The organism is Shinella curvata (genome assembly GCF_022899935.1).
GTDB lineage: Bacteria > Pseudomonadota > Alphaproteobacteria > Rhizobiales > Rhizobiaceae > Shinella > Shinella curvata.
Genome location: NZ_JALJCJ010000006.1, coordinates 284841 through 341184 on the forward strand (window position 1 = coordinate 284841; position 56344 = coordinate 341184).

Here is a 56344-nt window from a genome sequence, read left to right on the forward strand (position 1 = left end):
ATACCGAACTCGTACAATGGGGCGGACCGCTTCTGGAGTTTCCGCTGTCGCGGGATCAACTGGAAGGCATGCTGGCGGAAAGCAGGTCCAATCCCCCGGCGCGACTGTGCTGGATGGCCGAGAGCGAAGGCACCATCGTCGGTCATGTCCAGCTTGGCTTCGACTGGCGCAACGGAAACGCCCTGCTTTCGCGCGTCGCCATCGCACCCGACATGAGGGGCCGGCATCTGGCTTCACCGCTGATTGCCCTTGCGATCGAAAAGGCATTCCATTTCGAGAGGATGGAGCGGCTGGAACTGAACGTCTACACCTGGAACACGCCGGCCATACGGACCTACGAACGATCGGGCTTCGTCCTGGAAGGAGTGCGCAGAGCCTCCGCACTTGTCGATGGCACGCGTTGGGACACGGCCATGATGAGCCTGCTGCGGCGAGACCTCACCGATCGGCAATCAACGGCCGAAGACGACTGAACCCGGAAACGCGAGGGGTCTTGCAAGCGCTCTCCCCACTCGACGGCGGTCAGAACAGCGCGTCGTCGAAGAGATCGTCGTCACTCATGGCGGCAGATTGCGCGGCCGGCATCTCGGCCATCCCGCCGAAGACGCGCATATGGATCTCGCGTTCTGAGGCCATGGTATAGACACGGGCAATACGGTTGCCGACATCGGACATCGCCTCTTCGAGGCCGGCCGTGTCGAGCATCTCATGATCGATGAGGGTACCGGCACTGGCCGCGCAGTCGGCAAGGACGTCGCCGAGTTCGGCGTTGAAGTCGAGGCCGGCAATGGTCCTTCCGGCCTTGGCGGAGACGTCGGCGCCGCAATCGCGCAGCGCCGCCATATCCTCCTCCATGCGGTCGCCCGCGCGGCGGATATGCCCGAGCACCTCTTCGAGATGGGCGTCGAGCGAGTCACCGGCCGTATTGCCCGTCTCACCAAGCTTGCCGGCATCGCCTTCCAGAGAGCGCAATGCGGTGAGAATGCGTTCGGCCGTCTCGTCCAGCTGGGCGGAGAAGGTGCGCAGTTCCGCAGTCACTACATTGATCGCCCGTCCTTCTTCCCCCAGCTTGCTGCAACGCAGGTTGGTGTTGAGAGCCATGTAGTGGATGTCGGTGCGAACCAGCTGGATTGTCTTCACGCCCTTCAGCAACTCCTGCACGGTCTCCACCGTGCTCGAACCCAGCGCATTCGCCTTGCCGGCCGCCTCCTCGATCTCGCGCACGACGGCGCGCGCCGCATCGATATCGGCCTCCAGCGTGCGCATGGCGCGGTCGGCCGAGAGGCCGTCTGTCGAATCCATGTCGCCGTAGAGCGCCATCAGTCCATCGATATCAGCCCCAAAACTGCGGATCGTACCGACGACGGTCTTGCATTCGCGGCCGAAGTCGCTGGCGATCTCGACAAGCTGGTCGCGCACGAGATGCCGCACGAGCGTGGTGAGGCGCCCGGCCTCTTCTTCGGTCAGCGTGGCGGTCGCGAGATACTCTTCCAGAAACGTGAAGGCCGACTGGCAATGTTCGATGCGCTGGCGCGTGATATCGCCGATCTGCATCGAGGAGAGCGTGGTTGCGACCTTCGTCTGCACCAGGCGCGCAGAACTGCCGACCTTGCCGGCGAGCTGTGAAAGATGCCTGCGTTGGGCGGTGAGTTCCCGCGCATTGCGCGAGAGATTGCCGGCGATGTCGGGCACGCTGCGGCGGAAGCGCTCCAGTGCTTCACCGCCCCCCGCCGAAGCCGCGTCGATCACGCTGCCAAGCGTGCCGATCTTCGCACCGAGCGCATTGACTTCGCGCGTGCCGAACTGGATACGCTCGAGGATCTCCTCCGCGAAGCCGGAAAAATCCGGAATGGCGGCGCCGGTGATCTTGGCCGTCGTCGCAAAGGTGCGCAGATAGCGCAACGTCTCCTGCATGTCCGCGATACAGGTGCCGAGCGACTTTTCCGTCACCGCGACGCTGGCGAGGCGCTGCTGGCGCATATCCTCTATGGCAGGCAGGGCCGTCAGCCGATCGACCGTCGCGACCAGTCGGCCGATCGTCGTCTCGGCGGTCTCGTCGTCGAGAGAGCGTGACAGGTTCTCCAGCGATGCAACCAGACGGTTCAGGACGTCGAGTACCGCGAGCAGCACCACCCCGCCATCGAGGAAGCGCTGTTCGATACGCGAACGAGCCCCTTCGAGACGCGAAACGAGCTCCCCCTCGGCCGTCTGCCGCTCAACGCGGACTGCGTTCGCTGTTCCTGACACGCTATACCCCACTTTCAAGAAACCCTGATCGAACCGTAGGGGGAACAATGTAACGCGCAGTAAATTCGCATTTCCTGATGTAGTAAATTACCCAATCCTGGAGGCTTCGTTGAGCACCACCCGTGGATGTATGCATCCCTAGAATTAGGGATTTATAAATAATATCACTAATGCCTAATTCTCATATAAATGTAGTTATATCATATAGATAATAGAATATCCTACCGTTAGGGAAGCTGATGCATTCTGGCATTGCCAACCACCAATGGATGAATTTAGCAACCGTGGTTTACCGTTCATTAAGCCTGCCGGGGAATTCTGGCGCGGGGAATATTCCCCAGAAAACGTTTATCGGGATCCACATGTCCTCCACCATGTCCGGTGACGCGTCGTTAACCTTACCAACTGCGCTTACCATCAGAAATATATCAGCCGTTCGAGAACTTATCCTGGACAGTCTCAACAACAAATCGACGACAATACTTGACATCGACGGGGACGCGCAGGTCGATCTCAGCTTCGTCCAACTCGTGACGGCGGCGCGCAAGCAGGCGGAAGCACAGGCGGCCCGGCTTGTACTTGCCCGCCCCGCGGCAGGAGACCTTTACGACGTGCTGAAGCGTGGCGGATTTCTCGATGAGATGACGCCGGACGCCGCACATTTCTGGTTGCATCAGGAGAAAAATTGATGACCGCGAAAATCTTGACCGTGGACGATTCCGCCAGCATCCGGCTGACGACACGCGTCACCCTGAGCAATGCCGGCTACACCGTGACCGAGGCGGTCGACGGGCTCGACGGCCTGAGCAAGCTTCAGGCGGGTGAATACGATCTCGTGATCACCGACCTGAACATGCCGAATATGGACGGCCTGACGATGATCCGCGAGCTGCGCAAGCTGCCCGCACATACCGGCGTGCCGGTCATCTTCCTCACCACCGAATCCGACGGCGAGATCAAGGCACAGGCCAAGGCCGCCGGCGCCACGGGCTGGCTCACCAAGCCGTTCGATCCCGAAAGCCTCGTCAAGATCGCCAGGAAGGTTCTCGGCAAATGAGCAATCCGGACCCGATCTCAGTTTTCCGGACAGAAGCGGCCGAACTGCTGGAACAGATCGAGTCCGGCCTTCTCGACCTGACGCGTAGCCTCGACGACCGCGACCAGATCGATGCCGTCTTCCGCGGCCTGCACACGCTGAAAGGCTCCGGCGCGATGTTCGGCTTCGAGGCGCTGGCCGCCTTCACGCACCATTGCGAAACCGCCTTCGACCGCGTGCGCAAGGGCGACGTGCCGGCGACGCACGAACTGGTCTCGGCGGTCTTGTCCGCGCAGGACCATATGCGCGCCCTGCTCGAAACGCCCAACGGCGACCACGACGCGATGAGCGCCAGCCTGCTCGACAACCTGCACCGCGCCGTCAACGGCGCGGGCTCGCCCGCCCCGGCCGCCAGCCTTGCCGCGACGAGCGCGCCTGCCGTCGAAACGGCCGTCGGTATGCGCGAATGGCGCATCCGCTTCAGCCTGCCGGCCAATGCCATGGCGAACGGCACCAATCCGCTCGGCCTGCTCGATGAGATGCGCGACCTCGGCGAATGCAGGATCATCGCCGACACCACTGATGTTCCCGATCTCGCCACGCTCGAGCCGCGCGACATCCATCTCGCCTGGGACGTCAGCCTCAAGACGGAAAAGCCGCGCAGCGATATCGAGGATGTCTTCATCTTCGTCATGGACGACATGGCGCTCGACATCACGGAGATCACCGCCGAGCACCCGGCAGCCCTTCCCGTCGCCACCGCACCGGCAGCCACCATGCCGAAGGCCGTGGTGGTTTCGGAACGCGAAGCCCCCGCTATTCAGGCCGCCAACGATTCCAAGCAGGCGAAATCCGCCGAAAACGTCCGCGTGCCCGCCGAACGTCTCGACGAGATGATGGACCGCGTCGGCGAGCTGGTCATCGCGCAATCCCGCCTCACCCAGCTTGCGGGCGCCGCGGCCGATCTCGGTCTTCGCTCCGTCTCCGAGGAAATCGAGCGCCTGTCCGGCGAACTGCGCGACACGATGATGGTGCTGCGCATGATGCCGGTCGCCAGCCTCTTCAGCCGCTTCCGCCGCCTCGTGCATGACCTGTCGCGCGAGACCGGCAAGGAAATCGAACTCATCACCGAGGGCGAAAGCACCGAGGTCGACAAGACAGTCATCGATCGTCTCGCCGATCCGCTCGTCCATCTCGTGCGCAATTCCATCGACCATGGGCTGGAAAAACCCGAGGAACGCATTGCCGCCGGCAAGGATCCCAAGGGCAAGGTCATTCTCTCCGCGCACCAGACGGGCGGCGAGGTCATCATCACTATCAAGGACGACGGTCGCGGCATCAACCGTGATCGCGTGCGCGCCAAGGCGGAATCCTCCGGCCTCATCCAGCCGGGCCAGACGCTGTCCGATCCGGAACTGTTGCAGCTCATCTTCCAGCCGGGTTTCTCGACCGCCCAGGCCGTCACCAATCTCTCCGGCCGCGGTGTCGGCATGGATGTGGTGAAGAAGACCGTCGAAGCCCTGCGCGGTGCCATCGACATCGTCAGCAAGCCCGGCGACGGCTCCGAAGTGTCGCTACGCATTCCGCTGACGCTCGCCATCATCGACGGCCTGCTCGTACGTGTCGGCGGCGGCTGCTACGTCATCCCGCTTTCGGCTGTCGAGGAATGCCTGGAACTGTCGCTCGAAGACGACCTGCGCTCGCGGGGGCGCTCCTTCATCTCGCTGCGCGACAGCCTCGTGCCGTTCCTGCGGCTGCGTGAACTCTTCCGCACCGGCACCCAGCCGGACCAGCACCAGAAGGTCGTCGTCATCTCGACCGGCTCCGAGCGCGTCGGCCTCGTCGTCGACCAGATCATCGGCGACCACCAGACAGTCATCAAATCCATGTCCAAGCTGCACCATGACGTCGCGACCTTCTCGGGCGCAACCATTCTGGGAGACGGCAGCGTCGCGCTGATCCTCGACGTCACCCATCTCGTCGCGGCCGGACAGCACCAGGAGGCGCAGATGCGGGCGGCAGGATGAGCGAAGCGGCACGGAAACTCGACTACGGCACCATCTGGGGCAATGAGGAGGACCTGTCCGTCCTCACCTTCAACCTCAATGGCGAGACCTTCGCCATCGAGGCGATCGTCGTGCAGGAAATCCTCGATCTCTTGCCGGAAACCCATGTTCCCGGCAGCAAGCCCTTCGTTTCCAGCGTCATCAACTTCCGCGGCAAGGTAATCCCGCTTGCCGATATCCGCCTTGCCTTCGGCATGGACGCTACGGAAACCACCATCGACAGCCGCATCATCGTCATCGAGCTCGATCTCGACGACGAGCCGACCCTCGTCGGCATCCGCACCGACAAGGTCAACGAAGTCACGACCCTTGCCAAGGTCGCCAGTGAGCCGCCGCCGAGCGTCGGCATGCGCTGGCGCGCCGACTACATCAACTGCCTCGTCAAACGGGGTGGCGAATTCATCATCGTCCCGAACCTGCATGCGATCTTCTCTTCCCGGAAGGATCGCGCCGGCACCACCCAAGCGCCGAACTAGGCCCTCAGGAGAGACCCATGCGCCTCACCATCAAACTCAAGCTGTTCCTGGCCTTCAGCTTCATGATCGCCGTGCTTCTCGGCACCGCCGGTTATGGCATCATGAGCCTCGGCGGCCTCAACACGACACTCGGCGACGTGCTGAACGGCCCGGCCGAGCGCCTGAAGCTCGCCCAATCGCTGAACAGCCTCCAGCTCCAGCAGATCCGGCAGCAGAAGAACATGCTGCTCTCTGCAAATGCCACCGAGACCAACCGCTACATCGGCCTGAGCGACGAGGCGCGCAAGGCGTTCGATGCGACGTTCGAAGAGGTCCTCGCCAAGGCGACCGAACAGGGCAAGGTGATGTGGAGCAAGCTCTCCTCCTTCACCACAGACTTCCGCCGCGACGACGACCGCATCCGCGCGCTGGCGCTGGCCGGCGACATGGCCGGGGCAACCCGCATTTCGACCACCGACGCCCGCGCGGTGACCAACGAGATCGATACGCTGCTCGCCGACGTCGTCAAGCTTGAAGAGGGCCGCCTCGGCGAAGCGGAAGAAAACGCTCAGGCGCAGTACGAAAGCACCCGGACGATCATGGTGGCCGCCGCCGCGCTTGCGGTCCTGGTTGCCGCCATGGCCGCCCTCTGGATCGTCCTGTCGATCAACCGTGGCCTCAACCGTGCAGCGACCGCGGTACAGGGCGTGGCGGACGGCGACCTCACCCGTTTTGCGGAGATCACCACGAAGGACGAGATCGGCGACATGCTCGGGCACGTCAACACGATGATCGAGCGCCTGCGCGGCGTGGTCGCCGACGCTCTGTCGGCCTCCGACAACGTCTCCTCGGGCAGCCAGGAGCTGTCGGCCAGCTCCGAGCAGCTTTCGCAAGGCGCCACCGAGCAGGCATCTTCGGCCGAAGAAGCTTCCGCCTCGATGGAAGAGATGGCCGCCAACATCAAGCAGAACGCCGACAACGCTGCCCAGACCGAGAAGATCGCCCGCCAGTCCGCCAAGGATGCCGAAGCCTCCGGCGAGGCCGTCGGCCGGGCCGTCGGTGCCATGCGCACCATCGCGGAGAAGATTTCCATCGTTCAGGAGATCGCCCGCCAGACCGACCTGCTCGCCCTGAACGCCGCCGTCGAAGCGGCCCGCGCCGGTGAACACGGCAAAGGTTTTGCCGTCGTCGCCTCGGAGGTGCGCAAACTCGCCGAGCGCAGCCAGGCTGCGGCCGCCGAGATCAGCACGCTGTCGGGCCAGACGGTCTCCGTCGCCACCGAAGCCGGCGACATGCTGACCCGTCTGGTGCCCGACATCCGCAAGACCGCCGAACTGATCTCGGAAATCTCGGCGGCCTGCCGTGAGCAGGATATTGGTGCATCCCAGATCAACGAGGCGATCCAGCAGCTCGACAAAGTGACCCAGCAGAATGCCGGGGCATCGGAAGAGATGTCGGGAACCTCGGAGGAACTGGCAGCCCAGGCCGAAGAGCTGCAGGCTTCGATTGCCTTCTTCCGCGTCGACAATGCCGGCCGCAAGCAAACGAACCACGCCGAGAAGCTGCGGGCGACAGCCGCGAAGATGGCTGCCCCTGCCGCCAAGCGTCCGGCCGCCAGCACCGGCCATCGCGCTGCCCCGACAACCGCCAAGGTTACCCGCGGCAATGGCTTTGCCCTCGACATGTCGATGGGCGGCCCGGACTCGGACGACGCGGACTTCCGCGAAAGCGCCTGAACGCATTCGACGATGACGGCGCGCCGCCAGCGGCGCGCCGTGCAAACGGATCCGGCGCATGTAGGCGGCGGTAGAAAGGGCTGCATCGACAGTCCGCGGAAGGGTGAGTGTATCGGTCTTCTCGCATGGCAGCGCCGCAATCGCGGCCGCTCCGCCCAACAGGCATCTGCGACAAGGAGAATCCGTGATGCGCCTTACCATCAAGCTGAAGCTGGGCCTCGCCTTCGGCTTCCTGATCACCCTGCTTTGCGTTTCGGCCGGCATCGGCATCCGCAGCCTCAGCGAAATGAACACGCTGCGCAACGATCTCATCGAAGGCCCGATCCAGCAGGACGACTACGCCAACGATCTTGCGGGCGCCTTCGACGGGCTCGGCCTGGCGGAAGGCGACCTGCTGATGGCTACCACGCCCGAGCGCGCAAACAGGGCCAAGGCCACGATCACCGCCGAACGAGAAGCGTTTGAAAAGGCGCTGAACGAAGGCCAAGCCGATGCAACCGGCGAGTTCACGGCCAAGTGGCAGGAAATCCGCGACTTCTGGGACGACTACACGGCAATCAACGACCGCATCATCTCGCTCGTCGCCTCCGGTCAGCGCGACCTCGCCCTTGAAGTCAACCAGACGGAAGGCGGCGCGGCCGCAGACAAGCTCGATGGGATGACGGCGGCGCTTTCGACGCTGACCGAAGCGGCCATCAAGGAGTCCGATACGGTCGCCGACGCAGGCTACGAGATTGCTTTTTACACGCTCGTCGGCCTCGCGCTCGCCGCCTTCCTGCTTTCCACCGGCGCGGCCCTGTGGATTGCGCTCGGCATCAACGCCGGCCTGCGCAAGATCAGGACGGTCGCGGAAGCTGTCGCCGTCGGTGATCTCGACCAGACTGTCGAGATCAGAACGAATGACGAGATCAAGGATCTGGTCGATACGATCAATGTCATGACCGGCAACCTGCGCAACACCGCGACCATCGCCGATCAGATCGCCAATGGCGACCTCACGGTGACGCCGAAGCCGCTTTCCGAAAAGGATACGCTCGGCGTGTCCTTGCAAAGCATGGTGGAGCGCCTGCGCGGCGTGGTCGCCGACGCGCTGTCGGCAGCCAACAACGTCTCGTCGGGCAGCCAGGAGCTGTCGGCCAGTTCCGAGCAGCTCTCGCAGGGCGCGACCGAGCAAGCATCCTCGGCCGAAGAAGCTTCCGCATCGATGGAGGAAATGGCCGCCAACATCAAGCAGAACGCCGACAACGCCGCCCAGACCGAGAAGATCGCCCGCCAGTCCGCCAAGGATGCCGAAGCCTCCGGCGAGGCCGTCGGCCGGGCCGTCGGCGCCATGCGCACCATCGCGGAGAAGATTTCCATCGTTCAGGAAATCGCCCGCCAGACCGACCTGCTTGCACTCAATGCCGCCGTCGAAGCGGCACGTGCCGGTGAACACGGCAAGGGCTTTGCCGTCGTCGCCTCGGAGGTGCGCAAGCTCGCCGAGCGCAGCCAGGCTGCTGCCGCCGAGATCAGCACGCTCTCGGGCCAGACGGTCTCCGTCGCCACCGAAGCCGGCGACATGCTGACCCGTCTGGTGCCCGACATCCGCAAGACCGCCGAACTGATCTCGGAAATCTCGGCAGCCTGCCGCGAGCAGGATATTGGTGCATCCCAGATCAACGAGGCGATCCAGCAGCTCGACAAGGTGACCCAGCAGAATGCCGGGGCATCCGAAGAGATGTCGGGAACCTCGGAGGAGCTGGCAGCCCAGGCAGAAGAGCTGCAGACCTCCATTGCCTTCTTCCGTGTCGATCGCGCTTCCAGCGCCGCACCGTCGGCCCAGCGCCGTCCGGCACCCGTTGCCGCACGTCCCGCAACCAAGCCCGCCGCTGCACCGGTTCGCAAGAACGACAACAGCGTCAACGCCCAGCAGGCTCGCGCCCGCGGTTTTGCCCTCGACATGTCGATGGGCGGCCCGGATGCCGACGACGCTGACTTCCGGGAAAGCGCCTGATCATGGCCGGCACGTCCTCCGAATCCCAGTACGTCACCTTCTCCCTCGACAACGAGGTCTTTGCGGTCCCCGTCTCGGTGGTCCGCGAAATCCTCGACCATGAGGATGCCTTCAGGATCCCGCATGGGCCGGATTATCTGCTCGGTCTCAGGGACGTGCGCGGCCAGGGCGTGCCGGTCATCGATCTGCGTCTTCGTCTCGGCATGACGAAGACGGAGAAGACGCCGCACACGCGGGCTTTGGTGCTCGATGTGCCCATCGGCGAGAAGACCCTGACGCTCGGCCTTGTCGCCGATCGTGTCTACGAGGTCATTCCCTTCCGAAACGAAGAGATCGAGGGCGCACCTGATATCGGCGTGCGCTGGCCCTCCGACTACATCGCCGGCGTGGTGCGCCGCAACGGCGGTTTCGTCGTCATCGTCGACCTCGCCCGCCTCTTTTCGGGTGCGGAGGTCGCGATGATGGGATCGGCAAACCGGCTCGCCGCCACAGCATAACTCAGGAGAACGGGCGTGGGAGCAGCAATGCGGGCGCAGGCGGGCGAAGACGGCTTGAGCAGCCGGAATTTCGAAGCCCTGTCGCGCTACATCTACGACTACAGCGGCATCAAGATGCCGATCACGAAGCTAACGATGTTGGAAGGCCGCCTGCGGCGACGCCTCAGGGCGACCGGCATCCCCAATTTCAATGCCTATTGCGACTATCTCTTCAAACATGGCGGCATCGAGAAGGAAGCGATCTTCCTGATCGACGCCGTGACGACCAACAAGACGGACTTCTTCCGCGAGCCGAAACATTTCGAGTTCATGGAGCGCACGGGCCTGCCGGAACTCGCCGCCGCCGGGCACAAGCGGCTGCGCCTGTGGAGTGCCGCCTGCTCCATCGGCGCCGAGCCTTATACGATGGCCATGGTGCTGCAGGATTTCGCCGACAGCACGCCGGGTATCGACTACCGCATTCTCGCAACCGACCTTTCGACCGACGTGCTGCAGGCCGCTCGCCGCGGTGTCTATCCACGCGACATGATTCACCCCGTGTCGACCGACATGCAACGCCGCTATGTGATGGTTTCGCGCGATGCCGCCCGCGGTGAAGTGCGAATTCACCCGAGCCTGCGCGCGACCGTCGGCTTTGCCCGCCTGAACCTCATGGACAGCGCCTACAAGGTGGGCGAGCCGATGCACATGATCTTCTGCCGCAACGTGCTGATCTATTTCGACAAGCCGACACAGGCCAAGGTGCTGTCACGGCTTTGCGACTGCCTCATCCCCGGCGGCTATCTCTATGTGGGTCATTCCGAAACGGTCACCGGCATTTCCCTGCCGGTGCGCCAGGTCGCCAACACGGTTTTCAAGAAGATCTGATGCCCCTTCCCGGCCGCAAAATCCGCGTTCTCATCATCGACGATTCCGCAAGCGTGCGCCAGGCGCTGACCCATGTGCTGGAAGAGGACCCCGAGATCGAGGTAATGGGGGCGGCCTCCGACCCCTTCATGGCGGCCAAGAAGATCCAGGAAGAACTGCCCGACGTGATTACGCTCGACGTGGAAATGCCACGCATGGACGGCATCACCTTCCTGCGCAAGATCATGTCGCAGCGACCGATTCCCGTCGTCATGTGCTCCTCGCTGACCGAGGAAGGCTCCGAGACGCTGATGCAGGCGCTGGAGGCGGGCGCTGTCGATATCATTCTGAAGCCGAAGATCGGTGCGGCCGACCATCTCGCCGAGTCCGGCACGCGCATTCGAGAGGCGGTCAAGGGGGCGGCCGTCGCCCGCCTCGGCACGAACCGCCGCAGCACCGCCGCAAGCGGCCCGACGGCAAAGCTCACCGCCGATGCCGTGCTGCCCCCGCCGACCGGCCGTGCCATGGCCAAGACGACGGAAATGGTCGCCTGCATCGGCGCTTCGACCGGCGGCACGGAGGCGCTGCGCGTTCTCCTGGAGCAGCTGCCGGCCAATTCGCCCGGTATCGTCATCGTCCAGCACATGCCGGAAAAATTCACCGCCGCCTTCGCCAAGCGACTGAACAGCCTGTGCGAGGTTGAGGTCAAGGAAGCGGCGCATGGCGACCCGGTGCTGCGCGGTCATGTGCTGATCGCTCCCGGCGACCGCCACATGATGCTGGAGCGACAGGGTGCACGCTACCATGTCGCCGTGCGCGAAGGGCCGCTTGTTTCCCGCCACCGGCCGTCCGTCGACGTGCTCTTCCGCTCCGCAGCCCGCGCTGCTGGCGCCAACGCCATGGGCGTCATCATGACCGGCATGGGGGACGACGGTGCGCGCGGCATGGCCGAAATGCACCAGGCCGGCGCCTATACGGTGGCGCAGGACGAGGCGAGTTCCATCGTCTTCGGCATGCCGAAGGAGGCCATCGCGCATGGCGGCGTCGACAGGATCCTGCCACTCGACCAGCTCGCCCGCGAAATCCTTGCCGCGGACCGACGTCGCTAAGGTTGGAAGTACGCTATCTCTCTGTTTTCATGCGATTCCACGCGAAAAATGATCCTGCGCTTTTGGTCCGAATTTTTCGGATTTTCACCGGCCGTTAACCATAATTGGCAACAGTGAAGAGACACCATGCAGGGTGTTTGTTCGAGCGATGACTGGCTCACGAACCGATCCGGAGAGGCCCATGCCCGTCATCACCTTCGCCAACACCAAGGGCGGCGCCGGCAAGACGACCGCGGTGCTTTTGCTTGCAACCGAGCTTGCCCGTCTCGGCTTTCGCGTCTCGGTGCTCGATGCGGACCCGCAGCACTGGATCACCCGCTGGTACGAGAATTCCGAGGGCGCGCTCGGCAGACGCCTGAATGTCGTTCCCTATGTCACGATGAGCACGATCGACCGGCAGCTCGCCGAGGAAAAGGCCCGCGCCGATTTCGTGCTGATCGACCTGCCGGGTTCGCGCAGTTCCCTGCTCGCCAAGGCGGTCGGCCATGCCGACTATGTGTTGATCCCCGTACAGGGCTCGGCCATGGATGCCCAGGGCGGCGCCAATGTCATCGAGCTCCTGCAATATCTGGAGGACAAGGCCGATATCCGCATCCGCCATTCCGTCGTGCTCACCCGCGTCAATTCCATGGTGACGACCCGCGCGATGAATGCCGTAAAGGACCTGCTCGCCGCCCGTCGCGTGCATCTCCTGGAGACCCCGATCATCGAACGCTCCGCCTTCCGCGACATCTTCGGCTGCGGCGGCACGCTCTATTCGATGGATGCCAAGCGCGTCAGCAATCTCGACAAGGCGCAGGAAAATGCCCGCGTGCTGGCGCTTGAGGTGCTGCAACAGGTTCCCAGAAGTGTTCCCGCGGCGGTTCCCGGCCTGAGGGATGTCGCATAACGCTACGTCGGATTTTTCGCTCCGGAAAAGCCGCACCGATTTCGCAAAACAGATTGCCTGACGCAAGGCGGCTGAGGCCGGCGCCACGGAAGGTTGCGAAATCAACGTTTCCGGCCGTTTTCAGACCTCCATATCAGCCGCAAGAGAGCGCACATCGGCGACGTAGCGTTTCAGGCGAGCGGCGTTGTCGGCAAGGTCCGGTCGGGCCGCCGCCCAGCCGATATAGGTGAGCCCGCGCAGGAGCAGGAAAAGCGGCAAATGCGTGAAATCCGCCTCAGCTTGCGGCCGGATGGCAGCATAGCCTTCAAGCAGTGCCTCCCGCAGTGCCGGATAGGATGGTTCGCGCCGGTTGCGCAGCAGCGCCGTCGCCAGATCGAACAGGCGAAAGCCGAAGCCGCAATCGTCGAAATCGATGAAGGCGACGGCGCCTTTGCGCACGAAGATGTTTTCGCGCACGATATCGGCATGGATCAGGCCGTAGTCGAGAGCGGGAGCGATGGCTGCGAGACGTGCGATCAGCGTTGCGCGCAGGGCCGTCAGATAGGTTCGATCCTCGTCAGACAGCACCGCGCAATCCCAGAACCGCCCCCAGAACGGTGTTTCTCCGAGCAGACCGTCGGCATCCCAGGCCGGGCGCTCGAAGCCCACCGGTTGGCGGAAGGCATCGGCCGCACCATGCAGTAGCGCGAGTTCCCGGCCGATGGAGCGGAAGATCGCCTGGAGATCGCGGCCTTCCTGTACCAGGGGAACACCGGTTTCACCCAACGGTTCGCCATCGATCCAACCGATGAGGTCGGCGTAATAGGGTCCGTCTCCGAAGGCGACGAGCAGGGCGCCGTTCGCAGCCGGGATCGGCTGCGGTACAGCGAGGCCCCGGTCGCGCAGGTTCGCCATGAAGGCGAGCTCCGAGGCAAGCGCCGCCTGGGAATGGTAGGCCGGGCGATGCAGACGAAGGGCCGCCGGATCGCCCCAGGCGAGCCTCACCTTGAAGACCGCGTTTTCGCGGTATTTGATCAGTTCCGGCACCTGCTCCGGCAGATCCCAATGGGCAAGAGCGGCGATCGCCCGTTGCGTCAGCATCTCCTCCATGCCGCTCATCGGTTCAGAGCCCGCCCAGCACGTCGTCGAGTGTCGACAGCATCAGGTCGGCATTGTCCTTCGAGAAGGGCATGGGCGGGCGGATCTTCGTAGCATTCTGGTGAATGCCGAGCTTGCCCATCAGCACGCCGCGCTCGCGCATGCCGTTGATGACACGGGTGGCTATATCGGAGGCCGGCGTCTTCTCCGCCCGGTCGAGCACCAGCTCGGCGCCGAAAAACAGGCCGGAGCCGCGCACATTTCCGATCAGCGCATGCTTTTCCGCGAGATTTTGCAGGCCCTGTCGCGCATAGGCACCGACGTCGAGCGCATTGGCCTGAAGCTTCTCGTCTTCCAGCACATCGAGAACGGCCAAGGCCGCCGCGCAGGAAACCGGGTTGCCGCCGAAGGTGTTGAAATAGCGAAACGCCTTACGGAAGGCATTCAAGGTCTCGGAATTCGCAACGACCCCGCCGACCGGATGGCCATTACCCATCGGCTTACCGAGCGTGACGACATCGGGAGCGATGCCTGCCTTCTGATGGCCCCACATATGGGTGCCGGTGCGGCCGAAACCGGGCTGCACCTCGTCGCAGATGACGAGGCCGCCGGCCCTGCGCACCGCCGCCACGGCTGGCACAAGGAAGTTTTCGGGCAGGTCGGGAAAGCCTTCATTGGCAAAGAACGGATCGATGATCAGCGCGGAAAAGCCGAAGGGGCTCTCCTGCAGGGAGGCGATGGCCTCCTCCACCTTCGCCGCCCAGGCCGCTGCGAACGCAGCCCCGCCCTCGCCGCCGAGCGGACGATAGGCATCGGGCGCCGGCACGTGGCGGACATGGCCACCGTAACCGCCGACCGGCGGCATACGCGTTGAAAGCTGCGACACCGCGGTCGTGTTGCCGTGATAGGTGAAGTCGGTGGCGATGACGCCCGTCTTGCCGGTCACGGCCTGCGCCATGCGCAGCGCGACATCGTTCGCCTCGCTGCCGGTGCAGGTGAGGATCGCGGTATCGAGGCTCTCGTCGAAGGTCGCGGTCAGGCGCTCGACATAGTCGAGAATGCCCTCGTGCAGGTAGCGGGTATGGGTGTTCAGCGTCGAGGCCTGCCGGCAGATCGCCTCCACCACGCGCGGATGACAATGGCCGACATGCGGCACGTTGTTGTAGCAGTCGAGATACTTTTTCCCGTCCGCATCCCACAGCCAGACACCCTCGCCCTTCACCAGATGGACCGGATCCTCGTAGAAGAGCGACATGTTGCGGCCGAGCAGTTTTTCGCGCCGCGCGCGCAGAGCTTCCTCGCCCGCCATCTTATTTGCCTTCCGCAGCACTAAGGCCTTCGTCCAGCGCCGAGACGATCTTCTGGACGTCAGCGGCGGTGATGATGAGCGGCGGCGAGATGATGACGTTGGACCCCGAGGTGCGAACCATGACACCGGCCTCATAGGCCGTGTCATAGACCTTCTGCACCACGTCCTTGGCCGCGCCGCTCTTCTTGGCGCGATCCGAAACGAGCTCCAGCGCCGCCATCAGGCCGCGGCCTCTGATGTCACCGACCAGTTCATGCTTTGCCTTCAGGCCTTCGAGGCCGGCCATCAGCTCGACGCCGCGGGCGGCGGCGTTGGCGGCCGTGTTGACCCTGGCGGTTTCCTTCAGCGTCGCAAGAGCGGCGGCGGCACCGACCGGGTGGCCGGAATAGGTATAGCCGTGGCCGATAGCGCCAAACGAGTCCTTGTTGCTTTCGAAGGCGGTGGCGACCTTGTCGGAAATCATCACGGCGCCGAAGGGGAAGTAGCCGTTGGTGATAGCCTTGGCGGTCGTCATCATGTCGGGCTTGACGCCCCACCCGCGCGAGCCGGTCCAGGCGCCGGTGCGGCCGAAGGCGGTGATGACCTCGTCGGCGATCAGCAGAATGCCGTGCTTGTCGCAGATGGCGCGCATCAGCGGCATGAAGGTCTCGTGCGGCACGATAACGCCGCCGGCACCCAGAACCGGCTCCATGATAAAGGCGGCGATGGTATCGGCGCCCTGGAAAGCCACCTCATCCTCAAACTGGCGGGCAATCGCCTGCGCGATTTCGGCCGGATCGGTCGTGTTGAAGGGATTGCGGTAGGGGAAGGGTGCGGCAAGGTGGAAGACGCCGGGCAGCAGCGGCTCGTAGTTGCGGCGGAAATTGGCGTTGCCGTTGACCGAGGCGCCGCCGAAATGCGTGCCGTGATAGCCCTTCTTCAGCGCGACGAATTTCGTGCGCTCCGGCTGGCCGTTGATCTTGTGGTACTGGCGGGCGAGCCTGAGCGCCGTCTCCACCGAATCCGAACCACCCGAGGTGAAGAAGGACCGCGTCAGCCCGTCTTCCTTGAAGAACTCGGCAAGCTCATAAGACAGTTCGATCAGTGGCGAATTGGTCGTGCCGCGGAAGGTGGAATAGTAGGGCAGCGCGTCGAGCTGGTCGCGGATCGCCTGCTTCACCGGCTCGCAGGAATAGCCGAGATTGACGTTCCACAGGCCGCCGACGGCATCCAACACCGTCTTGCCGTGGATATCCACCACCTCGACGCCCGCGCCGCCATTGATGATGCGCGGCGGCTTGGCCTGCATTTCGGCAGGGTGCGCCATCGGGTGCCAGAGATGGCGGGCGTTGTTTTCGATCAGGAAATTGGAATCGCGCATGGGGATATCCTTTCAGAGTCCAAGCATTGTCAGCGCCTGCGCATAGGATTGCGCGGGCTGGAGCACGTCGAAATGCACATAGGGGAGGTTCACGGCGGCCGCACCCTCGATGTTCTTCAACTGGTCATCGACGAACACGCAGTCGGCGCGGTCGATGCCGACCTCGGCGATCACCTGTTCATAGGCCCGCGGATCGGGCTTCAGGATCTTCGTATAGGTGGCGTCGACAATGACGTCGAAAAGCTCGATCAGCGGGAAGCGCTTGCGAAACTCGACGCCATAGAACAGGTCCAGTTCGTTGGAGAGGATGGCAAGCTTCAACCCGGCCTCCTTCGCCTTCAGGATCGCGTCGCGCGCTTCAGGACGCAGCACCAGTTCGGCATCCGCGCCGCGGGCGCGCTGAACGAAGGTCTTCATATCCGCCCAGTCTTCACCGAGCATCGCGCCAACCTCACGGGTGCGGGTCATCCAGTAGTCGCGCTCGGTGATCTCACGTGCCTGCATCGACACCCAGAGCGGGTCGGTCGAGGGATCGAACGGACCACGCCAGGTCAGGGTGCCGGCAGGCAGGCCAAGCGCGCGTTCGGTGATGTCATGCGTCTCGAACAGAGTGCGGGTGACCACGCCACCGAAATCGAGGATCAATGCCTTGGTCATGATGCGTTCCGGCCTTTTACGATGATGCCCTCTGCGACCCAGCGGTCGAAGACTTCCAAAGCCTTCACCGCAAAATCCGGGGCGTTAATATGCGCATCCACTTCCTCGAAGGTGACGCTTGCCGGCATGGCCTTGCGCATAGCGTCGAGGAAGGCTTCGAGGGCGGCGGGCTCGTGCAGCGGCTCACCCTCCTGGTCCCATTCCTGAATGCCTTGCATTGGCAGGAGGAAGGCGACCGGGGCCACGGCGCCGGCCATCTTGCCGGCAACCACGCGGGCGACATCGCGGCGCTGCTCCGGCGAGACGGTGACGGAAGCGATCAGCCGGTTGTGAGCATGGAACGGACGACCGGCGAAGCGCGCTGGCGTGTCCTGCCAGGCGGGCATGTCCACCATATCGACCGCACCGGGCGCGACGATCTGCGGGATACCGGCGCGGCCGGCATTTTCCAGGCGGTCGGGACCTGACGTGACGACGGAGCCGTTTTCCGCATTGGTGACTTCCTGGATGCAGAAATCGAAGACGGCGGCAAAGCCCCGGTCCGCGGCCACGGCCTCATAGGCGCGGCCACCCATGCCGGTTGAGTGGAAGACAGCGACGTCATAACCGCGCTTTTCCAGCTCGGGCTTCAGGAATTTCATATATTTGAGGCAGGAGGACCCAAGCGAGGTCATGCCGATCAGCGGGCGCGCGCGGTCCGGCCGTTCGGCCGCCTTCGCCGCGCCGACGACCGCACCGCAGGCCTGCGACAGCACCGCCCGGCAGATCGGGTTCAGCCCGTAGAGCCCGCCGGCCCACAGGATCATCATCAGGTCGGGCGCGATGCGCTCCGGCGGCAGGAGATGGGAATAGGCGATGGTGGAGACGATGAATTTCGGCACGCCGAGCGGCAGCACGGCGGCGACATCAAGCGCGAGATCCGTGCCGAGCGAACCGCCGAGCGCGATCATGCCGTCGACCTCGCCGGCCTCCGAAAGCTCGCGCACCAGCGCGGCAGCGCCCTTCGCCATCAGGGACATGGCAGTGTTTTCGTCGCCGCTGTCGATGATATTCTGAATGCTCGTGCCCGCGGCCCTGGCGATATCATGCTTGGAATGACCGGGCACATAGGGCGGCTCGCCGAGCACGCTGACATCGACCATGACGGGAACGCCGCCGGCCGTGCCGATAATCTCGGCCATGAACAGCAATTCCTCGCTCTTGGTGTCGCCGGTACCGATCACCACAATCTTCGGCGGACGGGCGCTCAGGCTCATCAACCATTCCTCCTTGTTGCTGGCAGGCCATGCCGGGACATCCATTCGGTTCTCCCGGCATCAAGCCCACTCCGCCTGCCCACCCCTCCGGCGGCACAGACAGATTACTTAACATGCGAATTAATCTGGCAAGAAACGAAACGCATTGCAAGTCTATATTTGAAGCATTGGTTCACTTATTGAACCGAAACGCCCAGCCGCTTGATACTTAACGTGTTTAGTATTTGATCTGAATCAACGTGCGCATCTCCACCCCGGCTATCCTTTTCCCACACGGCCAACGGAGGAGAAAGCCATGGGTACCCTGTCGCTCGCAGCCAAGATCACGCATGTTCCATCCATGTTCATTTCCGAAATGCCAGGCCCCAACCACGGTTGCCGGCAGGCGGCGATCAACGGGCTGAAGGAGATCGGCCGGCGCTGCGATGCGGCGGACGTCGATACGATCGTCGTCTTCGACACGCACTGGCTGGTCAACACGGCCTATCACATCAATGCCCGCGACCGGTACAAGGGCGTCTATACCAGCAACGAGTTCCCCCATTTCATTCAGGACCTCGCCTACGACTATCGCGGCGCGCCCGAGCTCGGCGACGACATCGCCCGGCGCGTCACCGCCGACGGCATCCGCATGATGGCGCATCATGTCGATACGCTGGAACTGGAATATGGCACGCTGGTGCCGATGCGCTACATCAATGCCGACGGCCGCTTCCGGGTGCTGTCGATTGCCGCCTGGTGCCCATGGCACGAGATGGAGGAGAGCTTTCGCATCGGCCGCGCGGTGTGCGAGGCAATTGAGGCCAGCAAGTGCAACGCCGCCATCCTCGCCAGCGGCTCGCTCTCGCACCGCATCCACGACAACAACGCGGCCCTGGCCGGCATCCACACCATCTCGGACGAATTCTACAGGCAGGTGGACCTGCGTGTGCTCGAGCTCTGGCAGAGCGGCCGCAACGCGGATTTCGTGAAGATGCTGCCGCTCTATTCCAGGCTCTGCCACGGCGAGGGCTTCATGCACGACACCGCCATGCTTTTCGGCGCGCTCGGCGGCGACCACTATGCCGGCCGCGCCGAAATCCTGACGGATTATTTCACCTCGTCCGGCACGGGCCAGGTGAACGCCGTTTTTCCGCTCGCGGCCTGACGGCGCGCGACGCATCGCGACTGGCCTGCGGAAACACAGGCCAGTCGAAGTCTGCCGCGGATATCTTGCACTGTCCCCTCCCCTTGACATCCACGCTATATTTTTAACATGTTAATTAATAATCCCTCGACGAAGATCTGGGGCATTGCAATTGCGCATCCAACCGCCGAGAAAGGCAACCGGACAGGGAGTGAGACATGGACAGCGAAGAATTCCGTCAGTGGTCGCGAACGGTGGCCGATTGGGGTGCCGATTATCGTGCCGGCCTGCGTGAGCGGCCGGTCCGCGCGCAGACCAAGCCGGGCGACATCATCCGGCAGATCGCCGATGCCGCGCCTGAGGCCGGCGAGGCGATGGAGGCGATCTTCGCCGATTTCGAGCGCATCATTCCCGATGGCCTCACCCATTGGCAGCACCCGCGCTTCTTCGCCTATTTCCCGGCCAATGCAGCGCCGGTCTCGGTGATCGCCGATTACCTCGTCACCTCGGTCGCCGCCCAGTGCATGCTGTGGCAGACCTCCCCCGCCGCCACCGAACTGGAAACCCGCGTCGTCGACTGGCTGCGCCAGGCGATGGGCCTGCCGGACGGTTTTTCCGGCGTCATCCAGGATTCCGCCTCCACCGCAACGCTCGCCGCCGTCCTCGTGATGCGCGAAAAGGCGCTCGGCTGGAAGGGCAACAGCGAGGGGCTCGCCGCGCACAAGGCGGTGCGTGTCTACGCTTCCAAGCAGGTGCATACCTCCATCGACCGGGCGATCTGGATTGCCGGCATCGGCGAGGCGAACCTCGTGCGCATCCCGACCAAGGGGCCGCTCAACGGCATGGATCCGGAAGCGCTCGACGCCGCCATCAAGGCCGATCTGGCCGCCGGGCATATCCCGGCCGGCGTCATCGCCTGCACCGGCGGCACGTCGATCGGCGCCTGCGACCCGATCCGCGATGTCGCGGCCGTCGTCAAGGCGCATGGCATTTACCTGCATGTCGATGCCGCCTGGGCGGGTTCGGCAATGATCTGCCCGGAATTCCGCATGCTCTGGGACGGCGTCGAGGAGGCCGATTCGATCGTCTTCAACCCGCACAAATGGCTCGGCGCCAATTTCGACTGCTCGGTGCAGTTCATCAAGAGCCCCGAGGATCAGGTGCGCACGCTTGCCATCCAGCCGGAATATCTCAAGACCCACGGCCATGACGGCATCATCAACTATTCCGAATGGTCCGTGCCGCTCGGCCGCCGGTTCCGCGCGCTGAAACTGTGGTTCCTCATGCGCTATCACGGGCTGGAAGGCCTGCGCACGATGATCCGCAACCATGTCGCCTGGTCGGAGGAACTGGCGGAGCGCTTGTCGAAGGAGCCGGATTTCGAGATCGTCAGCGCGCCGGTCCTGTCGCTGTTCTCCTTCCGCCACACGGGCGGCGCGGATGCCGACCAGCACAATATCGCGCTCACCAATGCCATCAACGACGACGGCCGCATCTATCTGACGCAGACGCGTGTGGACGGCCGCATCGCCATCCGCTTCCAGGCCGGCCAGTTCGAGATGACGCGCGACGACGCGGACACGGCTTTCACCGTGATTACCGAAATCGCCCGCGCAATGAAATGAAACGATAGACTCTGTCAGGTTCATTTGTTTTCGTTTGTCTTTTCGGGAAAACCGGTTCCCACTTTTCCCTGACAAACTCTAGCGGCGGGGTTATTCCTCGCTGCCCGCCTTGCCCTCGAGCTTGAGGGCCGCCAACTCCTCAAGCATGTCGAGCAGCTGCTCGACCCGCTCGCCGCCGAAGCGCGCATCGAGATCCGCATAGACGCGGCGCGAATCCGGCATCACCTCGTCGATGACCGCCTGCCCCGCCGGCTCGAGCCTGAGCAGCACGCGGCGGCCGTCGGCCTTGTCCTTGTGGCGGCTGATGAAACCGCGCTCCTCCAGCGAGCGCAGCATGCGCGTCAAGCTCGGCGCCAGGATGAAGGCCTTCTCTGCCACTTCCGTCGCATCGAGCAGGCCGGCATCCGACAGCGTGCGCAGCACGCGCCATTGCTGCTCGGTCACGTCGTGATCGGCGAGAATCGGCCGGAAATGGCTCATGACGGCTTCCCGTGCCTTGAGAAGGCCGATTGCCAGCGACCGCCGGCGTTCGCGCCGCGGCTTGTCCGTCGTGTTGGGGGTCGTCATGTCCACTGAGGCATCCTTCGTCATTCTGCCTCTATCCGCGATTTTTAGAGTTCGCGCAATCGCAAGCCAGTATAGGGCAAGACGAACGGGTCGATTGCCGCCGGGCGCCATGCTACCGTCCGCTGCAAATCAGCGTCTCGAAAGTGCAGCCGTCATGACCCAAGCCTATGTTTTTGCCCCCGCCCCGGTCCCCGCCCTGCCGGTCGAAGGCAGCACAGAACTCTTTCCGGTGCACCGCATCTATTGCGTCGGCCGCAACTTTGCCGACCATGCGATCGAGATGGGGCACGACCCGGACAAGGAGCCACCGTTCTTTTTCCAGAAAAACCCAGACACACTGGTATCTCCATCCGAAGGCTTCCCCTATCCGCCCGCCAGCAAGGATGTGCACCACGAGGTCGAACTGGTTGTGGCCCTGAAGGACGGCGGCAGCGATATTCCGGTCGAAAATGCTCTCGACTGTGTCTTCGGCTATGCCATCGGCCTCGACATGACGCGCCGCGACCTGCAGGCGGAAGCCAAGAAACACGGCCGCCCCTGGGAGATCGCAAAAGCCTTCGAAAAGTCCGCACCCTGCGGTCCGCTCCATGCGGCAAGCGATATCGGCCACCCGGCGAGGGGCGCCATCCGGCTGTCCGTCAACGGGGTATCGCGCCAGAGCGGCAATCTCGACCAGATGATCTGGAAAGTGCCGGAGATGATCGCCTATCTCTCCCGCTTCTTCGCGCTGCAACCGGGCGACCTCATTTTCTCCGGCACGCCGGCCGGCGTCGGTGCCGTTGAAAAGGGCGATGTGATGAAGGCCGAAATCGCCGGCCTCGGCGAGATCGCCGTCACGGTCCTCTGACGACGGGCGCGGCCGTGAAGCCGACCTTCCGCACCATTGCGGACCGTGCCGGCGTCGGCACGGCAACGGTCGAGCGCGTGCTGAACGGACGTGGCGGCGTGCGGCCGGAACTGGTGGAAAAGGTCATCGCCGCCGCGCGCGCACTCGATTACCCAAAACGTTTGCCGGAGGTTCACAACGGCATCCGGCGCATCGACGTCCTGCTGGTGCGCCCGGAAACCACCTTTTTCGCGCGCCTCGCCCAGGCCTTCGCCCGCATTGCCGCATCCCTCGACCCTTCCATCGCGCTCCACCGAACCTTTCTCGACGAGCATGATCCGGCCGCGATCGCCCGCCATATCGCCGATCCCGGAACGCGGCGTGCGGGCCTTGTCGTTGCAATGCCCGATCTGCCGGCGATCCGCGCCGCGCTGCAGCGTGCGACCGCGACAGGCACGCGTCGAGGATGGCGTGGTGCTGATCGACCTGCCTGCCTGACCTAGTCCGCCTCCTCCGGCCCGACCGGCAGGCTGGCATACATCCCGGTCGTGCGGAACTCCGTGGGACTTGCGCCGAAATGCCGACGAAAAACCTTGGCGAAGTAGTTGGCATTGTCAAAACCGCAAAGGGCGGAGACTTCCTTGATGGATACGGCATGCGTCTCCGTCAGAAGCTTCGTTGCCCGGGCAAGCCTTCGGGCCAGAACGAATTCCGCCGGCGGCATGCCCTCCGCTCTCAGGAAGGCGCGGGAGAAATGCGAGCGGCTGAGGCCCGACAGGCGGGACAGTTCCTCGACCGGGATCGGCCGGCCGAGATGCCGTTCGACATGCTCGATGACATGCCGCATCGCGCCGTCCTCCGGACCATCCTGCGAATGCGCACCGAAGACGTCGTCGTAGAGCGCCATCGCCGCTTCATAGGCCACAGCCGAAGCACGGCCGGGTGTCTCGCCCTCGCCGTCGGCCAGACGCAGGCTGCACGCAGCGATCTGTTCGATCGTTGCCGGCTTCAGCCGCAGGACGGGACCGGCCGCGGCAAGCGCCGCCCTGTGCAAACGCAGCGCCTCCTCACCGTTCATCGACAACCAGAAAAAAGCCCAGCGCCCTCCCTCCTCCAGCCAGTAGCGGTGATTGTGCGGCACGGTGAGAAGCAGTGTGTCCCCGGGTTTAAGGCGGTAGACGCGGTTTTCGTAGCGAAGGTTTCCAGCCCCTTCCAGCGTATGCTGCAGCACCGTGAACGGCGTCTGGCCGCGCCTGCGGCCATCCCAATCATAGCTCGGCTGCGTGCGGATCTCGTAGCCCGTGCTGGTCGGCATGGTGTGCAGGCGCTGGCGCCCGTGCGGCAGCGAGATGGTTTTCATGAACGGTCCGCAAGCACTGAACCGCTCCAGCACAGAATTACCCATGAAAGCACAATCCCTCTCTATACGCGCCGGTATGGGCAAAATAATGCTTGGTGCACCCCGTCGGCAAGCCGATTGGCGACACGCGCGATTTTACCCTCATCTTCCCGCACAGAGAACGAAGACACCCATGCAGCACCCCAGGATCACCTTCATCGGCGCCGGTTCCACGGTCTTCATGAAGAACATCATCGGCGATGCTCTGCAAAGGCCGGCACTGGCCAATGCAACGATTGCCCTGATGGATATCGATCGGGAACGGCTTGCCGAAAGCGAGATCGTTGCACGAAAACTCGCTGCGACACTCGGCAGCAAGGCTGTGATCGAAACGCACACGGACCAGCGCAGGGCGCTTGAAGGGGCCGACTTCGTCGTCGTCGCCTTCCAGATCGGCGGCTACGAGCCTTGCACCGTCACGGATTTCGAAGTGCCGAAGAAATATGGCCTGCGGCAGACCATCGCCGATACGCTTGGCGTCGGCGGCATCATGCGCGGCCTTCGCACCGTGCCGCATCTCTGGAAAATCTGCGCGGATATGCTTGAGGTCTGCCCGCGCGCGATCCTGCTGCAATATGTCAACCCGATGGCCATCAACACCTGGGCGATCGCCGAGAAATACCCAGCGATCCGCCAGGTGGGCCTCTGCCATTCCGTGCAGGGCACCGCCTACGAACTGGCGCGCGATCTCGACATCCCAGTAAGCGAAATCCGCTACCGAGCCGCCGGCATCAACCACATGGCATTCTATCTCGCCTTCGAGCACCGGCAACCCGACGGCAGCTACCGCGATCTCTACCCGGACCTTCTCGCCGGCTATCGCGACGGCCGCATCCCCAAACCCAGCCACTGGAACCCGCGCTGCCCGAACAAGGTGCGCTACGAGATGCTGACGCGGCTCGGCTACTTCGTCACCGAAAGCTCCGAGCATTTTGCCGAATACACACCCTATTTCATCAAGGAAGGCCGCGACGACCTGATCGAGAAATTCGGGATCCCGCTCGATGAATATCCCAAGCGCTGCATCGAGCAGGTGGAGCGATGGAAGAGCGAGGCGGCGACCTACAAGGCGGCCGAGACGATCGAGGTGAAGGCGAGCCACGAATACGCCTCCTCCATCATGAACTCAGTCTGGACGGGCGAACCCTCGGTCATCTACGGCAATGTGCGCAACAACGGCTGCATCACCTCGCTGCCGGACAACTGCGCCGTGGAAGTGCCCTGTCTCGTCGATGCCTCCGGCATACAGCCGACGCATATCGGCGCGCTGCCACCGCAACTGACGGCACTGATGCGCACCAACATCAACGTACAGGAGTTGACCGTGGCTGCACTGATGACGGAAAACCGCGACCACCTCTACCACGCCGCCATGCTGGATCCGCACACCGCCGCCGAACTCGACCTTGACCAGATCTGGGCCCTGATGGACGATCTCCTGATCGCCCATCACGCGTGGATCCCCGAATGGGCGCGTATCGGGTAGGACGGTTTTTTACCGGGCATTTTACTTCGAACGGCCACTTGGCCATTCCTGAGACGATCCCCAGACCCCGCTTGAGAAGATTTTACCACTTGGCTATACCGGCAACATACGGCATTCACGCCGTAATCGCCGTTCGGGCGGGGTTTGCGCGCGTCACGCTGAAGTAAAAATTTACTGAAAGCGATTTCGATTTTCCCAAATCCGTGTCACATTGCGGCGGGCAAGGAATGTCGGAATGGTGACGATCAAGGAAATCGCCAAGGCCGTTGGGGTCTCCTCCGCGACGGTCTCTCGCGTTTTGAACTACGACCCGGCTTTGTCGATCTCGCCCGTCAAGCGGCAGGCGATCATCGAGACGGCCGAGGCGCTCAATTACGAGACGCCGCGCAACCGCAACAAGGCGAGCGGCCCCGTCGCGCCGAGCCTGCTCACCAAACTCGTCATCGTGCATTTCCTGGAGCCGTCTGACGAGATCTCCGACCCCTACTATGTCGGCGTGCGCCTCGGCATTGAAACGCGCTGCCGTGATCTCAAGACGGAGATCGTGAAGGTCTTCCATTCCGATGACCTGCCGGAGGCTTCGCTGCTCGAAAGCGCCGCCGGGGTCATCGTTATCGGCAAACATTCCGATCATGAAATCGCCTGGCTGCGGCAGCATGCCCGCCACGTCGTCTTCGCCGATTTCGACCCCAAGAGCGACCACCTCGACAGCGTCTTCTCCGATGTCGGACTTGCCACACAAAAGATCCTGGATTCCCTGAAATCCAGCGGCTACAAGCGCGTCGGCTTCATCGGTAGCCATGAGAGCCTGAACGGTAGCGTCCAGCATTTCGCAGAAAAACGCTGCGTCGCCTTCATCGAATGGCAGAAGAGGAACGGCACCTTCGATCCGGACCTTCTGGTGCTCGCCGACTGTTCCAATGGCCAGAGCCTGCGGCTCGACACGGGCTACCGCCTCGCCCGGGATCTTCTTGCGCTGGCGGAACGACCCGACGTCATTGTCACCTCGAACGACAACATGGCGATCGGCGCCTACCGGGCGCTGCAGGAAGCTGGCCTCTCGATCCCCAAGGACATAGCCGTCATCTCCTTCAACGACATCCCCGTCGCGCAATTCCTCACTCCGCCACTCACCACCGTGCGCATTCACGGCGAGCATATCGGCGAGACGGCGGTCGATCTTCTCTTGGAGCGCCTTTCCGGGCGAAGCTACGGCAAGCAGGTGCGCATCGCCACCGAACTGATCTGGCGCGACAGTTGCCGCAAGCCATTGGATTTGTAGTACTTTTAAAACACCTTCGCAGACGCAATAAATATTTACTAAATTTTCCTTGCGCGTTTCCTGAAATTCGGTAAATCTTCCCTCCGACGGCAGGAGAGGAGATCCCTGCCGCATAGGTTTCTTGGGAGGAAACGATGAACAAGATGATTCTGTCGCGCCTTGCCGCCGGCCTGTTTGCCGGTGCGAGCCTCTTGGCATCCACGGCCGCCTTCGCCGGCGAAGTCACCGTCTGGTGCTGGGACCCGAACTTCAACGTCGCCATCATGAAGGAAGCCGCAGCGCGCTACACCGCAAAGCACCCGGAAACGACCTTCAACATCGTCGATTTCGCCAAGGCCGACGTCGAGCAGAAGCTCCAGACGGGCCTGTCTTCCGGCACCACGGACGCACTGCCGGATATCGTGCTGATTGAAGACTACGGCGCGCAGAAATACCTCCAGTCCTTCCCCGGCGCCTTTGCCGAACTGTCGAGCAAGATCGATTTCTCGGGCTTCGCGCCCTACAAGGTCGAACTGATGACGCTCGACGGCGCCGTCTACGGCATGCCCTTCGATTCCGGCGTCACCGGCCTCTACTACCGCAAGGACTATCTCGAACAGGCCGGCTTCAAGCCCGAGGACATGCAGGACCTGACCTGGGACCGCTTCATCGAGATCGGCAAGGAAGTGGAAGCCAAGACCGGCAAGAAGATGCTCGGCCTCGACATCAACGATGCCGGCTTCATCCGCATCCTGATGCAGTCGGCCGGCGGCTGGTATTTCGACAAGGACGGCAACCTCTCGATTGCCGACAACGCCGCGCTGAAGGCAGCGCTCGAGACCACGCAAAAAATCCTTCAGGCCAATGTCCACAAGCCGTCCGCCGGCTGGACGGAATGGGTCAACGCCTTCACCTCGGGCGATGTCGCGACGGTCACGACGGGTGTCTGGATCACCGGCACGGTCAAGGCACAGGCCGATCAGAGCGGCAAGTGGGGCGTCGCCCCCATCCCGAAACTCAGCATCGAGGGTGCGGGCCACGCCTCCAACCTCGGCGGTTCCAGCTGGTATGTTACGGCAAACTCGGCGGAAAAGGACGAGGCCATCGACTTCCTCAACGAGGTCTATGCCAAGGACGTCGATTTCTATCAGAAGATCCTGGCGGACCGTGGTGCCGTCGGTTCGCTGCTCGCCGCCCGCACAGGGGCTGCCTATTCCGAGGCCGACGCCTTCTTCGGCGGCGAAAAGGTCTGGCAGAACTTCTCCGACTGGCTCGCAAAGGTTCCGGCCGTCAACTATGGCGTCTTCACCAACGAGGTAGACACCGCCGTCACGGCACATCTGCCGTCGCTCGGCCAGGGCGCCAATGTCGATGAGGTCCTGAAGGCCATCGACAGCCAGGCACAGGGCCAGATCCAGTAAGATCCTCCCGGCGGGCGCTTGCGCCCGCCCCACTGCCGGACCCTTCCTGCCTTCGGGCGGGAGGTCCGGTCCTTGTTCCTTGCACTGAAGGTCGTCCCATGGCTTCCGGCAAAACAGGCGGATTGAAGCGCTATCACGATCTGAACGGCTGGCTGTTCATCGCCCCGTCCGTCGCACTGATCGGCGTCTTCCTCGTCTATCCGATCTTCCGCTCGCTCTATCTGTCCTTCTTCTCCGGCAAGGGCATGATGATGAAGTTCGCGGGCTTCGGAAACGTCGTCCGTCTCTGGAACGACCCGGTCTTCATCCAGGCGCTGACCAACACCGTCACCTTCTTCGTGGTGCAGGTGCCGATCATGATCCTGCTGGCGCTGATGCTGGCAGCCGTGCTCAACAACGAAAAGCTGAAGTTCATCGGCTTCTTCCGCACCGCGATCTTCCTGCCCTGCGTCGCCTCGCTGGTCGCCTATTCCGTCCTGTTCAAAAGCATGTTTTCCGTCGATGGCGTGGTGAACCAGGCGCTGATGGCGATCGGCCTTATCGGCTCGCCGATCGGCTGGCTGACGGAGCCCTTCTGGGCGAAAGTGCTCGTCATCCTCGCCATCACCTGGCGCTGGACCGGCTACAACATGATCTTCTATCTCGCCGCCCTGCAAAACATCGACAAGTCGATCTATGAAGCCGCGAAGATCGACGGTGTGCCGGCCTGGGCACGGTTCTTCTACATCACCGTCCCCATGCTGAAGCCCGTGATCCTCTTCACGACGATCATCTCGACAATCGGCACGATCCAGCTGTTCGACGAGGTTTATAACCTGACCGAAGGCAAGGGCGGCCCGGCGAATTCGACCATCACGCTGTCGCTCTACATCTACAACCTCACCTTCCGCTTCATGCCGAGCTTCGGTTACGCGGCGACGATCTCCTACGTGATCGTCATCATGGTGGCGCTGTTCTCCTTCCTCCAGTTCTATGCCGCGAGGGACCGGTCATGAACGCCTCGCGTCTCTTCGGAACGGCGCTGCAATATGCCTTTCTCGGCCTTGCCGCCTTCCTCTCGATCTTCCCGTTCTTCTGGATGCTGATCAGCGCTTCGAACACGTCGATCGACATTATCGGCGGCAAGACCAGCTTCGGCGACGCCTTCGCCACCAACGTGACGAACTTCTTCACGCAGGTCGACGTGCCCCTGGTGTTCTGGAACTCGACCAAGGTCGCGGTGCTCGCCACCGTGCTCACCATCGTTGTCTCGTCGCTTGCCGGATACGGCTTCGAGATGTTCAAGTCGAAGGCGCGCGAGCGCGTCTATTCGCTGGTGCTCTTGACGCTGATGATCCCCTTCGGCGCGCTGATGATCCCGCTCTTCATGATGATGGCGAAGACCGGGCTCATCAACACGCATATCGCGATCATGCTGCCCACCATCGCGTCGGCTTTCATCATCTTCTACTTCCGCCAGTCGACGAAAGCCTTCCCGACGGAGTTGCGCGACGCCGCCAAGGTCGACGGACTGAAGGAATGGCAAATCTTCTTCTACATCTACATGCCGGTGATGCGGTCCACCTATGCGGCCGCCTTCGTCATCGTCTTCATGACGAACTGGAACAACTATCTCTGGCCGCTCATCGTTCTCCAGTCGAACGAGACCAAGACGATCACCCTCGTCGTCTCCTCGCTCGCCTCCGCCTACTATCCCGATTACGGCGTGGTCATGATCGGCACGATCCTCGCCACGCTCCCCACCCTTTTCGTCTTCTTCGTCATGCAGCGCCAGTTCGTGCAGGGCATGCTCGGCTCGGTCAAATAGGAATACCCCCATGCGCATCACCGAAAACTTCAATGGCAACTGGCTCTTCCGCCACGGTTTCGACGCCGCCCGCGCGGGCGTGGTGCAGGAGGGCGAGACCGTGCGCCTGCCGCACAGCGCCATCGAGCTGCCCTACAATTATTTCGACGAGACGGAATACCAGAAGCCCTTCACCTACCAGAAGGTGCTCGACTGGCGCCCGGATTTCGAGGGCCGGGAAGTCTCGCTGGTCTTCGATGCCGCCATGGCCGACAGCGTGGTCTATCTCAACGGCCGCGAAATCATCGCTCACAAGGACGGCTACACGCCCTTCGAAGCACGCCTGACGCCGCATCTGAAGCAGGGTGAAAACCTGATCACGGTGAAGATCGACGGCTCCGAAAACCCGGAAATTCCGCCCTTCGGCGGCCAGATCGACTATCTCTGCTATGCAGGTATCTACCGCGACGTCTGGCTCAAGGTGACGAGCCCCGTCTCCATCGCCAATGTGAAGATCGAGACGCCGGATGCGCTGGCCGACGAAAAGACCGTCACCGCCCGCGTCTTCCTCGCCAATCCGCAGGGCCTTGCCGTGTCCGGCACGCTCGATGCGAAAATCCGTCGCAAGGGCGGCGGCGATGTCGCGGCCACCTCTATTGCCATCGATGGCAACGAGGCGATGCTGACCTTCTCCGGCCTCACCGGCCTGGACCTCTGGGATATCGATAATCCCGCCCTCTACGCGCTTTCGCTGAAGCTCACGACCGATGGCGGCGACGACGTGCTGACGCAGCGCTTCGGCTTCCGCACCGCGCAATTCACGCCGGATGGTTTCCTGCTCAACGGCCGGCCGCTGAAGCTGCGCGGCCTCAACCGCCACCAGGCCTGGCCGCATACCGGCTACGCCATGGGCCGGCGCGCGCAGGAGAAGGATGCCGACATCCTGAAATACGACCTCGCCTGCAACATCGTGCGCACGTCACATTATCCGCAGTCGAAATGGTTCATCGAGCGCTGCGACGAGATCGGCCTGCTCTGCTTCGAGGAAATCCCCGGCTGGCAGCATATCGGCGGCGAGACCTGGCAACAGGAGTCCATCGAAAACGTGCGCCGGATGATCGAGCGCGACTGGAACCATCCGTCGATCATCATCTGGGGCGTGCGCATCAACGAGAGCCAGGACAACCACGACTTCTACGCCGAGACGAACCGCCTCGCCCGCGAGCTCGACCCGACGCGCCAGACAGGCGGCGTGCGCTTCATCACCAATTCGGAGATGCTCGAAGACGTCTACACGATGAACGACTTCATCCTGGGCCAGGAGGAAATGCCCGGCAACAATCGCGGCCGCGTCGTGCTGCGCGACCGGGTGGAGACGACCGGCATCACCAAGCCCATCCCCTACATGATCACCGAATATAACGGCCACATGTACCCGACCAAGCGCTTCGACCAGGAACAGCGCCAGGCCGAGCACGTCACGCGCCACCTCTTGATCCTCAACGCAGTTGCCGGCGACAGCGACATTTCCGGCTCCACCGGCTGGTGCATGTTCGACTATAACACGCACAAGGATTTCGGCTCCGGCGACCGCGTCTGCTATCACGGCGTGCTCGACATGTACCGCATCCCGAAATTCGCGGCCTATGTCTATGCCTCGCAGGGCGATCCGGCGGACAAGGTCGTCATGCAGCCCGTGACCTTCTGGGCGCGCGGCGAGCGCAATATCGGTGGCGTGCTGCCACTGATCATTCTCACCAACTGCGACTATGTCGAGGTGAAGTTCGGCGAATGGCCGGCCAAGCGCGTCTATCCGGACAAGGAGAACTATCCGCATCTGGCGCACCCGCCCGTCGTGCTCGATTTGCGCTCCGTCACGCCGGAGGAATTCGGCACCTGGGGCCGCGTCTGGCGCGAAGGCACCTTCACCGGCTATGTCGACGGCAAGGCGGTGACCACCATGACGCTGCCGGCCGATCCGGTGCCGACAACGCTCGAAGTCGTGGCCGACGACACGGCGCTGCGCGCCGGCGAGAAGGATGCGGTGCGCGTCGTCGTGCGCGTGCTCGACCAGTGCGGCAATCTTCTGGCCTATTTCGAGGAGCCCGTATCGCTTGTGCTCTCGGGCCCCGGCCGTATCATCGGCCCGGTCGAACACACGCTGAAGGGCGGCGCGACCGGCTTTTGGGTGGAGGCCGGCGACGAGAAGGGCAAGCTCTACCTGACCGCCTCGACCCGTCGCCTGCTGCCGCAGTCCATCACCTTCACCGTCAGCTGAGGTTTAGCCCATGGCCGATGTTCGCCTCACCGATATTCGCAAGCGTTTCGGCTCCCTTGAGATCATCAAGGGCGTCGACCTCTCGATCACGACGGGTGAATTCGTCGTTTTCGTCGGCCCCTCGGGCTGCGGAAAATCGACGCTGCTGCGCATGATCGCCGGCCTGGAGGATATTTCTTCAGGCGAACTCACGATCGGCGGCACGGTCATGAACGATGTCGATCCGTCGAAGCGCGGCATCGCCATGGTGTTCCAGTCCTATGCGCTCTATCCGCATATGACCGTGCGCGAGAACATGGGCTTCGCGCTGAAATTCGCCGGCATGGCGAAGGAAGAGATCGAGCGGCGCGTCAATGACGCCGCCCGTATCCTCGAACTCGGCCCGCTGATGGAGCGCAAGCCGAAAGCCCTCTCCGGCGGCCAGCGCCAGCGCGTCGCCATCGGCCGCGCCATCGTACGCAATCCCGATGTCTTCCTCTTCGACGAGCCATTGTCGAACCTCGACGCGGAGCTGCGCGTGCACATGCGCGTCGAGATCGCCAAGCTGCACAAGGCGCTGAAATCGACCATCATCTACGTGACGCACGATCAGGTCGAGGCGATGACACTCGCCGACAAGATCGTCGTGCTGCGCGCCGGCATCGTCGAGCAGGTCGGCGCTCCGCTCGATCTCTACGACGACCCCAACAATACATTCGTCGCAGGCTTCATCGGCTCGCCGCGCATGAACTTTTTGAACGCCCGCGTGATCTCCAGTGAGGCGGGATACATCACGGTCGCCTTGGCCAGCCAGCCCGACGTGAAACTCAGCCTCTCCGCCCAGTCGAGCGCGGCAAAGCCCGGTGACGAGGTAAGCCTCGGCGTTCGCCCGGAGCATTTCCGGCCTGCCGGCCAGGGCGATGCGGATCTCGTTCTCGATGTCGACGTGGCCGAACATCTCGGCAATACGAGCTATGTCTACGCCAATGTCTCGCCCGACGAGCGCATCATCGTCGAGCACGAGGGTTTTCGCAGTGCCGACAGCCGCGACCGGCTCACCGTCGGCGTGTCCGCCGGCTCATCCTTCCTCTTCGACAGCGCGGGCGTTCGCATCCGCTGACGCCTGCGACAGGACGCCACGCCGCATCGCCGGCTTGTTTGACCAAAGTCAAAGAAGGAGGCCCCTCGCGGGCCTATCTCTTGCGCATGAACGATTGACGTTCGTCAGCAAGGAGAATTCCAGTGCGTATCATGGCAAAGAGCATCGTCGGCGCAGCAGCAGTCCTTTTCGCGCTCGCCCTTCCCGCCGGTGCGGCAGATTTTGAAGTGCACATGCTCAACAAGGGTGCCGAGGGCGCCATGGTGTTTGAGCCCGCCTTCGTGAAGGTTGCCCCCGGCGACACCGTCACCTTCATCCCCACCGACAAGGGTCACAATGTCGAGACGATCAAGGACTTCATTCCCGAGGGTGCGGAAGCCTTCAAGAGCAAGATGAACGAGACATACAAGGCCACCTTCGACAAGCCCGGCGCCTATGGCATCAAGTGCACGCCGCATGTCGGCATGGGCATGGTGGGCGTCGTGGTCGTCGGCGATGCGCCGGCCAATCTCGATGCGGTCAAGACCGGCAAGCTGCCGAAAAAGGCCCGCGAGCGCATGGACGCCGCCATCACGGCCGCAGGCCTCTAGGCAGGCTCGACCAGATTGCCGGCCGCACCAACGATTGTGGCCGGCAACGCCAGGGACTGCCGTGCGGCAAGGTCGAAATAGACCGAAACCGCGAGAAGTTCCGCGCAGAGCGTTCCATCCGCCTTGTTCGTGAGCCTGTGCCTTGTGGTGAGCGACGTGCGCCCCACCTTGACCACGCAAGAATGGATCTCGAACAGGCTGCCGACCGGCAATTCCTGGCGGAAATCTATCTCGTAGCGACGGTCTGCCCAGCCTTCCTTCCGATCCTTGATCCACTCCGCCGAATAGCCGGCCGCAGCCATCAGATGCCAGAGCGACTGGTCGAAAGCGGCGATGTAATATTGCACGTTCATGTGCCCCATCGCATCGCATTGCGCGGGATAGACAACACCCTGATAGGTCAGAAGCGGCACGGCAAACCTCCTTTGTCCGTCGCGGGACTTTGATATGGAATCATGCCGTGCAATAGCTCCCCTCCGAAACATAGTTTTGGGGAATGATGAGCATGGCCCGGCAAAGACGGCGTTTCGTCTGGGAAATCGACTGGAACCTGTTGCGCACCTTCATGGTCATCGTGCAGGAGCGCGGACTGACGGCAGCGGGCGAAAAACTCTCGCTCAAGCAGCCGACCGTCAGCAACACGCTGAAGCGGCTCGAAACCCATATGGGGTGCCGGCTCGTCGAGCGGAACGCCTCGCATTTTGCAGTGACGCCCGCCGGCCAGCGGCTCTACAGCGAATGCGTCGCGTTGTTCGACATCGTCTCCGGCCTGCCGCAGCATATGGAGGAGCAGCCCGGCGACCTCACCGGCCATATCGAGATCGCGCTGGCGAGCCACGTCGTTTGCCCGTTCCTCGACGAGGCGCTTGCCGCTTTCCACAGCGCCTTCCCGCAGGTCACACTTTCGCTCTCCGTCGCCTCCAGCAACGATGTCGTGGCGGCGGTGCTGAATCGCGACGCCTGTTTCGGCATCTGCCTGATGCAGGAGCGCCATCCGAGGCTCGAATATGATGTGCTCTTCCGCGAAAGTTTCGGCTATTTCTGCGGCGCCCGGCATCCGCTGTTCGGCGTGAAGGATCTGCCGATCTCGGCACTGCGCCAGGAACCCTATGTCTCCTTCAAGACGGACCAGATGTCCGGCGCGCTCTGGCCGGTCGCGCTGCTGCGCCAGCAGGAAGGGTTCGAGGGCCAGACGGTCGGCACATCTTCGCATCTCGAAGAGGTCAAGCGCCTGATCATCGCCGGCTTCGGCTTCGGACCGCTGCCGATCCACGTCGTGGAAGAAGACGTTCGGGCAGGCCGTCTCTGGCGTCTGCCGCCCTATGAGAATGCGCCTGTCATCGACGTGCATGTCATCTATGACGGTTCTGCTCGCCGCAGCCGGGCGGAAAGCCTGCTGCTTGCGGAACTGCACCAGGCAATCGCCGCGATCCCCTTCGAGCAACGGACCTATCCCTGAGCGCTCGCGCCAAAACCCGTGAGGAAAGCCGTCAGGTTGTCGCCGAGTGCGTCGCTGAGATATCCACCCTCCTGCACGATGACCGTCGGCAACTGAAGCTTGGCAATGGCTTCGGCGATGCGCGCAAAACCAGGGGTCGAAACCGAGAGGCCGCCGAACGGATCCTTCTCGAACGCGTCGAGGCCGAGTGCCACGACCAGCGCATCCGGCGAAAACGCCTCGATGCGGCGGATCGCGGCGGCGAGCGCTTCGAGATAGATAGCATCGCCGGATTTGCGGGCGAGCGGCAGGTTGAGATTGTAGCCGAGACCAAGCCCCTCGCCGCGCTCGTCCGCGTGGCCCCAGAAGAAGGGATAGAAGCGCACCGGGTCGGCGTGGATGGAGACGGTCAGCACGTCGGCGCGCTCGTAGAACATGCCCTGCGTGCCGTTCCCGTGGTGCAGATCGACATCGAGGATGGCGACGCGTCTTGCCTGTTGCAGCAGGTGCTGCGCGGCGACGCCGGAATTGTTGAAGAAGCAGAAGCCACCGGCGACATCGCGGAAGGCATGGTGGCCCGGCGGGCGGCAAAGCGCGTAGGACCAGGCATCGCCCGCCATGACGGCTTCGGTAGCCGAGACGGCGGTCGAGGCGCTCCAGCAGGCGCTTTCCCAAGTGTGCTCGGAGATCGGGCAGGACGTATCGGCCATATGGTAACCGGCCTGGCCAACGGCGGAGGCCGGATAGCTTCCGTTGCGGGCGAGCGGATGAATGTTCGGGATAACTTCTGCGGAAGCCCCCTCGATGCGCTGCCAGCGTTCGTAGATGCGGCGCAGGAAGTCGAGATATTCCGGCGTGTGCACGGCCGAAACCGGACCGAGGCCGTGGTCTTTCGGCCGCAGGATTTCCGTGCCGGCCGCCTTGGCGCCGGCGAGCAGGCGCTCGACGCGCTCAGGCTGTTCCGGGTTCGGCTGCGGCGCGCCGCTCGACAGGAAGAAGCTCGGGTCGTGGCGCTTCTGTTCTTCGGCAAAAAAGGTCTTCATATCATGTCCTTAGCGGCGAAGGCGTCGAAATCCGCGCCCTTGATCATATGGATCAGCTCATCACGTGAATGGCGGATGCCGATCCGGTCGTAGAAGGCCTGTGCCCTCGGGTTCTCGACATCCACCGAGAGGCGCATGTAGCGCGCGCCCTTTTCCCGGCCGCGCCGAGCCACTGCATGCAGAAGCCGCTCTCCGATGCGCCGGCTGCGAAAGGCATCCACGACGAACAGGTCCTGCACATAGATGCCGGGCGTACCCATCCAGGTCGAAAAACTCGAAAATGTCAGGCAGAGGCCGGCGAAAGTATTCCCCGCTTCCGCTATAAGCACCTCAAAGGCCGGATCAGCACCAAAGCCGTGATGCCTGATATCCTCGACCGTCGAAACGAATTTCGGCCCGGCTTTCATGCCCGCGGCCATGTCCTTCAGCGCCGTATGAATGGTTTCGGCATCGGCAATGACGGCGGGCCGGATCCGGATATCGTCCTGCATGGTATCTCCTCAGAATGCGACGCGATCGCCGCCCTTGAGGCCGAGCATAGCGCGCGCCTCATCGGGCGTCGCGACTTCGAGCGAAAGACCTTCGAGAACCGCGCGGATGCGGTGCACCTGTGCGGCATTGGAGGTGGCAAGCTCGCGACCGTCGAACAGGCTGTCCTCCAGCCCGACGCGCACGCTGCCACCCAAGGTCGCGGCCATGGTGATCATCGGTGTCTGCTTGCGGCCTGCGGCCAGCACCGAGAAGCGGTAGTCGTCGCCGAACAGCTTGTCGGCGATGCGCTTCATATGCATCAGGTTCTCGGGATCGGCCCCGATGCCGCCGAGAATGCCGAGCACGAACTGGATGAAGGGCGTGCCTGGTATCAGGCCGCGATCACGGAAATGCGCGAGCGTGTAGAGGTGCCCGACATCGTAGCATTCGAATTCGAAGCGCGTGCCGCAGCCCTCGCCGAGCCGCTTCAGGATCGTCTCGATATCGCCGAACGTGTTGCGGAAGATCGTGTTGCGCGTCGCCTCCAGCAGCTCCGGCTCCCAAGTGTGTTGCCATTCGCGCGGGCGGTCGAGCATGGGGTAGAGGCCGAAATTCATCGAGCCCATGTTGAGCGAGCACATTTCCGGCTCGGCCGCGAGTGCCGCGGCCATACGGTCTTCCAGCGTCATCAGTGAAGAGCCGCCGGTGGTGATGTTGATCACCGCATCGCTCGCCTGCTTGATGACGGGCAGGAAACGCATGAAGATTTTCGGATCGGCCGTCGGGCGGCCGTTTTCCGGGTCACGGGCATGCAGATGCAGGATCGAGGCGCCGGCCTCGGCCGCCTCGATGGCCTGTGCGGCAATGTCTTCCGGCGTGTAGGGCAGATGCGGCGACATGGAGGGCGTGTGCACCGAGCCCGTCACGGCACAGGTGATGATAACCTTCTTGGATTTCATGACCCACCCCTTACTTCCGAACCGGCAGCGACAGCTCGCCGGCAAGCTGCGCCAGCGTCGCGTCGAGGATCGTGACGATCTCGCCGACCTGCTCCTCCGTCGTGATCATCGGCGGGCAAACGAGGAAATGGTCGCCCTCCACACCGCCGCGCGTGCGGCGGGAATAGATGATCAGGCCGCGTTCGTAGGCGATATCGACGACGCGCTGGTGGGCGTCGAGCACCTTGGGGAGCGGCGCCATGGTTTCGCGATCCGAGACGAATTCGGCGGCGAGCAGCAGGCCCTTGCCGCGCACATCGCCGATGAAGGGGTAACGCTCCGCCAGTCCTTCCAGTTCGACCTTCATAAGGTCGCCGATACGGGTGGCGTTGCCGAGCAGATCCTGCCGCTCGATCTCGTCGAGCACGGCAAGCCCGGCAGCGCAGGCGAGCGGATTGCCGGCATAGGTATAGCCGTGGGCGAAGCCGCCACGGTCGAGCACCGGCTTGACGAGCTTCGAATGAGCGATCATCGCGCCGAGCGGGCAATAACCGGCACCGAGGCCCTTGGAGAGCGCGATGATGTCAGGCCGGCAGTTCCAGTGATCGCCGCCGAGATAACGGCCGGTGCGCCCCGCCCCACTCATCACCTCATCATGGATCAGCAGGATGCCGTATTTGTCGCAGATCTCGCGGATGCGCGGATAGTAGCTGTCGGGCGCGACGAGCGCGCCGGTGGAGGCGCCGCCGATCGGCTCCATGATGAAGGCGAGCACGCTTTCGGCCCCCTCCTCCAGGATCTTCTCCTCCAGCATATCGGCATAACGAAGCCCGCGCTCTTCCATCGAAAAATTGTCGCGGTCGAGATAGGCGGTCGGCGCCTTGATGTGCGGCATGTCGCGCAGCATCGGCAGGAAAGGCTTTTTCAGCGCGTCGTAGCCGGTGACCGCGAGCGCGCCGAGCGTCGAGCCATGGTAGGAAGGGAAGCGCGATATGACCTTCCAGCGCTGCGGCTGATCGGTTGCGAGCGCCCATTGCCGGGCAAGCTTCAGGCAGGATTCCACGGCTTCCGAACCGCCGGAGACGAAGAAAACCCGATCGAGACCTTCGGGCATATGGCCGGCAAGACGGCGCGCCAGATCTTCCGCCGGCTGGTTTTCGAAATGCAGGCGATAGGCGAAGGTCGCCTTGTCCATCTGCCGCTTCATGGCATCGAGCACGTTGCGGTTGGAATGGCCGATATTGACGACCATGGCGCCGCTGGAGCCGTCGATGACCTTCCGGCCATGCTCGTCCCAGATATAGATGCCTTCGGCGCGGTCGGCGAGCGGCCGGCGCATGCGGGACTGGTAGAAGAGATGCGATGCCGGGCGTTCACCGGGCGCAGTCGATTGCTGGCTCATGATCGATCCATTGAAGAAGACAAAATTGAGCGGCCGGATGTAGTCTAGCCGTTGAGGAACTTCTTGAGGAAGCTGCGGGTGCGTTCCTGCACCGGATTTCGGAAGAGATCGTCGGGCTTGCCCTCCTCGACGACCGCACCGTCCGCCATGAAGATCACCCGGTCGGCGACCTCGGCGGCAAAGCGCATTTCGTGGGTGACGATCACCATGGTCATGTGCTCGGCCGCGAGCTGCTTCATGACGAGGTTCACCTCGTCCACAAGCTCCGGGTCGAGTGCCGAGGTCGCCTCGTCGAACAGCATGACTTTCGGCTGCATGGCGAGCGCGCGGGCAATGGCGACACGCTGCTTCTGGCCGCCGGAAAGGCGGGCCGGGAAGGCGTCGATCTTGTCGGCAAGGCCGACCTTGTCGAGCATCTTCAGGGCCAAAGCACGGGCGTCGGCCTTCGCCATGCCCTTCAGCTTCATCGGGGCGATGGTAATGTTTTCCGCCACGCTCAGATGCGGGAAGAGATTGAAGTGCTGGAACACCATGCCCATCTGCTGGCGCACGCTGTTGATATGCCTTTCAAAGGGCCGGCGGGCGAGCGTCTGGTTGACCTGCACGCCATCCAGCCACACCTCGCCACCATCGAGCGTTTCCAGATGGTTGATCGAACGCAGCAGCGTGCTCTTGCCCGAACCGCTCGGGCCGATCACGGCGACGATCTGGCCGCGCGCCACGCTGAAATCGATGCCCTTCAGCACCTCCAGCGGCCCGAAGAATTTGCGCGCGCCGCGCACCTCGATCATCGGACGGACATCGGTCATCGCGAAAGCTCCACTTTCCGTTCGATCCCCCTAAGGACCGCTTCGAGAATGAGATTGAGGACGTAATAGAGGGCGGCGGCCGTCAGGTAGAATTCGAAGGGCCGGTAGGTCTCGCTGATCACGAGCTGGGCGCTGTGAACGAGCTCGGCAATGCCGATCATCGAGACGATCGAGCTTTCCTTGAGCAGCGCGATCATCATGTTGCCGACGGCCGGCACCGTGTTGCGCAGGGCCTGCGGCACGACGATATAGAGCCGCGTCTGCCAGGCGCCGAAGCCGAGCGAGCGCGCCGCCTCCGTCTGCCCCTTGTCGAGCGAGGCGATGCCCGCGCGAAAAATGTCGGCATTGTAGACGGCGAAATGCAGGCTGAGGCCGATGATGCCGGACCAGAGGGCCGGAATGTCGATGCCGATCTGGACGAGGCCGAAATAGATCAGGAACAGCTGCAGGAGCAGCGGCGTGCCCATGAAAAGCCACATAAACAGACGCACGGGATAGCGCACCACGGGCGACGCATAGAGCACGATGAGGGCAAACCCCATGCCGGCGACGATGCTGAAAAGGGCGGAGATGACGGAGATGACGACCGTCCACCACAGGCCCTTGCCGATCAGTGGCAGGTATTCCGGAACGATGCTGAAATCGAGACCCTGCATGGCTTACGCCTCCTCGGCATAGGCGCGGTCGAGCCGGTCGATGACGAGCGTCAGGCCGTAGACCATGATCATGTAGAGCACCGCCGTCACCGCGAAAATCTCGAAGGGTTTGTAGGTGGAGCCGATGAAGCGCTGCGCCGTATAGGTGAGCTCGACGACCGAGATGGTGGCGACGAGCGCCGTACCCTTGACCAGCGCCACGGCATTGACGCCGAGCGGGCGGATCATCAGCTTGGCGGCCTGTGGCAGCACGATCCAGCGCATGGACTGGCCCTCGCCGAAGCCGAGCGAGCGCGCCGCTTCCATCTGCCCGCGATCCACCGACAGCACGCCGCCCCGGATCGATTCCGCCATATAGGCGCCGATGTTGAGGCCGAGCGCGATGGCGCCCGCCGCAAAGGGTTCGAGTTGGATGCCGAGCTGCGGACCGCCGAAATAGAGCAGGAAGATCTGCAGAAGCGCCGGTGTGCCGCGGAAGACGCTGACATAGGCAGCCCCGATGAAGCGCAGAACCGCCAGATGCGAAAGCCGCAGACCCGCAATCAGCGCCGCCACGGCAAGGCCGAGCACAAGCGAGAGCAGCGAAATCTGAACGGTCGTCCAGGCCGCCTGGACGAAGACAGGGATGATGCGGCCGATGAGAGCGATGTCCATTCCCGGATCCTCGGCAGTCGGTCAGGCCACCGGCGGGTTTTCCCGCCGGTCAGCCGTCTCAGGATGCGAAAACGATCAGCGGATGTCCGAGCCGATCCACTTCATGGCGATGGCCTCGTAGGTGCCGTCGGCCATCATGTCGTCGAGCGCCTTCTGCATGGCGGCCTTCAGCTCGGGATTGCCCTTGCGGATGGCGATGCCGATCTTGTCTTCGGTGCCCGCGAATTCCGGCACATCGAGCTTGGTGAACTTCTCGCCGGTTTCCTTGATGGCGATCGACACTGGAACGGCATCGACGATCATCGCCTGGATACGGCCTGCCTTCAGCTCGAGGAAGAGCTCCGGCAGACCCTTGTAGGTGCGGATTTCCCAGCCGCCGCGCTCGCGCGCCCATTTCTCGTGGGTTTCGCCGAGCGTCACGCCGATGGTCTTGTCCTTGAGGTCGTCGATCGACTTGACCTCGGAGCCATCCAGCACGAAGACGCCGCGGCCGGACTTATAATAGGGACCGACGAAATCGACGGCCTTTTCACGCTCGGGCGTGATGGTCATGCTGCCGATGACCGAGTCGTATTTGCCGGCAAGCAGGCCGGCGATGATGCCGTCCCAGGCGGTGCTGAGGCCGGTGCCCTTCACGCCGAGGCGCTTGGCGATCTCGTTGCCGATATCGACGTCGAAACCGACGGTCTGGTTGCTGTCGTCGACGAAGCTGAAGGGCGGGTAGGCGCCGCTGTTGGCGAACTTGAATTCACCCGCTGCCTTGATCGTTTCCAGATCGTCCGCGCTCGCCGTAAAGGGCGTCGCGAGAACCGAGAAGGCAAGGCCGGCAGCCATGGCGCAGGATAGAATGCTTTTGAACATGATCGTTCCCCTTGTTAGCTGGCGGTGAAGATCAGCCATGCCCATGCATTACACAAATAGATAGTCAAAATACCAAACATTCCAGAAAGGAATGATCAGTCCGCCCATTCCGGATCGGTGGTAAAGGCGATGGTAAGCCAGCGATCCGGGCCTTCATCGCCGATTGCAATACCGATTTCATCGCGAATCGCATCCCAATCCTGCAATTTCCGCGGTGGAAAATTGTCGGGGACAATGAAATAGAGCTCGATCTGCCGGCCCCGGCCGACACGCGCGACATAGGCGCGATAGGAGAGAAAGCCGTGTTTCTCGACGATCGCCTTGGCGATCGTGTCGACATGGCCCTTCAGGTCCGAGGGCGTGACGAGCAGGATGTCGGCAAGCGCCTGGCGAATGGTGCCGGCGGGGATTGGAATGATGACAAGGCAGACGACTGCCAGCGCGACCGGGTCGATGTAAGGCGAAAGCCACTCATGCTGCGTCCCCTGGATGAAATAGCCGATGACGAAGGCGACGAACAGCGCGCTGGTCAGCCCCGCCGACATGATCCAGGCCTTGGCGTCGAGTGCCACGAAGTCCGACTGGATGGTGCGGTTCGCCCGCGTGCCTATGATCGCCATGGTAACGGTGACCGCTATCGTCACGACAGCGTAGATGATCGCCTGATCGAAATCGAGCGCCCGCCCGCCATCCATGATGGAACCGATGGCGTTGATCAGCGCGTAGATGGCCGCCCCTGTCAGCATTATACCGTTGAGGCCAAGCACCATCGGCTCCAGATGCCAGAAGCCCATGGTGAAATGCTTGACGAAACGCCCCTTGCCGCTGCCGGAGGCCGAGGCGGCGATGAGGTTCGAGACAAGAAGGGCGACGACGGTCATGACGGCGTCCGTCAAGGCATAGACGCCATCGAAAACGATGGCGAAGGAACCCGAGAGGATACCGAAGAGAATGCCGACTCCCGCCAGCACGACCGTGACCGCAATGGAAATGCGCAGAAGTCCCTGCTCCGTCATGGCCCGGTCCTTTCCCTGTTCGACATTCCCGGATTTATAGCCAAATGCCCGCCGAATTCCATCTTCTGAATGATATTGATTTGCACATTTAATTTTCTAATGGGATGCCCCCCTGCTAGGTTCAGAATGACATTCAACGGGACGGCACATGCTGAAACTCTCCCTGCTCTCTGCCTGGCTCTTCCTCGCAGCCCTCGCCTCCCCCCTTTCTGCTGCCGGTGACACCATGGATATCCAATTGCACAAAGCGGCCGCCGCAAATGACGCAGCCGCCATCGTTTCCCTCATCGACAAGGGCGCGAAGATCGACGCGCGGAACGGCAGCGGCGCGACCGCGCTGCTCGTCGCCACTCATGCCAACAAGGTGGAGGCCGCCCGCGCGCTGATCGAGGCGGGCGCCGACGTCAACGCCAAGGACAATATCGAGGACAGCCCCTATCTCTATGCCGGCGCCCGCGGCCATCTCGAAATCCTCAGGCTGACGCTGGCGAACGGCGCGGATCTCACGAGCATCAATCGCTATGGCGGCACGGCGCTCATTCCTGCCTCCGAGCGCGGCCATGTCGAGACCGTCGATACGCTCATCAAGGCCGGTGTCGATGTCGACCACGTCAACAGGCTCGGCTGGACCGCGCTGATCGAGGCTGTCATCCTCGGCGATGGCGGGCCTCGCCATGTCAAGATCGTTGACCTGCTGCTCAAGGCCGGCGCGGATGCAGATCTTGCCGACAATGACGGCGTGACACCGCTCCAGCATGCGCGCGGACGCGGCTATGGCGAGATCGCCGCCCTGCTGGAAAAAGCCGGGGCGAAATGACGCGTCGCGCCGGCGCATAGATCCATTCAAGGAACGGGCCGCAGCAGATGCGGACGCCGAAAAAGACCGGAAACACACACAGCAAAGGGCTTGAGACGATGCAACGCAGCTACTATTCCTCCCTCGGCGGCCATCCGCCGCAAAGCGACCTCCTAACCGGTCGCGCGGTCTTTACCGAGGCCTATGCGGTGATCCCCAAGGGGGTGATGCAGGACATCGTGACCAGCTTCCTGCCCTTCTGGGACAACACGCGGCTCTGGGTGATCGCCCGCCCGCTTTCCGGCTTTGCCGAGACCTTCTCGCAATATGTCATGGAAGTGGCGCCGGGCGGCGGCAGCGACAATCCGGAACAGGATGCCGAGGCCGAAGGTGTGCTCTTCGTCGTCGACGGCGAGGTCGAACTGACGATCCCGACCGGCAAACACACGCTGCAGCCGGGCGGCTACGCCTTCCTGCCGCCGGGCCTGAAATGGTCGCTGCGCAACCGCTCGGGCGCCCATGCGCGCTTCCACTGGATCCGCAAGGCCTACGAGGCCGTCGAGGGCCTGCCGCATCCCGAGCCGCTGATCCTCAACGAAAAGGATATCAAGCCTTCGGAAATGCCCGGTACGAACGGCGGCTGGGCGACGACGCGCTTCGTCGATCCCAACGACCTGCGCCACGACATGCATGTGACCATCGTCACGCTGATGCCGGGCGCCGTCATTCCCTTCGCCGAAACCCATGTCATGGAACACGGCCTCTACGTGCTTCAGGGCAAGGCGGTCTATCGCCTCAACCAGGATTGGGTGGAAGTGGAAGCGGGCGACTTCATGTGGTTGCGCGCCTTCTGCCCGCAGGCCTGCTATGCCGGCGGCCCGGAACCGTTCCGCTACCTGCTCTACAAGGATGTCAACCGGCACGCGGCGTTGCGCCCTCTGGGTGGCCGTCGCTAATTTCGCCAGCGGCTGCCCATTCCTGCTCCGTCATGATCCGGTTTGCACCGAGGATGGCGGAGAAGAAGCCGGGAGGACTTGTCCGCCCCGACATACTGACAACCCGCGCTCCACCGGGGCGCGGTTTTTTTCTTTCAGCCGGCCGAAGGCATTGCCTGCGGGTAGGAGCGCGGATCGAAGCGCAGATAGAGCAACGCGGTCACCAGCACGCAGCCGAGATGCATCATCCAGCCGGCGGCAAAGCCCCCGGTCCAGTCGTGCAGCAGCGCCACGGTATAGGGGCCGAGCGCCGCGACGAGGAAGCCGCCACCCTGCATGAGCGCGGCCAGCGCGCCGGCTTGCTCCGGTCGCGGCAGATGATCGAGCGCGGTCACGAGGGCAAGCGCGAAACTGCCGCCAAGACCCGCACCGCAAAGCCCCGCCCAGACCACGGGGGCGGCTGCTGGCAAATTGGCGAGCCCATAGAAGCCGATGGCCTGGAACGCGATGGTCAGCCAGAGCCAGCGGCGGCGATCGACATTGCCGCGCGCCAGAATCGGCAGACCCAGCGCAGCCACCGCCTGGCAGGCGGCCATGACCGCGACGAGGCTGCTGCTGTCGGCACTGGTCCAGCCCTGCGCCTGATAATAGGGCGCCAGCCACGCGATCATCGACGAATATCCTGCATTGACGAGCCCGAAGGCGGCCATCAGCACCCAGGTGCGCGGTCGCGCCAGCAGCCTGCGCGTCAACGTGCCGTCGGGACGGTTCGCCTGCACATCGGAAAGGATGCGCCAGGCGGCGGCAAGCGCGACGGCGACCGGGACGGCCAACCACGCAAGGGCCGCTCGCCAGGAATAGCCGGCATGGACAAAGGCCGGCATCAGCCGCGCGCCAAAGGCGCCACCCGCCATGATCATCGCCGAATAGAGCCCGGTGACGACGGGGACGCTCGTCGGGAAGCGCGCCTTGATGATGCCGGGAAAGACCGCCTGGATAAAGGCGACACCGATGCCGCAGAGGGCCGCCGTCGCAATGAGCACGATACCGGTCTGCGCAAAAAGGCGCAGCGCCGACCCCGCCAGAAGGATGGCAAGGGCCACAAGCAGGCCGCGCCGTGTGCCGATGCGCACCTGCAGCCCCGGTGCAACGAAGGCGCCAACCCCCATCAGGAGCATCGGCAGCAGCGTCAGAAGCGCCACGCCGCCGAGCCCCAGGCCGGTATCCGCCACAATCTCGCTGAGAATGGGCGCGGGGGCGGCGAGGAAGGGCCGGAGGTTCAGCCCGACAAGGACGACCAGCCCGAGCATTGCCCAATCGCGAGCGGGACGCGTATCTGCCATGATTCAACTTTCTGCTGCCATGTGGTGGCGCGCGGGCGCGTGCCACCTTGCTATCTTATCGCTACCATCCGCTTGAATCATGCGCAAATTACATGTTTAGATACCCACCATTCCGATTTTCAATGGAGATATCGTGCTCGATCCGCGCCTGCTCCGGGCTTTCGTGGCGATCGCCGATGCGGGCAGCTTCACCGCCGCCGCCGACCGACTGCACATGACCCAATCGACGATGAGCCAGCAGATCGCCCGCCTCGAGGAGGCGGTCGGGCGCGACCTCATCGATCGCGCCGCTCGCCCGGTGCGCCTGACGGTAACGGGCGAACGCCTGCTCGGCCACGCCCGCCGCATCCTCGCCTTGCAGAGCGAAGCGCTGGCGCTGGTGGCCGAAACCTCCGGCACCACCTCGGTGCGCATCGGCATGCCGGACGATATCGCGACGCCCGAGATGGCCCGCGTCTTCGCCGCCTTCACCAAGCGTCACAAGGAAGCCCGGCTCGACGTCACGACAGGATTGCGCTCGGACCTGACGCGGCGCTACCGCGCCGGAGAACTCGATATCGTCGTGCTGAAGGAAGATGCGCCGAACGCCGACGCCTGGGCGAGTTTCGAGGAGCCCATCGCCTGGTTCACCGCGGTGGACGCCGCCGCCGACCTTCCCGATCCCGTGCCGCTCGTCACCTTCCCGCCTGGAGGTCTCTATCGCGACGCGATGTTCGAGCGGCTGGAGCGAGAGCGACGACGCTGGTACGTCGCCTTCACCTCCGCCAGCCTGCGCAACGTGCTGATGGCCATCGAGGCCGGACTCGGCCTCTCCATGCTGCCGATCGACGCCGCCAGGGGCTGGCGGGTCAAGCCGCTTGCCGAATTCGCGCCGGAGCCACCTGTCGTCGCCTCGCTCTATTCCTGGGAGCGCGGCGGCATTGTCGGCGAACTCGCAACCGAGGTTCTCGACATTCTTCGAAAGCACTTCGCCTATGATCAGGCCTTGTAGAGATCCTCATAGGTCTGGCGCAGCACGTTCTTTTGCACCTTTCCCATCGTGTTGCGCGGCAGGTCTTCGACGAAGAGCACGCGTTTGGGCTGCTTGTAGCGGGCCAGCCGGTCCTTGAGGCCATCGAGCACCGCCGTCTCGTCGAGTGCAGTCCCCTTCGCGCGCACCACCACGGCCGTCACGCCCTCGCCGAAATCCGGATGCGGCAGGCCGATGACCGCGCTTTCGACGACATCGGGCATGGCATCGATCTCGGTCTCGACTTCCTTCGGATAGATGTTGTAGCCCCCGGAAATCACGAGATCCTTGCCGCGGCCGACGATATGCACATAACCGCGCTCATCGATCTTGCCGAGATCGCCGGTGATGAAGAAGCCATCGGCGCGAAACTCCGCCGCCGTCTTCTCCGGCATGCGCCAGTAGCCCCTGAAGACGTTTGGCCCCTTCACCTCGATCATGCCCGTCTCGCCATCTGGCACCGGCCGGCCGCTCTCCGGTTCGGCGATCCGCAGCGAGACCCCCGGCAGCGGCAAACCCACCGTGCCGGCAATCCGGTCGCCGTCATAGGGATTGGACGTGTTCATGTTGGTCTCGGTCATACCGTAGCGCTCGAGAAGCGCGTGTCCGGTCTTCTCCGAGAAAGCGCGGTGGGTTTCCGCCAGAAGCGGCGCGGACCCGGAGACGAAGAGCCGCATTTTCGCGGTCGCCGCACGGGTGAGGCCGGGATGCTGCACGAGCCGGACATAGAAGGTCGGCACCCCCATCATGACGGTCGCCGTATCCATCAGCTTCAGAGCTTCGTCGGCATCGAATTTTGCGAGCAGATACATCGACGCACCGGAAAGCAGCGTGACGTTCGACGCCACGAAGAGACCGTGCGTGTGAAAGATCGGCAGGGCATGGATCAACCGGTCACCACTCGTGAAGCGCCAGTGGTCGCGTAGCGTCAGCGCATTCGAAAGCAGATTGTCATGCGTCAGCATGGCGCCCTTGGAGCGGCCGGTCGTGCCCGAGGTATAGAGGATCGCCGCCAGATCGTCCGGGCCACGCTCGACGTCAGCGACATCAGGGTCTTCGTCCGCCGCCCGCTCGACGAGGCTGCCATGGCCCGCGGCATCGAGCGTCTCGACGCGGCTGCCGTGAGCCTTGGCGATCGCCTCGACACCCTCGCGGGCTTTCGGTCCGACGACGACAAGCGCCGGCTCGGCGTCGCCGATGAAATAATCGAGCTCGGCCAGCGTGTAGGCCGTGTTCAGCGGCAGGTAGACGGCGCCCACCCGAAGGCACCCCAGATAGAGCATCAGCGCCTCGGAGCTCTTTTCGACCTGCACCGCGACCCGATCGCCGGCACGCACGCCAAGCGTCCGAAGCGCTGCCGCCAGCCGCCCGGAGAGCGCGATCATGTCGCCGTAGGTCCATTGCCTGCCATCGGCGGTTTCGATGAAGACCGCTTCCGGCGCAGCAGCAACCCGGATCGCGTCGAAAAGATGATTGCCCATGGGTGAACTCCTCTCCTGCCATGCGCACCTTGTCACATCGTCTGCGGGGAGCGCCAGCGGGAACCGCGGCATCGAAAGGACCATCCCCAAAGTCCGGAGAACCATTTGGAACAAAACAGGAGCATCTGCGTTTAGGAGCGGGCTTTACTCGCATCTTCTGGGCTTTATGACATCTCTCCACTCGACCTACCGCCTGCAGTTTCGCAATGGCATGGACTTCGCGCGCGCGCGCCAACTGGTCCCATATCTTAAGCAGCTGGGGATCAGCCACCTCTATGCCTCTCCCCTCACGACCGCCGTCGGCGGCTCGACGCATGGCTATGATGTCATCCGCGCAGACGAGATCGATCCCGCCCTCGGCGGCCTGAATGGACTGCGGCTGCTGGCGAAGGATCTCCACATGCACGGCATGGGCCTTCTCCTCGACATCGTGCCCAACCACATGGCCGCAAGCCTTGAAAATCCATGGTGGCGCAGTGTCGTTACCTGGGGCGCCGAAAGTGTCTTTGCCCGTCATTTCGACATCGACTGGTCGCAAAAACTGACCCTGCCCTTTCTTGGCAAGAGTTTTGCGGCGGAACTGGCCGATGGCACCATCCGGCTCGCCATCGACGCTCGGCACGATGCCCTTGCCCTCGCCTACCACGACACCTTCTATCCGCTGCATCCCCGGACCTGTGAGGCATTGCTGGCAGAAGCGGGCATATTCACCGGCATGCCCAATCCGGAAGAGGATCCACAGGGCTGTGCGGTTCACTCCGCCGCGTTGTCTGCGTCGGGCTCTCGCGACGCCCTGCAAAAACACCTAGAAACGCTCTCGGCAGACCTCGAACGAATCATCGCCATCCATGCAGCGCAGCCCTGGCAACTCACGGACTGGAAGACGGCGAGCCGGCACCTCAGCTACCGTCGCTTTTTCGAGATCGCCGGCCTTGCGGGGCTGCGGATCGAGGATCCCACAGTCTTCGACGACTACCACCGGCTGATCCTCGATCTCGTGCACGACGGCATCATCGATGGCCTGCGCATCGACCATATCGACGGGCTTGCCGATCCGGCGGGCTACCTGGAACGCCTGCGTGCCGCCGTCGGGCCCGACGTTTACATCGTCGTGGAAAAGATCCTTGAGAAGCACGAGCCGTTTGTGCCGGAATGGCCGGTTGCGGGAACGACGGGCTACGAATTCATCACCGCGCTCGCCGATGCATTCGCCGACGAACAGGAAGGCGGGCGGCTTGCCGACGCCTTCCGCCCTCTGAAGAACGAAGAGCATCGGGGCACCTACGCCGAGGAGGCGAAAGCCGGCAAACGGCAGATGCTCACCGACAATTTCGAAGGCGAGGTCCACCGTCTGGCAACGCTGGCGAGCGGCATGGCAGACCTTGCCAATGCCGACCTTTCGCGCAGCCTCCTGACCGAGGCGGTACGCGCGATCATCATCGCCCTGCCCGTCTACCGGACCTACATGACCTCGGCCGGCGTCATGGAACGGGACCGTCAACGGCTTGCGACCGCTCGGCAAACCGCACAGGAGAGCGCCTCGCCGGAGGTGTGCGAGGCTATCGATTTCGTCTGGGAACTGCTTGCCGACGACCGTGTCGCCGACACATTGAAGGATTGCGCCGAATTCCGCAGCCGCTTCCAGCAGGTGAGCGGCCCGATCATGGCCAAGGCACTGGAGGATACGCTCTTCTATCGGGAAAACGCCTTCATCGCGCTGAACGAGGTCGGCGGCGATCCGGGCGATGTCACCGGTGGCCCGGCCGCCTTCCATGCCGCCATGCAGGGACGATGTGAGACCATGCCGCACGGTCTCTCGGCGACGTCGACCCACGACACCAAACGCGGCGAGGATGCCCGGGCGCGGCTTTATACTCTCAGCGAAGCGCCGGAACGCTGGATCGACGCCGTGGAGCGCTGGGCCGGCCTCAATTCCCGTTTCCGCCGCCTGCACAATGGACGCGTGGTGCCGGAGCCCGACGTGGAGTGGCTGATCTATCAGGCGCTGGCCGGCATCTGGCCGGAATACGGCAACGCGGATATCGGCAGACGTATGGTGCCCTACATGATGAAGGCGCTGCGCGAGGCCAAGATCCGCTCGAACTGGAGCGCGCCCGATGCCGGCTATGAGCAAAACGTCACCGACTTCGTCGAGGATATTCTCGGCCACAGCGCTTTTCTGAACGACTTCGCCGAAACGCTTTCGCCCTTCATCGAGGCCGGCCTGGCGAACGCTCTGGCGCAGACGCTGGTCAAGTTGACGGCACCGGGCATTCCCGATTTTTACCAAGGCAGCGAGCGCGGCGATTTTTCGCTGGTCGATCCCGACAACCGCCCCCTTCTGAACGTGGCACCGCTGATCGTGCCCGCCCACCCACGCCCCATCCGTGAAAACTTCGCCGACTACAAGCAATGGCTCATCGCGACTACGCTTGCGGCGCGAAACGACGAGCCCCGCCCGTTTCGCGGGCCTTATCGCCCGTTGCAGCTTTCCGATAGCTCGCGGCAGGCGCTCGCCTTTCTGCGCGGCACGCCCGAGGCGTTTGCAATCACGGTCGTTCCGCGTCTCGTCTTCGGCAAGACCCGGCCGGATACGCTCCACCTGACCGAGGCAGCGTTGCAGAACGTTTCATTGGCCATTCCTGCCGGTTTTGCCGGCCGTACCGTGCGGTCCGTGCTCGATGACCGTGAGATCATGCTCGGCAATGCCATTCCGCTTTCGGAACTGCTCTGTGCCGAACCTGTCGCACTGCTGCTCAGCCGCTAGCGGATGTCGCGTGCCACGGCTTGCAGGCGCTGGAAGGCTGTGTAGCGCCTGGCATGCAAGGCAAGGGTCTCGCCGCCGGCAGGCTCGTAGGCGCGGTCGGTTGCCGAAAGTGCCGCCATGGCGGCACGCACATCCGGAAAGGCTCCGCCGGCGACGCTGCCAAGGATGGCCGCGCCGAGCAGAACGGGTTCCTCCGCGCGTGTTGCGAGCAGGGGCCTGCCCGTCGCATCGGCCAGAAGCTGGCGCACGAGATCGAGTTGCCCGGCACCGCCACTGATGACGATCTTGTCGATTGGCGCGCCGGCCATGGCCTGCGCATCGATGATCTGGCGCAGGCCATAACCGATGCCGCAGAGGCCGGCGATATAGAGCGCGACGAGATTGTCGAGGTCGCGCTCCATGCCGAGGCCGACAATGGCGGCGCGGGCATGGGGATCGGCGAAGGGCGCGCGGTTGCCGAGGAACTCCGGCACGACATGCAGCCCATCCGCCAACGATGCTACGTCGGACAGCGTGCCCGCCTTCTCCGAAGCCAGTTCCGCCAACAGCACCGGCAAGGAGAGCCCGCGCGTCTTTGCCAGCGCCGCAGCTTCGCTTGAAGCCGGGTGGAAGGAAAGAAGCTGTTCGATGGCGGCTCCAGCCGCCGACTGGCCGCCCTCGTTCAGCCACATGCCCGGTACCATTGCGGAGAAATACGGCCCCCAGACACCCGGCACGAAGACCGGTTCGTGGGTCGAGGTCATGGTGCAGGAAGAGGTGCCGAAGACATAACCGAGATTGTTTTCCGGCGGGCCATCGACGCCGACCGTGCCGATACCGCCCGCATGGGCATCGATCATGCCAGCGCCAACCGGGATGCCGGCGACAAGGCCGAGTTCGGCCGCCGCCGTCTCGGTCAGGCCCTCGCCAAGCGGCGTACCGGGTTCGACGACGCGCTGGCCGATGCGCGCGAAATCCTCGTCTGCAAGAACACCGAGGCCGATGCCGTGGAAATAGCCGGGATCCCAGCGCTTTTCATGCGCGAGATACGTCCATTTGCAGGTCACGGTGCAGGTCGAGCGGGCAAGATCGCCCGTCGCGCGCCAGGTCAAAAAATCGGCGAGATCGAAGAACTGCCAGGCGGCATCGAAGACCGCGGGTCGGTTTTCCTTCAGCCACAGCAGTTTCGGCGTTTCCATCTCCGGCGAGATGATACCGCCGACATAGCGCAGCACATCATATCCGCCGGCATTGATACGCTCGACCTGATCCACGGCGCGGTGATCCATCCAGACGATGATGTCGCGTTCGGGGTTTTCCGAGGGGCCGACGGGCAGCGGCTTGCCCCCGTCCCCGAGCACAACCAGCGAGCAGGTCGCATCGAAGCCGATGCCAGCGACGCTTTCCGGTGCGATCCCCGCCTTCTCGACCGCCTCGCGCACCGACGCGCAGACAGCAGCCCAGATTTCCGTGCTCGACTGCTCGACCATCGCGCCCGGCTCGCGAAACAGCGAAATGTCGCGTTTTCCCGAAGCCAACATGCGGCCGGAGAGATCGAAGAGGCCGGCTCTGGCGCTGCCCGTGCCGACATCGACGCCGACAAAGTAGCGTTCGCCGCCCGGGGGCTGCGCGGAGGAAGGAGTGCTCATGGGTCTACCGCCTGCAATCAGGAATTTTTCGGGCAAGCGGCGTCATGCCGCTTGCCACTCGCTTAGAGATCGACGCTGTTGGGCAGGATGACGAGGTCGCGGATCGTGATGTTGCGCGGCCGCGTCAGCATGAAGAGCACGGCATCGGCCACTTCCTTCGGCTGCATCAGGCTGCCATTGGCAAGCGCCTCGTCCATCTTCTCCTTCGGCCAGTCGTCGAGCAGCGCCGTTACAACCGGGCCAGGCAGGACCGCACCGACGCGCACGCCATGCTGCGCCACCTGCCGGCGCGTCGAATGCACGAAGGCCTGCACGGCGAATTTCGAGGCCGTATAGATCGGCTCCCAGATGACGGGCACGACACCGGCGATCGACGAAGTGAACAGGATGTCGCCCGTCTTCTTCTCGATCATGTAGGGCAGCACAGCATGAACCGAGCGGAAGGCCGCGTTGATGTTGAGGTTCAGCATGCGGTCCCAGGCATCGGGATCGCCTTCCGCCACCGGACCGCCGATATAAGCGCCGGCATTGGCGTGGAAGACATCCAGTCCGCCGGCAATCTCGAGGATGCGCGGCAGCATGCCGGAGACATCGGATGGCGTCAGCAGGTCCACGACGAGCGGCAGGGCGTTCGGCCCGAGCTCCTTGCAGAGCTGTTCTAGCTTGTCCTTGGCGCGATCGACGAGCACCACCTTCGCGCCTTCGGCCAGAAGCGTCTTGGCACATTCGAGGCCGATGCCGGAGGCGGCACCGGTGATGGCGGCGATCTTGCCTTTCATGAGGTCAGTCATGATCTAAAACTCCATTCCAATATGCGTTAGGCGCGGCCGTGGCTGACGCGGGAGCGACGGGCGAGCGAGTCGACGATGACGGCGATGGCAAGAACGCCACCCGTAATCATGTAGCGCAGCGAGGACGACAGGTTGAGCAGCGTCAGGCCGTTCGAGATCGCCTGAATGACGATGATGCCGAGCAGGGCCGAATAGGCGCTTCCGCGTCCGCCGAAGAGGCTGGTGCCGCCGATGACGGCTGCGGCGATAGCGTTGAGGTTGACGTCGCCCGTGCCGGCCTGCTGGCTGGAAGAGGCAAGACGCGAGGCCGAGAGGATGCCGCCGAGGGCCGCCAGCGTCGAGCAGAGCATGAAGGCGCTCATATAGATGCGGCGCACATTGATGCCCGAGCGGCGCGCCGCCTCCTTGTTGCCGCCGACGGCGAACATCGAGCGACCCCATTGCGTGCGCGTCAGCGCGTAGTTGAGGATGACGGCAAGCGCGATGAAGAGCGCAAACATCCAGGGCATGCCGCGGCCGAGATTGAGATAGAAGACCGCGGCCTCCAGCGCCACCGTCAGAACGGCGGCCTTGAGGATCAGCGCACGCATAGGCTGGGCCGAGAGGTTGGCGGCGAGGCGCTGGTTGCGGGTCCGCAAACCACGACCGATCATCACGAGGCCGGGCAGTAGCGCAAGCGTGTGGGACAGCCAGTCAGGCATGATCAGGATCTGGCCGAAGCGCACCAGTGACGAGGCATAGGGCAGATTGATCGAACCGGTCGGGCCGAGAATGTAGAGCTGCATGCCGAGCAGCGCGAGCAGGCCGGCGAGCGTGGCGACGAAGCTCGGCATGCCCAGACGGTTATAGAGCGTCGCATAGAGCAGACCGACGCCTGCACCGACGACGAGGGCGGCCAGAATAGCACCAGCAATCGGCCAGCCCTGATTGACCCAGAGCACGCCGACCATGGCCGAGGCGAGACCGCTCATCGAACCGACCGACAAGTCGATTTCGCCAAGTACCAGCACGCAGACGATGCCGAGCGAGATGACGCCAACCGTAGCGCAGTCGAATAGCAGGTTCACGAGGTTGTTCGGCGCCAGGAAGATCGGGTTCAGCGCGGAAAACACGATGGAGATGACGACGAGGCCGACGGCGACGGGCAACATGCCGAGATCGCCGGAGCGCACGCGGTCGATAAAACCCTTGGCCACGGCGGCAAGGCTGTCATCGTGGCGCACGCGCTCGTCGCTGCGGTCCAGCATGGGCTGGGATGGATTCTGGCTCATGCTGCACCCCCGTTGTGTTCCTGGGCTTCGCCGGCCTTACGGTCGGCACGGCGCGAAACGGAATTGTCCGTGGCGCCTGTAATGGCGGAAATGAGGTCCTGATTGGAGGATTTGGGCGTGAAGACGCCGTTGTTCTTGCCGAGGCGCAGCACGACGATCCGGTCCGCCACGGCGCGCACGTCCTCCATGTTGTGGCTGATGATGATGACGCCGAGGCCGCGATCGCGCACGCGCTCGATGAGGTTCAGCACCTCGGCCGTCTGCGCAACGCCAAGTGCCGCCGTTGGCTCGTCCAGCATGATGAGCTTGGGGTTGAGCAGCAGCGAGCGGGCGATGGCCACCGTCTGGCGCTGACCGCCGGAAAGCGAGGCGATGGGTTCGCGGACAGACGGGATGCGGGCGGCAAGCTCGCGTAGCAACGTCCAGGCGCGCACTTCCATCGCCACTTCATCGAGCGCCCAAGGCGACATTTCGTGACCGAGGAAGAGATTGGCGACGACGTCGAGGTTTTCGCAGAGCGCAAGGTCCTGGAAGACGGTGGCGATGCCCATGTCCAGCGCCTTGGCGGGCGTGTCGAGCGAAACCTGCTGGCCGCAGAATTCGATCGTGCCTGACGAGGGCTGGTGCACGCCGGCAAGCACCTTGACCAGCGTCGACTTGCCGGCACCGTTATCGCCGACCAACGCGACGACCTCGCCCGCCTTCACGTCGAGTTCGATATCCGTCAGCGCGGAGACGGCGCCGAAATTCTTGGATACGCCGCTGAGACGTATGACCGATTGCCCCTTGGCGGGAAGACTTAACGTGGCTGTCATGGCCCCAGAACCTTCAGAAAGACCTTGCGACTGATCGAGATGTCCGGCCGCGGGAGGCCACGGCCGGACACGATGGGCTCAATTAGTTGATGATGCCGAGTTTGCGGCAACCTTCAACATATTCGCCCGTGCAGACTTCTTCCGGCTTGTTGATGCCCTTGTCGAAGATCTCGGCCTTGATGTTTTCAGCCGTCACGACCGCCGGAACGAACAGCTGCGAAGGCGTTTCGTAGAGCTTGTGGGT

At 63.3% G+C, this 56344-nt stretch carries 52 protein-coding genes and 1 pseudogene (2 of these 53 only partly in view); 28 read left to right on the top strand and 25 right to left on the bottom strand.

What is annotated here, in order from left to right; all coding sequences use genetic code 11:
• A protein-coding gene (locus tag MUU55_RS22165) for a GNAT family N-acetyltransferase (RefSeq protein ID WP_244762949.1) crosses the window boundary here: on the top strand, positions 1-473 show its 3' portion. The gene continues 64 nt to the left of window position 1, outside the view; the window shows 473 of its 537 coding nt (coding positions 65-537); its start codon lies beyond the left edge, outside the window; the stop codon is at positions 471-473.
• 49 nt (positions 474-522) lie between these two features.
• Here MUU55_RS22165 and MUU55_RS29330 read toward each other — a convergent pair whose 3' ends face one another.
• Positions 523-2247, bottom strand: a complete 1725-nt coding sequence (locus MUU55_RS29330) for a type VII secretion target (RefSeq protein WP_244762950.1) — start codon at positions 2245-2247, stop codon at positions 523-525.
• A gap of 239 nt (positions 2248-2486) precedes the next feature.
• On the opposite strand from MUU55_RS29330, the gene MUU55_RS22175 reads away from it, so the two are divergent.
• The 10 genes from MUU55_RS22175 to MUU55_RS22220 all read left to right on the top strand — a co-directional run bounded on the left by MUU55_RS22175 (position 2487) and on the right by MUU55_RS22220 (position 12874).
• Positions 2487-2936 carry an STAS domain-containing protein gene (locus tag MUU55_RS22175; RefSeq protein WP_244762951.1) on the top strand — a complete coding sequence of 150 codons (450 nt, stop codon included), beginning with the start codon at positions 2487-2489 and terminating at the stop codon, positions 2934-2936.
• Complete coding sequence (locus MUU55_RS22180) at positions 2936-3304, top strand: response regulator (RefSeq protein WP_244762952.1); 369 nt, start codon at positions 2936-2938, stop codon at positions 3302-3304. The genes MUU55_RS22175 and MUU55_RS22180 overlap by 1 nt, the downstream gene beginning before the upstream one ends.
• Positions 3301-5310 carry a chemotaxis protein CheA gene (locus tag MUU55_RS22185; RefSeq protein WP_244762953.1) on the top strand — a complete coding sequence of 670 codons (2010 nt, stop codon included), beginning with the start codon at positions 3301-3303 and terminating at the stop codon, positions 5308-5310. Before MUU55_RS22180 ends, MUU55_RS22185 begins: the two co-directional genes overlap by 4 nt.
• Positions 5307-5825, top strand: a complete 519-nt coding sequence (locus tag MUU55_RS22190; RefSeq protein WP_244762954.1) for a chemotaxis protein CheW — start codon at positions 5307-5309, stop codon at positions 5823-5825. The genes MUU55_RS22185 and MUU55_RS22190 overlap by 4 nt, the downstream gene beginning before the upstream one ends.
• 17 nt (positions 5826-5842) lie before the next feature.
• Positions 5843-7540 carry a methyl-accepting chemotaxis protein gene (locus MUU55_RS22195; RefSeq protein WP_244762955.1) on the top strand — a complete coding sequence of 566 codons (1698 nt, stop codon included), beginning with the start codon at positions 5843-5845 and terminating at the stop codon, positions 7538-7540.
• Between the two features lie 187 nt (positions 7541-7727).
• Positions 7728-9533 carry a methyl-accepting chemotaxis protein gene (locus tag MUU55_RS22200; protein WP_244762956.1) on the top strand — a complete coding sequence of 602 codons (1806 nt, stop codon included), beginning with the start codon at positions 7728-7730 and terminating at the stop codon, positions 9531-9533.
• Between the two features lie 2 nt (positions 9534-9535).
• On the top strand, positions 9536-10030 hold the full coding sequence (locus tag MUU55_RS22205) for a chemotaxis protein CheW (RefSeq protein WP_244762957.1): 495 nt from the start codon (positions 9536-9538) through the stop codon (positions 10028-10030).
• A 27-nt stretch (positions 10031-10057) separates the two neighbouring features.
• Entirely contained in the window at positions 10058-10897 is an 840-nt protein-coding gene (locus MUU55_RS22210; protein WP_244763139.1) for a CheR family methyltransferase, read from the top strand.
• Positions 10897-11985: a protein-glutamate methylesterase/protein-glutamine glutaminase gene (locus MUU55_RS22215; RefSeq protein WP_244762958.1), complete on the top strand. Its 1089-nt coding sequence runs from the start codon at positions 10897-10899 to the stop codon at positions 11983-11985. The genes MUU55_RS22210 and MUU55_RS22215 overlap by 1 nt, the downstream gene beginning before the upstream one ends.
• 181 nt (positions 11986-12166) lie before the next feature.
• On the top strand, positions 12167-12874 hold the full coding sequence (locus tag MUU55_RS22220; protein WP_244762959.1) for a ParA family protein: 708 nt from the start codon (positions 12167-12169) through the stop codon (positions 12872-12874).
• Positions 12875-12994: 120 nt separating this feature from the next.
• On the opposite strand, the gene MUU55_RS22225 is transcribed toward MUU55_RS22220, so the two are convergent.
• Genes MUU55_RS22225 through MUU55_RS22245 form a run of 5 tightly spaced genes read right to left on the bottom strand, consistent with a single transcriptional unit; the run spans position 12995 to position 18533 of the window.
• Complete coding sequence (locus MUU55_RS22225) at positions 12995-13972, bottom strand: phosphotransferase enzyme family protein (RefSeq protein WP_244762960.1); 978 nt, start codon at positions 13970-13972, stop codon at positions 12995-12997.
• A 4-nt stretch (positions 13973-13976) separates the two neighbouring features.
• Complete coding sequence (locus MUU55_RS22230) at positions 13977-15260, bottom strand: aspartate aminotransferase family protein (RefSeq protein ID WP_244762961.1); 1284 nt, start codon at positions 15258-15260, stop codon at positions 13977-13979.
• 1 nt (position 15261) lies between these two features.
• Positions 15262-16620: an aspartate aminotransferase family protein gene (locus MUU55_RS22235; RefSeq protein WP_244762962.1), complete on the bottom strand. Its 1359-nt coding sequence runs from the start codon at positions 16618-16620 to the stop codon at positions 15262-15264.
• Positions 16621-16632: 12 nt separating this feature from the next.
• The gene (locus MUU55_RS22240) at positions 16633-17277 is read right to left on the bottom strand and encodes an HAD family hydrolase (RefSeq protein WP_244762963.1); all 645 of its coding nucleotides are present in this window, start codon (positions 17275-17277) and stop codon (positions 16633-16635) included.
• Positions 17274-18533 (bottom strand): Tm-1-like ATP-binding domain-containing protein, encoded by a 1260-nt coding sequence (locus MUU55_RS22245; protein ID WP_244763140.1) that lies wholly within the window; start codon positions 18531-18533, stop codon positions 17274-17276. The genes MUU55_RS22240 and MUU55_RS22245 overlap by 4 nt, the downstream gene beginning before the upstream one ends.
• A gap of 295 nt (positions 18534-18828) precedes the next feature.
• On the opposite strand from MUU55_RS22245, the gene hpaD reads away from it, so the two are divergent.
• Together hpaD and MUU55_RS22255 are read left to right on the top strand one after the other, a co-directional pair.
• Positions 18829-19680, top strand: coding sequence for a 3,4-dihydroxyphenylacetate 2,3-dioxygenase (gene hpaD, locus MUU55_RS22250; protein ID WP_244762964.1), 852 nt, complete (start codon positions 18829-18831; stop codon positions 19678-19680).
• Between the two features lie 197 nt (positions 19681-19877).
• Positions 19878-21284 (top strand): pyridoxal phosphate-dependent decarboxylase family protein, encoded by a 1407-nt coding sequence (locus MUU55_RS22255; protein ID WP_244762965.1) that lies wholly within the window; start codon positions 19878-19880, stop codon positions 21282-21284.
• Positions 21285-21374: 90 nt separating this feature from the next.
• Here the strand turns inward: MUU55_RS22255 and hpaR are convergent, their stop codons facing one another.
• On the bottom strand, positions 21375-21875 hold the full coding sequence (hpaR, locus tag MUU55_RS22260; protein ID WP_425314215.1) for a homoprotocatechuate degradation operon regulator HpaR: 501 nt from the start codon (positions 21873-21875) through the stop codon (positions 21375-21377).
• A gap of 130 nt (positions 21876-22005) precedes the next feature.
• Here hpaR and MUU55_RS22265 point away from each other — a divergent pair, with 130 nt between their 5' ends.
• Together MUU55_RS22265 and MUU55_RS22270 are read left to right on the top strand one after the other, a co-directional pair.
• Entirely contained in the window at positions 22006-22698 is a 693-nt protein-coding gene (locus MUU55_RS22265; protein WP_244762966.1) for a fumarylacetoacetate hydrolase family protein, read from the top strand.
• Between the two features lie 14 nt (positions 22699-22712).
• Positions 22713-23132 (top strand): annotated as a pseudogene (locus MUU55_RS22270) (helix-turn-helix domain-containing protein); the annotation flags it as partial.
• 44 nt (positions 23133-23176) lie between these two features.
• On the opposite strand, the gene MUU55_RS22275 reads toward MUU55_RS22270, so the two are convergent.
• Positions 23177-24082 carry an AraC family transcriptional regulator gene (locus MUU55_RS22275; protein WP_244762967.1) on the bottom strand — a complete coding sequence of 302 codons (906 nt, stop codon included), beginning with the start codon at positions 24080-24082 and terminating at the stop codon, positions 23177-23179.
• A 127-nt stretch (positions 24083-24209) separates the two neighbouring features.
• Between MUU55_RS22275 and melA the strand changes: the two genes are divergently transcribed.
• From melA to MUU55_RS22315, 8 genes are all read left to right on the top strand, one after another.
• Complete coding sequence (gene melA, locus MUU55_RS22280) at positions 24210-25562, top strand: alpha-glucosidase/alpha-galactosidase (protein WP_244762968.1); 1353 nt, start codon at positions 24210-24212, stop codon at positions 25560-25562.
• A gap of 235 nt (positions 25563-25797) precedes the next feature.
• Positions 25798-26844, top strand: coding sequence for a LacI family DNA-binding transcriptional regulator (locus MUU55_RS22285; protein WP_244762969.1), 1047 nt, complete (start codon positions 25798-25800; stop codon positions 26842-26844).
• A gap of 134 nt (positions 26845-26978) precedes the next feature.
• Positions 26979-28244, top strand: coding sequence for an ABC transporter substrate-binding protein (locus MUU55_RS22290; RefSeq protein ID WP_244762970.1), 1266 nt, complete (start codon positions 26979-26981; stop codon positions 28242-28244).
• A 98-nt stretch (positions 28245-28342) separates the two neighbouring features.
• Positions 28343-29239, top strand: coding sequence for a carbohydrate ABC transporter permease (locus tag MUU55_RS22295; RefSeq protein ID WP_244762971.1), 897 nt, complete (start codon positions 28343-28345; stop codon positions 29237-29239).
• Positions 29236-30051, top strand: coding sequence for a carbohydrate ABC transporter permease (locus MUU55_RS22300; protein WP_244762972.1), 816 nt, complete (start codon positions 29236-29238; stop codon positions 30049-30051). The genes MUU55_RS22295 and MUU55_RS22300 overlap by 4 nt, the downstream gene beginning before the upstream one ends.
• 10 nt (positions 30052-30061) lie before the next feature.
• A complete protein-coding gene (locus MUU55_RS22305) occupies positions 30062-32308 on the top strand; it encodes a glycoside hydrolase family 2 protein (RefSeq protein WP_244762973.1) in 2247 nt (748 codons plus the stop codon).
• Positions 32309-32318: 10 nt separating this feature from the next.
• A complete protein-coding gene (locus MUU55_RS22310) occupies positions 32319-33407 on the top strand; it encodes an ABC transporter ATP-binding protein (RefSeq protein ID WP_244762974.1) in 1089 nt (362 codons plus the stop codon).
• Between the two features lie 122 nt (positions 33408-33529).
• Complete coding sequence (locus MUU55_RS22315) at positions 33530-33976, top strand: pseudoazurin (RefSeq protein WP_244762975.1); 447 nt, start codon at positions 33530-33532, stop codon at positions 33974-33976.
• Here MUU55_RS22315 and MUU55_RS22320 read toward each other — a convergent pair.
• Entirely contained in the window at positions 33973-34389 is a 417-nt protein-coding gene (locus MUU55_RS22320) for an acyl-CoA thioesterase (protein WP_244762976.1), read from the bottom strand. The genes MUU55_RS22315 and MUU55_RS22320 overlap by 4 nt on opposite strands.
• Before the next feature lie 92 nt (positions 34390-34481).
• Between MUU55_RS22320 and MUU55_RS22325 the strand changes: the two genes are divergently transcribed.
• The gene (locus tag MUU55_RS22325) at positions 34482-35435 is read left to right on the top strand and encodes a LysR family transcriptional regulator (RefSeq protein WP_244762977.1); all 954 of its coding nucleotides are present in this window, start codon (positions 34482-34484) and stop codon (positions 35433-35435) included.
• Here MUU55_RS22325 and MUU55_RS22330 read toward each other — a convergent pair.
• The 9 genes from MUU55_RS22330 to MUU55_RS22370 form a co-directional block, all read right to left on the bottom strand.
• On the bottom strand, positions 35426-36457 hold the full coding sequence (locus MUU55_RS22330) for a histone deacetylase family protein (RefSeq protein ID WP_244762978.1): 1032 nt from the start codon (positions 36455-36457) through the stop codon (positions 35426-35428). The two genes, MUU55_RS22325 and MUU55_RS22330, sit on opposite strands and share 10 nt — an antisense overlap.
• Positions 36454-36948 carry a GNAT family N-acetyltransferase gene (locus tag MUU55_RS22335; protein ID WP_244762979.1) on the bottom strand — a complete coding sequence of 165 codons (495 nt, stop codon included), beginning with the start codon at positions 36946-36948 and terminating at the stop codon, positions 36454-36456. The genes MUU55_RS22330 and MUU55_RS22335 overlap by 4 nt, the downstream gene beginning before the upstream one ends.
• Positions 36949-36957: 9 nt before the next feature.
• Positions 36958-37887, bottom strand: a complete 930-nt coding sequence (gene kce, locus MUU55_RS22340) for a 3,5-dioxohexanoate:acetyl-CoA acetone transferase (protein ID WP_244762980.1) — start codon at positions 37885-37887, stop codon at positions 36958-36960.
• Positions 37888-37897: 10 nt separating this feature from the next.
• Entirely contained in the window at positions 37898-39268 is a 1371-nt protein-coding gene (locus MUU55_RS22345) for an aminotransferase family protein (RefSeq protein ID WP_244762981.1), read from the bottom strand.
• Positions 39269-39312: 44 nt separating this feature from the next.
• Positions 39313-40077, bottom strand: coding sequence for an amino acid ABC transporter ATP-binding protein (locus MUU55_RS22350; RefSeq protein WP_280519067.1), 765 nt, complete (start codon positions 40075-40077; stop codon positions 39313-39315).
• Entirely contained in the window at positions 40074-40733 is a 660-nt protein-coding gene (locus MUU55_RS22355; RefSeq protein ID WP_244762982.1) for an amino acid ABC transporter permease, read from the bottom strand. Before MUU55_RS22355 ends, MUU55_RS22350 begins: the two co-directional genes overlap by 4 nt.
• A 3-nt stretch (positions 40734-40736) precedes the next feature.
• Positions 40737-41387, bottom strand: a complete 651-nt coding sequence (locus MUU55_RS22360; RefSeq protein WP_244762983.1) for an amino acid ABC transporter permease — start codon at positions 41385-41387, stop codon at positions 40737-40739.
• 75 nt (positions 41388-41462) lie between these two features.
• Positions 41463-42248, bottom strand: a complete 786-nt coding sequence (locus MUU55_RS22365) for an ABC transporter substrate-binding protein (RefSeq protein WP_425314216.1) — start codon at positions 42246-42248, stop codon at positions 41463-41465.
• A 95-nt stretch (positions 42249-42343) separates the two neighbouring features.
• On the bottom strand, positions 42344-43264 hold the full coding sequence (locus MUU55_RS22370) for a cation diffusion facilitator family transporter (RefSeq protein WP_244762984.1): 921 nt from the start codon (positions 43262-43264) through the stop codon (positions 42344-42346).
• 226 nt (positions 43265-43490) lie between these two features.
• Here MUU55_RS22370 and MUU55_RS22375 point away from each other — a divergent pair, with 226 nt between their 5' ends.
• Together MUU55_RS22375 and MUU55_RS22380 are read left to right on the top strand one after the other, a co-directional pair.
• On the top strand, positions 43491-44081 hold the full coding sequence (locus tag MUU55_RS22375; protein WP_425314220.1) for an ankyrin repeat domain-containing protein: 591 nt from the start codon (positions 43491-43493) through the stop codon (positions 44079-44081).
• Positions 44082-44179: 98 nt separating this feature from the next.
• On the top strand, positions 44180-45016 hold the full coding sequence (locus MUU55_RS22380) for a bifunctional allantoicase/(S)-ureidoglycine aminohydrolase (protein ID WP_244762986.1): 837 nt from the start codon (positions 44180-44182) through the stop codon (positions 45014-45016).
• A gap of 134 nt (positions 45017-45150) precedes the next feature.
• Here MUU55_RS22380 and MUU55_RS22385 read toward each other — a convergent pair whose 3' ends face one another.
• Positions 45151-46338, bottom strand: coding sequence for a cyanate transporter (locus MUU55_RS22385; protein WP_244762987.1), 1188 nt, complete (start codon positions 46336-46338; stop codon positions 45151-45153).
• A 133-nt stretch (positions 46339-46471) separates the two neighbouring features.
• On the opposite strand from MUU55_RS22385, the gene MUU55_RS22390 reads away from it, so the two are divergent.
• On the top strand, positions 46472-47329 hold the full coding sequence (locus MUU55_RS22390; RefSeq protein WP_244762988.1) for a LysR family transcriptional regulator: 858 nt from the start codon (positions 46472-46474) through the stop codon (positions 47327-47329).
• Here MUU55_RS22390 and MUU55_RS22395 read toward each other — a convergent pair.
• Complete coding sequence (locus MUU55_RS22395; protein WP_244762989.1) at positions 47317-48828, bottom strand: malonate--CoA ligase; 1512 nt, start codon at positions 48826-48828, stop codon at positions 47317-47319. The two genes, MUU55_RS22390 and MUU55_RS22395, sit on opposite strands and share 13 nt — an antisense overlap.
• A 166-nt stretch (positions 48829-48994) precedes the next feature.
• Here MUU55_RS22395 and treY point away from each other — a divergent pair, with 166 nt between their 5' ends.
• Positions 48995-51595, top strand: coding sequence for a malto-oligosyltrehalose synthase (treY, locus tag MUU55_RS22400; RefSeq protein ID WP_244762990.1), 2601 nt, complete (start codon positions 48995-48997; stop codon positions 51593-51595).
• Here treY and MUU55_RS22405 read toward each other — a convergent pair.
• From MUU55_RS22405 to MUU55_RS22425, 5 genes are all read right to left on the bottom strand, one after another.
• Positions 51592-53223 carry an FGGY-family carbohydrate kinase gene (locus tag MUU55_RS22405; RefSeq protein ID WP_244762991.1) on the bottom strand — a complete coding sequence of 544 codons (1632 nt, stop codon included), beginning with the start codon at positions 53221-53223 and terminating at the stop codon, positions 51592-51594. The genes treY and MUU55_RS22405 overlap by 4 nt on opposite strands.
• A 62-nt stretch (positions 53224-53285) precedes the next feature.
• Positions 53286-54014, bottom strand: coding sequence for an SDR family oxidoreductase (locus MUU55_RS22410; RefSeq protein ID WP_244762992.1), 729 nt, complete (start codon positions 54012-54014; stop codon positions 53286-53288).
• Positions 54015-54040: 26 nt separating this feature from the next.
• On the bottom strand, positions 54041-55285 hold the full coding sequence (locus tag MUU55_RS22415) for a sugar ABC transporter permease (RefSeq protein WP_244762993.1): 1245 nt from the start codon (positions 55283-55285) through the stop codon (positions 54041-54043).
• On the bottom strand, positions 55282-56100 hold the full coding sequence (locus MUU55_RS22420) for an ATP-binding cassette domain-containing protein (protein ID WP_244762994.1): 819 nt from the start codon (positions 56098-56100) through the stop codon (positions 55282-55284). Before MUU55_RS22420 ends, MUU55_RS22415 begins: the two co-directional genes overlap by 4 nt.
• A gap of 82 nt (positions 56101-56182) precedes the next feature.
• Positions 56183-56344, bottom strand: partial view of an ABC transporter substrate-binding protein gene (locus MUU55_RS22425; protein ID WP_244762995.1) — the end only. The gene runs 885 nt beyond the window's last position; the window shows 162 of its 1047 coding nt (coding positions 886-1047); its start codon lies beyond the right edge, outside the window; its stop codon occupies positions 56183-56185.

What these genes read in the sequence shown, in the direction of transcription:
- hpaR (WP_425314215.1), bottom strand. Translation starts at nt 21,875, where the DNA reads ATGACGAAGGATGCCTCAGTGGACATGACGACCCCCAACACGACGGAC.
- MUU55_RS22240 (WP_244762963.1), bottom strand. Translation starts at nt 17,277, where the DNA reads ATGACCAAGGCATTGATCCTCGATTTCGGTGGCGTGGTCACCCGCACT.
- MUU55_RS22290 (WP_244762970.1), top strand. Translation starts at nt 26,979, where the DNA reads ATGAACAAGATGATTCTGTCGCGCCTTGCCGCCGGCCTGTTTGCCGGT.
- MUU55_RS22350 (WP_280519067.1), bottom strand. Translation starts at nt 40,077, where the DNA reads ATGACCGATGTCCGTCCGATGATCGAGGTGCGCGGCGCGCGCAAATTC.
- MUU55_RS22255 (WP_244762965.1), top strand. Translation starts at nt 19,878, where the DNA reads ATGGACAGCGAAGAATTCCGTCAGTGGTCGCGAACGGTGGCCGATTGG.
- MUU55_RS22310 (WP_244762974.1), top strand. Translation starts at nt 32,319, where the DNA reads ATGGCCGATGTTCGCCTCACCGATATTCGCAAGCGTTTCGGCTCCCTT.
- MUU55_RS22305 (WP_244762973.1), top strand. Translation starts at nt 30,062, where the DNA reads ATGCGCATCACCGAAAACTTCAATGGCAACTGGCTCTTCCGCCACGGT.
- hpaD (WP_244762964.1), top strand. Translation starts at nt 18,829, where the DNA reads ATGGGTACCCTGTCGCTCGCAGCCAAGATCACGCATGTTCCATCCATG.
- MUU55_RS22345 (WP_244762981.1), bottom strand. Translation starts at nt 39,268, where the DNA reads ATGAGCCAGCAATCGACTGCGCCCGGTGAACGCCCGGCATCGCATCTC.
- treY (WP_244762990.1), top strand. Translation starts at nt 48,995, where the DNA reads ATGACATCTCTCCACTCGACCTACCGCCTGCAGTTTCGCAATGGCATG.
- MUU55_RS22385 (WP_244762987.1), bottom strand. Translation starts at nt 46,338, where the DNA reads ATGGCAGATACGCGTCCCGCTCGCGATTGGGCAATGCTCGGGCTGGTC.
- MUU55_RS22215 (WP_244762958.1), top strand. Translation starts at nt 10,897, where the DNA reads ATGCCCCTTCCCGGCCGCAAAATCCGCGTTCTCATCATCGACGATTCC.
- MUU55_RS22330 (WP_244762978.1), bottom strand. Translation starts at nt 36,457, where the DNA reads ATGAAGACCTTTTTTGCCGAAGAACAGAAGCGCCACGACCCGAGCTTC.
- MUU55_RS22205 (WP_244762957.1), top strand. Translation starts at nt 9,536, where the DNA reads ATGGCCGGCACGTCCTCCGAATCCCAGTACGTCACCTTCTCCCTCGAC.
- MUU55_RS22335 (WP_244762979.1), bottom strand. Translation starts at nt 36,948, where the DNA reads ATGCAGGACGATATCCGGATCCGGCCCGCCGTCATTGCCGATGCCGAA.
- MUU55_RS22225 (WP_244762960.1), bottom strand. Translation starts at nt 13,972, where the DNA reads ATGAGCGGCATGGAGGAGATGCTGACGCAACGGGCGATCGCCGCTCTT.
- MUU55_RS22235 (WP_244762962.1), bottom strand. Translation starts at nt 16,620, where the DNA reads ATGCGCGATTCCAATTTCCTGATCGAAAACAACGCCCGCCATCTCTGG.
- MUU55_RS22360 (WP_244762983.1), bottom strand. Translation starts at nt 41,387, where the DNA reads ATGGACATCGCTCTCATCGGCCGCATCATCCCTGTCTTCGTCCAGGCG.
- MUU55_RS22420 (WP_244762994.1), bottom strand. Translation starts at nt 56,100, where the DNA reads ATGACAGCCACGTTAAGTCTTCCCGCCAAGGGGCAATCGGTCATACGT.
- kce (WP_244762980.1), bottom strand. Translation starts at nt 37,887, where the DNA reads ATGAAATCCAAGAAGGTTATCATCACCTGTGCCGTGACGGGCTCGGTG.
- melA (WP_244762968.1), top strand. Translation starts at nt 24,210, where the DNA reads ATGCAGCACCCCAGGATCACCTTCATCGGCGCCGGTTCCACGGTCTTC.
- MUU55_RS22185 (WP_244762953.1), top strand. Translation starts at nt 3,301, where the DNA reads ATGAGCAATCCGGACCCGATCTCAGTTTTCCGGACAGAAGCGGCCGAA.
- MUU55_RS22180 (WP_244762952.1), top strand. Translation starts at nt 2,936, where the DNA reads ATGACCGCGAAAATCTTGACCGTGGACGATTCCGCCAGCATCCGGCTG.
- MUU55_RS22200 (WP_244762956.1), top strand. Translation starts at nt 7,728, where the DNA reads ATGCGCCTTACCATCAAGCTGAAGCTGGGCCTCGCCTTCGGCTTCCTG.
- MUU55_RS22325 (WP_244762977.1), top strand. Translation starts at nt 34,482, where the DNA reads ATGGCCCGGCAAAGACGGCGTTTCGTCTGGGAAATCGACTGGAACCTG.
- MUU55_RS22375 (WP_425314220.1), top strand. Translation starts at nt 43,491, where the DNA reads ATGGATATCCAATTGCACAAAGCGGCCGCCGCAAATGACGCAGCCGCC.
- MUU55_RS22210 (WP_244763139.1), top strand. Translation starts at nt 10,058, where the DNA reads ATGCGGGCGCAGGCGGGCGAAGACGGCTTGAGCAGCCGGAATTTCGAA.
- MUU55_RS22195 (WP_244762955.1), top strand. Translation starts at nt 5,843, where the DNA reads ATGCGCCTCACCATCAAACTCAAGCTGTTCCTGGCCTTCAGCTTCATG.
- MUU55_RS22245 (WP_244763140.1), bottom strand. Translation starts at nt 18,533, where the DNA reads ATGAGCCTGAGCGCCCGTCCGCCGAAGATTGTGGTGATCGGTACCGGC.
- MUU55_RS22395 (WP_244762989.1), bottom strand. Translation starts at nt 48,828, where the DNA reads ATGGGCAATCATCTTTTCGACGCGATCCGGGTTGCTGCTGCGCCGGAA.
- MUU55_RS22405 (WP_244762991.1), bottom strand. Translation starts at nt 53,223, where the DNA reads ATGAGCACTCCTTCCTCCGCGCAGCCCCCGGGCGGCGAACGCTACTTT.
- MUU55_RS22285 (WP_244762969.1), top strand. Translation starts at nt 25,798, where the DNA reads ATGGTGACGATCAAGGAAATCGCCAAGGCCGTTGGGGTCTCCTCCGCG.
- MUU55_RS22295 (WP_244762971.1), top strand. Translation starts at nt 28,343, where the DNA reads ATGGCTTCCGGCAAAACAGGCGGATTGAAGCGCTATCACGATCTGAAC.
- MUU55_RS22230 (WP_244762961.1), bottom strand. Translation starts at nt 15,260, where the DNA reads ATGGCGGGCGAGGAAGCTCTGCGCGCGCGGCGCGAAAAACTGCTCGGC.
- MUU55_RS22415 (WP_244762993.1), bottom strand. Translation starts at nt 55,285, where the DNA reads ATGAGCCAGAATCCATCCCAGCCCATGCTGGACCGCAGCGACGAGCGC.
- MUU55_RS22175 (WP_244762951.1), top strand. Translation starts at nt 2,487, where the DNA reads ATGCATTCTGGCATTGCCAACCACCAATGGATGAATTTAGCAACCGTG.
- MUU55_RS22275 (WP_244762967.1), bottom strand. Translation starts at nt 24,082, where the DNA reads ATGGGTAATTCTGTGCTGGAGCGGTTCAGTGCTTGCGGACCGTTCATG.
- MUU55_RS22355 (WP_244762982.1), bottom strand. Translation starts at nt 40,733, where the DNA reads ATGCAGGGTCTCGATTTCAGCATCGTTCCGGAATACCTGCCACTGATC.
- MUU55_RS22300 (WP_244762972.1), top strand. Translation starts at nt 29,236, where the DNA reads ATGAACGCCTCGCGTCTCTTCGGAACGGCGCTGCAATATGCCTTTCTC.
- MUU55_RS22190 (WP_244762954.1), top strand. Translation starts at nt 5,307, where the DNA reads ATGAGCGAAGCGGCACGGAAACTCGACTACGGCACCATCTGGGGCAAT.
- MUU55_RS22370 (WP_244762984.1), bottom strand. Translation starts at nt 43,264, where the DNA reads ATGACGGAGCAGGGACTTCTGCGCATTTCCATTGCGGTCACGGTCGTG.
- MUU55_RS22380 (WP_244762986.1), top strand. Translation starts at nt 44,180, where the DNA reads ATGCAACGCAGCTACTATTCCTCCCTCGGCGGCCATCCGCCGCAAAGC.
- MUU55_RS22365 (WP_425314216.1), bottom strand. Translation starts at nt 42,248, where the DNA reads ATGTTCAAAAGCATTCTATCCTGCGCCATGGCTGCCGGCCTTGCCTTC.
- MUU55_RS22220 (WP_244762959.1), top strand. Translation starts at nt 12,167, where the DNA reads ATGCCCGTCATCACCTTCGCCAACACCAAGGGCGGCGCCGGCAAGACG.
- MUU55_RS22265 (WP_244762966.1), top strand. Translation starts at nt 22,006, where the DNA reads ATGACCCAAGCCTATGTTTTTGCCCCCGCCCCGGTCCCCGCCCTGCCG.
- MUU55_RS22410 (WP_244762992.1), bottom strand. Translation starts at nt 54,014, where the DNA reads ATGACTGACCTCATGAAAGGCAAGATCGCCGCCATCACCGGTGCCGCC.